55 protein-coding genes and 2 pseudogenes (2 of these 57 cut by a window edge) are annotated in these 55,771 nt (G+C 72.4%); 25 read left to right on the top strand and 32 right to left on the bottom strand.

Annotation, left to right across the window (positions count from 1 at the left end):
• Positions 1–1,345, top strand: partial view of an MFS transporter gene (locus OHT61_RS03300; protein WP_329034879.1) — the 3' portion only. 44 nt of this gene lie to the left of the window's left edge; only the last 1,345 of its 1,389 coding nucleotides appear in the window; its start codon lies off the left edge, out of view; the stop codon is at positions 1,343–1,345.
• A gap of 143 nt (positions 1,346–1,488) precedes the next feature.
• Here OHT61_RS03300 and OHT61_RS03305 read toward each other — a convergent pair whose 3' ends face one another.
• From OHT61_RS03305 to OHT61_RS03355, 11 genes are all read right to left on the bottom strand, one after another.
• Positions 1,489–1,842, bottom strand: a complete 354-nt coding sequence (locus OHT61_RS03305) for an STAS domain-containing protein (RefSeq protein WP_329034881.1) — start codon at positions 1,840–1,842, stop codon at positions 1,489–1,491.
• A 68-nt stretch (positions 1,843–1,910) separates the two neighbouring features.
• Entirely contained in the window at positions 1,911–3,581 is a 1,671-nt protein-coding gene (locus OHT61_RS03310; RefSeq protein WP_329034884.1) for a fused response regulator/phosphatase, read from the bottom strand.
• Positions 3,578–5,344, bottom strand: a complete 1,767-nt coding sequence (locus OHT61_RS03315) for a hybrid sensor histidine kinase/response regulator (protein ID WP_329034886.1) — start codon at positions 5,342–5,344, stop codon at positions 3,578–3,580. Before OHT61_RS03315 ends, OHT61_RS03310 begins: the two co-directional genes overlap by 4 nt.
• Positions 5,341–6,540, bottom strand: a complete 1,200-nt coding sequence (locus OHT61_RS03320; RefSeq protein ID WP_329034888.1) for an ATP-binding SpoIIE family protein phosphatase — start codon at positions 6,538–6,540, stop codon at positions 5,341–5,343. Before OHT61_RS03320 ends, OHT61_RS03315 begins: the two co-directional genes overlap by 4 nt.
• The gene (locus tag OHT61_RS03325; RefSeq protein ID WP_329034890.1) at positions 6,528–6,953 is read right to left on the bottom strand and encodes an anti-sigma regulatory factor; all 426 of its coding nucleotides are present in this window, start codon (positions 6,951–6,953) and stop codon (positions 6,528–6,530) included. Before OHT61_RS03325 ends, OHT61_RS03320 begins: the two co-directional genes overlap by 13 nt.
• Positions 6,950–7,327, bottom strand: coding sequence for an STAS domain-containing protein (locus OHT61_RS03330; protein WP_329034892.1), 378 nt, complete (start codon positions 7,325–7,327; stop codon positions 6,950–6,952). The genes OHT61_RS03325 and OHT61_RS03330 overlap by 4 nt, the downstream gene beginning before the upstream one ends.
• Positions 7,324–8,169 (bottom strand): STAS domain-containing protein, encoded by an 846-nt coding sequence (locus tag OHT61_RS03335; protein WP_329034893.1) that lies wholly within the window; start codon positions 8,167–8,169, stop codon positions 7,324–7,326. Before OHT61_RS03335 ends, OHT61_RS03330 begins: the two co-directional genes overlap by 4 nt.
• A 621-nt stretch (positions 8,170–8,790) precedes the next feature.
• The gene (locus OHT61_RS03340; protein WP_329034895.1) at positions 8,791–9,270 is read right to left on the bottom strand and encodes an NUDIX hydrolase; all 480 of its coding nucleotides are present in this window, start codon (positions 9,268–9,270) and stop codon (positions 8,791–8,793) included.
• 9 nt (positions 9,271–9,279) lie between these two features.
• Entirely contained in the window at positions 9,280–10,911 is a 1,632-nt protein-coding gene (gene lnt / locus OHT61_RS03345; RefSeq protein WP_329034896.1) for an apolipoprotein N-acyltransferase, read from the bottom strand.
• 50 nt (positions 10,912–10,961) lie between these two features.
• Positions 10,962–11,600 (bottom strand): hypothetical protein, encoded by a 639-nt coding sequence (locus OHT61_RS03350; RefSeq protein WP_399828208.1) that lies wholly within the window; start codon positions 11,598–11,600, stop codon positions 10,962–10,964.
• Between the two features lie 69 nt (positions 11,601–11,669).
• On the bottom strand, positions 11,670–12,461 hold the full coding sequence (locus OHT61_RS03355) for a glutamate racemase (protein WP_329034899.1): 792 nt from the start codon (positions 12,459–12,461) through the stop codon (positions 11,670–11,672).
• Positions 12,462–12,519: 58 nt separating this feature from the next.
• Between OHT61_RS03355 and OHT61_RS03360 the strand changes: the two genes are divergently transcribed.
• Positions 12,520–13,701 (top strand): glycosyltransferase, encoded by a 1,182-nt coding sequence (locus OHT61_RS03360; protein WP_329034900.1) that lies wholly within the window; start codon positions 12,520–12,522, stop codon positions 13,699–13,701.
• Positions 13,702–13,714: 13 nt separating this feature from the next.
• Here OHT61_RS03360 and OHT61_RS03365 read toward each other — a convergent pair whose 3' ends face one another.
• The gene (locus OHT61_RS03365; protein WP_329034901.1) at positions 13,715–14,977 is read right to left on the bottom strand and encodes a TerD family protein; all 1,263 of its coding nucleotides are present in this window, start codon (positions 14,975–14,977) and stop codon (positions 13,715–13,717) included.
• 152 nt (positions 14,978–15,129) lie between these two features.
• Positions 15,130–15,918, bottom strand: a complete 789-nt coding sequence (locus OHT61_RS03370) for a hypothetical protein (RefSeq protein WP_329034903.1) — start codon at positions 15,916–15,918, stop codon at positions 15,130–15,132.
• A gap of 692 nt (positions 15,919–16,610) precedes the next feature.
• Here OHT61_RS03370 and OHT61_RS03375 point away from each other — a divergent pair.
• From OHT61_RS03375 to OHT61_RS03390, 4 genes are all read left to right on the top strand, one after another.
• Positions 16,611–17,099, top strand: coding sequence for a DUF6643 family protein (locus OHT61_RS03375; RefSeq protein WP_329034905.1), 489 nt, complete (start codon positions 16,611–16,613; stop codon positions 17,097–17,099).
• Between the two features lie 36 nt (positions 17,100–17,135).
• On the top strand, positions 17,136–17,960 hold the full coding sequence (locus tag OHT61_RS03380) for an MOSC domain-containing protein (protein ID WP_329034906.1): 825 nt from the start codon (positions 17,136–17,138) through the stop codon (positions 17,958–17,960).
• Between the two features lie 146 nt (positions 17,961–18,106).
• Entirely contained in the window at positions 18,107–18,712 is a 606-nt protein-coding gene (locus OHT61_RS03385) for an Rv1733c family protein (RefSeq protein WP_329043075.1), read from the top strand.
• A 204-nt stretch (positions 18,713–18,916) separates the two neighbouring features.
• Positions 18,917–21,361, top strand: coding sequence for a right-handed parallel beta-helix repeat-containing protein (locus tag OHT61_RS03390; protein ID WP_329034907.1), 2,445 nt, complete (start codon positions 18,917–18,919; stop codon positions 21,359–21,361).
• On the opposite strand, the gene OHT61_RS03395 is transcribed toward OHT61_RS03390, so the two are convergent.
• Positions 21,331–23,664 (bottom strand): hypothetical protein, encoded by a 2,334-nt coding sequence (locus tag OHT61_RS03395; protein ID WP_329043076.1) that lies wholly within the window; start codon positions 23,662–23,664, stop codon positions 21,331–21,333. The two genes, OHT61_RS03390 and OHT61_RS03395, sit on opposite strands and share 31 nt — an antisense overlap.
• 311 nt (positions 23,665–23,975) lie before the next feature.
• Here OHT61_RS03395 and OHT61_RS03400 point away from each other — a divergent pair, with 311 nt between their 5' ends.
• From OHT61_RS03400 to OHT61_RS03410, 3 genes are all read left to right on the top strand, one after another.
• Entirely contained in the window at positions 23,976–24,797 is an 822-nt protein-coding gene (locus OHT61_RS03400; protein WP_329034908.1) for a DeoR/GlpR family DNA-binding transcription regulator, read from the top strand.
• Between the two features lie 69 nt (positions 24,798–24,866).
• A complete protein-coding gene (locus tag OHT61_RS03405; RefSeq protein ID WP_329034910.1) occupies positions 24,867–25,301 on the top strand; it encodes an SRPBCC family protein in 435 nt (144 codons plus the stop codon).
• A 93-nt stretch (positions 25,302–25,394) separates the two neighbouring features.
• The gene (locus tag OHT61_RS03410; protein ID WP_329034912.1) at positions 25,395–26,531 is read left to right on the top strand and encodes a PP2C family protein-serine/threonine phosphatase; all 1,137 of its coding nucleotides are present in this window, start codon (positions 25,395–25,397) and stop codon (positions 26,529–26,531) included.
• A gap of 60 nt (positions 26,532–26,591) precedes the next feature.
• Here the strand turns inward: OHT61_RS03410 and OHT61_RS03415 are convergent, their stop codons facing one another.
• Positions 26,592–27,725, bottom strand: coding sequence for a PLP-dependent cysteine synthase family protein (locus tag OHT61_RS03415; RefSeq protein WP_329034914.1), 1,134 nt, complete (start codon positions 27,723–27,725; stop codon positions 26,592–26,594).
• A gap of 218 nt (positions 27,726–27,943) precedes the next feature.
• On the opposite strand from OHT61_RS03415, the gene OHT61_RS03420 reads away from it, so the two are divergent.
• Together OHT61_RS03420 and OHT61_RS03425 are read left to right on the top strand one after the other, a co-directional pair.
• Positions 27,944–28,291: a hypothetical protein gene (locus OHT61_RS03420; RefSeq protein ID WP_329034916.1), complete on the top strand. Its 348-nt coding sequence runs from the start codon at positions 27,944–27,946 to the stop codon at positions 28,289–28,291.
• Positions 28,292–28,611: 320 nt separating this feature from the next.
• The gene (locus tag OHT61_RS03425; RefSeq protein ID WP_329034918.1) at positions 28,612–29,136 is read left to right on the top strand and encodes an ATP-binding protein; all 525 of its coding nucleotides are present in this window, start codon (positions 28,612–28,614) and stop codon (positions 29,134–29,136) included.
• A gap of 117 nt (positions 29,137–29,253) precedes the next feature.
• On the opposite strand, the gene OHT61_RS03430 is transcribed toward OHT61_RS03425, so the two are convergent.
• The gene (locus tag OHT61_RS03430; protein WP_329034920.1) at positions 29,254–29,547 is read right to left on the bottom strand and encodes an SHOCT domain-containing protein; all 294 of its coding nucleotides are present in this window, start codon (positions 29,545–29,547) and stop codon (positions 29,254–29,256) included.
• A 202-nt stretch (positions 29,548–29,749) separates the two neighbouring features.
• On the opposite strand from OHT61_RS03430, the gene OHT61_RS03435 reads away from it, so the two are divergent.
• From OHT61_RS03435 to OHT61_RS03445, 3 genes and pseudogenes are all read left to right on the top strand, one after another.
• On the top strand, positions 29,750–30,322 hold the full coding sequence (locus OHT61_RS03435; protein ID WP_329034922.1) for a TetR/AcrR family transcriptional regulator: 573 nt from the start codon (positions 29,750–29,752) through the stop codon (positions 30,320–30,322).
• A gap of 10 nt (positions 30,323–30,332) precedes the next feature.
• Positions 30,333–30,917, top strand: coding sequence for a DUF4865 family protein (locus OHT61_RS03440; RefSeq protein ID WP_329034923.1), 585 nt, complete (start codon positions 30,333–30,335; stop codon positions 30,915–30,917).
• A pseudogene (locus OHT61_RS03445) lies at positions 30,914–31,805 on the top strand (phosphotriesterase family protein). The gene OHT61_RS03440 and the pseudogene OHT61_RS03445 overlap by 4 nt, the downstream one beginning before the upstream one ends.
• Before the next feature lie 33 nt (positions 31,806–31,838).
• On the opposite strand, the gene OHT61_RS03450 reads toward OHT61_RS03445, so the two are convergent.
• Positions 31,839–33,053 carry an ROK family protein gene (locus OHT61_RS03450; RefSeq protein WP_329034925.1) on the bottom strand — a complete coding sequence of 405 codons (1,215 nt, stop codon included), beginning with the start codon at positions 33,051–33,053 and terminating at the stop codon, positions 31,839–31,841.
• Between the two features lie 121 nt (positions 33,054–33,174).
• On the opposite strand from OHT61_RS03450, the gene OHT61_RS03455 reads away from it, so the two are divergent.
• From OHT61_RS03455 to OHT61_RS03470, 4 genes are all read left to right on the top strand, one after another.
• Complete coding sequence (locus tag OHT61_RS03455; protein ID WP_329034926.1) at positions 33,175–34,416, top strand: MFS transporter; 1,242 nt, start codon at positions 33,175–33,177, stop codon at positions 34,414–34,416.
• Positions 34,417–34,484: 68 nt separating this feature from the next.
• The gene (locus OHT61_RS03460) at positions 34,485–34,853 is read left to right on the top strand and encodes an SCO4225 family membrane protein (protein ID WP_329034928.1); all 369 of its coding nucleotides are present in this window, start codon (positions 34,485–34,487) and stop codon (positions 34,851–34,853) included.
• Positions 34,854–34,874: 21 nt separating this feature from the next.
• Positions 34,875–35,615 (top strand): maleylpyruvate isomerase family mycothiol-dependent enzyme, encoded by a 741-nt coding sequence (locus OHT61_RS03465; protein WP_329034931.1) that lies wholly within the window; start codon positions 34,875–34,877, stop codon positions 35,613–35,615.
• Between the two features lie 103 nt (positions 35,616–35,718).
• Positions 35,719–36,075: a DUF6332 family protein gene (locus OHT61_RS03470; RefSeq protein ID WP_329034933.1), complete on the top strand. Its 357-nt coding sequence runs from the start codon at positions 35,719–35,721 to the stop codon at positions 36,073–36,075.
• Here OHT61_RS03470 and OHT61_RS03475 read toward each other — a convergent pair.
• The 3 genes from OHT61_RS03475 to OHT61_RS03485 form a co-directional block, all read right to left on the bottom strand.
• Positions 36,036–36,701, bottom strand: a complete 666-nt coding sequence (locus OHT61_RS03475; RefSeq protein WP_329034935.1) for a response regulator transcription factor — start codon at positions 36,699–36,701, stop codon at positions 36,036–36,038. The genes OHT61_RS03470 and OHT61_RS03475 overlap by 40 nt on opposite strands.
• Positions 36,698–37,993, bottom strand: a complete 1,296-nt coding sequence (locus OHT61_RS03480) for a sensor histidine kinase (RefSeq protein WP_329034937.1) — start codon at positions 37,991–37,993, stop codon at positions 36,698–36,700. The genes OHT61_RS03475 and OHT61_RS03480 overlap by 4 nt, the downstream gene beginning before the upstream one ends.
• A 352-nt stretch (positions 37,994–38,345) precedes the next feature.
• Positions 38,346–39,068, bottom strand: coding sequence for a TetR/AcrR family transcriptional regulator (locus tag OHT61_RS03485; protein WP_329034940.1), 723 nt, complete (start codon positions 39,066–39,068; stop codon positions 38,346–38,348).
• Positions 39,069–39,241: 173 nt separating this feature from the next.
• On the opposite strand from OHT61_RS03485, the gene OHT61_RS03490 reads away from it, so the two are divergent.
• The gene (locus OHT61_RS03490) at positions 39,242–39,697 is read left to right on the top strand and encodes a nitroreductase/quinone reductase family protein (protein ID WP_329034942.1); all 456 of its coding nucleotides are present in this window, start codon (positions 39,242–39,244) and stop codon (positions 39,695–39,697) included.
• Here OHT61_RS03490 and OHT61_RS03495 read toward each other — a convergent pair.
• On the bottom strand, positions 39,681–40,946 hold the full coding sequence (locus OHT61_RS03495) for a geranylgeranyl reductase family protein (RefSeq protein WP_329034944.1): 1,266 nt from the start codon (positions 40,944–40,946) through the stop codon (positions 39,681–39,683). The two genes, OHT61_RS03490 and OHT61_RS03495, sit on opposite strands and share 17 nt — an antisense overlap.
• A 193-nt stretch (positions 40,947–41,139) precedes the next feature.
• On the opposite strand from OHT61_RS03495, the gene OHT61_RS03500 reads away from it, so the two are divergent.
• Positions 41,140–42,504 (top strand): dipeptidase, encoded by a 1,365-nt coding sequence (locus OHT61_RS03500; RefSeq protein WP_329034947.1) that lies wholly within the window; start codon positions 41,140–41,142, stop codon positions 42,502–42,504.
• Between the two features lie 515 nt (positions 42,505–43,019).
• Positions 43,020–43,463, top strand: coding sequence for a hypothetical protein (locus OHT61_RS03505; protein ID WP_329034948.1), 444 nt, complete (start codon positions 43,020–43,022; stop codon positions 43,461–43,463).
• A gap of 4 nt (positions 43,464–43,467) precedes the next feature.
• Here the strand turns inward: OHT61_RS03505 and OHT61_RS03510 are convergent.
• A pseudogene (locus tag OHT61_RS03510) lies at positions 43,468–43,622 on the bottom strand (ISL3 family transposase); the annotation flags it as partial.
• Between the two features lie 276 nt (positions 43,623–43,898).
• On the opposite strand from OHT61_RS03510, the gene OHT61_RS03515 reads away from it, so the two are divergent.
• Positions 43,899–44,294 carry a hypothetical protein gene (locus OHT61_RS03515; protein ID WP_329034949.1) on the top strand — a complete coding sequence of 132 codons (396 nt, stop codon included), beginning with the start codon at positions 43,899–43,901 and terminating at the stop codon, positions 44,292–44,294.
• A 211-nt stretch (positions 44,295–44,505) separates the two neighbouring features.
• On the opposite strand, the gene OHT61_RS03520 is transcribed toward OHT61_RS03515, so the two are convergent.
• Entirely contained in the window at positions 44,506–45,585 is a 1,080-nt protein-coding gene (locus OHT61_RS03520) for an NUDIX hydrolase (RefSeq protein ID WP_329034951.1), read from the bottom strand.
• Positions 45,586–45,783: 198 nt separating this feature from the next.
• Between OHT61_RS03520 and OHT61_RS03525 the strand changes: the two genes are divergently transcribed.
• Complete coding sequence (locus OHT61_RS03525; protein ID WP_329034952.1) at positions 45,784–45,969, top strand: hypothetical protein; 186 nt, start codon at positions 45,784–45,786, stop codon at positions 45,967–45,969.
• A 42-nt stretch (positions 45,970–46,011) separates the two neighbouring features.
• On the opposite strand, the gene OHT61_RS03530 is transcribed toward OHT61_RS03525, so the two are convergent.
• Positions 46,012–46,980, bottom strand: coding sequence for an ROK family protein (locus tag OHT61_RS03530; RefSeq protein ID WP_329034953.1), 969 nt, complete (start codon positions 46,978–46,980; stop codon positions 46,012–46,014).
• A gap of 184 nt (positions 46,981–47,164) precedes the next feature.
• Between OHT61_RS03530 and OHT61_RS03535 the strand changes: the two genes are divergently transcribed.
• Positions 47,165–48,193 (top strand): LacI family DNA-binding transcriptional regulator, encoded by a 1,029-nt coding sequence (locus tag OHT61_RS03535; protein WP_329034955.1) that lies wholly within the window; start codon positions 47,165–47,167, stop codon positions 48,191–48,193.
• 6 nt (positions 48,194–48,199) lie between these two features.
• Here OHT61_RS03535 and OHT61_RS03540 read toward each other — a convergent pair whose 3' ends face one another.
• The 5 genes from OHT61_RS03540 to OHT61_RS03560 form a co-directional block, all read right to left on the bottom strand.
• Positions 48,200–49,498, bottom strand: coding sequence for a DUF6986 family protein (locus tag OHT61_RS03540; protein ID WP_329034957.1), 1,299 nt, complete (start codon positions 49,496–49,498; stop codon positions 48,200–48,202).
• Positions 49,499–49,666: 168 nt separating this feature from the next.
• Positions 49,667–50,629: an electron transfer flavoprotein subunit alpha/FixB family protein gene (locus OHT61_RS03545; protein ID WP_329034959.1), complete on the bottom strand. Its 963-nt coding sequence runs from the start codon at positions 50,627–50,629 to the stop codon at positions 49,667–49,669.
• Positions 50,630–50,686: 57 nt separating this feature from the next.
• On the bottom strand, positions 50,687–51,472 hold the full coding sequence (locus tag OHT61_RS03550) for an electron transfer flavoprotein subunit beta/FixA family protein (RefSeq protein ID WP_329034960.1): 786 nt from the start codon (positions 51,470–51,472) through the stop codon (positions 50,687–50,689).
• A gap of 201 nt (positions 51,473–51,673) precedes the next feature.
• Positions 51,674–52,180: a flavin reductase family protein gene (locus OHT61_RS03555; RefSeq protein WP_329034961.1), complete on the bottom strand. Its 507-nt coding sequence runs from the start codon at positions 52,178–52,180 to the stop codon at positions 51,674–51,676.
• Between the two features lie 198 nt (positions 52,181–52,378).
• The gene (locus OHT61_RS03560; RefSeq protein WP_329034963.1) at positions 52,379–52,705 is read right to left on the bottom strand and encodes a TlpA family protein disulfide reductase; all 327 of its coding nucleotides are present in this window, start codon (positions 52,703–52,705) and stop codon (positions 52,379–52,381) included.
• Positions 52,706–52,924: 219 nt separating this feature from the next.
• On the opposite strand from OHT61_RS03560, the gene OHT61_RS03565 reads away from it, so the two are divergent.
• Entirely contained in the window at positions 52,925–53,647 is a 723-nt protein-coding gene (locus OHT61_RS03565; protein ID WP_329034964.1) for a lysophospholipid acyltransferase family protein, read from the top strand.
• A gap of 195 nt (positions 53,648–53,842) precedes the next feature.
• Here the strand turns inward: OHT61_RS03565 and OHT61_RS03570 are convergent, their stop codons facing one another.
• The 3 genes in view from OHT61_RS03570 to OHT61_RS03580 are tightly spaced (at most 26 nt apart) and all read right to left on the bottom strand, a layout consistent with a single transcriptional unit that may run on beyond the window.
• Positions 53,843–54,922 carry a threonine aldolase family protein gene (locus OHT61_RS03570; RefSeq protein WP_329034965.1) on the bottom strand — a complete coding sequence of 360 codons (1,080 nt, stop codon included), beginning with the start codon at positions 54,920–54,922 and terminating at the stop codon, positions 53,843–53,845.
• Positions 54,901–55,665, bottom strand: a complete 765-nt coding sequence (locus OHT61_RS03575) for an SDR family NAD(P)-dependent oxidoreductase (protein ID WP_329034968.1) — start codon at positions 55,663–55,665, stop codon at positions 54,901–54,903. Before OHT61_RS03575 ends, OHT61_RS03570 begins: the two co-directional genes overlap by 22 nt.
• Before the next feature lie 26 nt (positions 55,666–55,691).
• Positions 55,692–55,771 carry the 3' portion of a DUF6421 family protein gene (locus OHT61_RS03580; protein ID WP_329034970.1) on the bottom strand. It continues 1,318 nt past the right edge of the window, so only the last 80 of its 1,398 coding nucleotides appear in the window; the start codon falls outside the window, past its right edge — the gene reads right to left on this strand; it ends in the stop codon at positions 55,692–55,694.

Genomic DNA, 55,771 nt, shown 5'->3' on the forward strand with positions numbered 1-55,771 from the left:
CCGCATCGTCGCCGCGAGCCTCGTCGGGACGACCGTCGAGTGGTACGACTTCTTCCTCTACGGATCGGCCGCCGCGCTGGTCTTCAACAAGCTGTTCTTCCCCGACTCCGACCCGCTCGTCGGCACCCTCCTCTCCTTCCTCACCTATGCCGTGGGCTTCGCCGCCCGTCCGATCGGGGCCCTGGTCTTCGGGCACTACGGGGACCGGCTGGGGCGCAAGAAGCTCCTGGTCCTGAGCCTGCTGATGATGGGCGGCGCCACCTTCGCCATCGGCCTCCTGCCGACCCACGCCACGATCGGTTCCGCCGCGCCCGTCCTGCTGACCGTCCTGCGCCTCGTGCAGGGCTTCGCTCTCGGCGGCGAGTGGGGTGGCGCGGTGCTGCTCGTCTCGGAGCACGGCGATGCGAAACGGCGGGGCTTCTGGGCCTCGTGGCCCCAGACGGGAGCGCCCGCGGGGCAGTTGCTCGCCACCGGTGTGCTCTCCGCCCTCACGGCCCTCATGTCGGAGTCGGCGTTCGAGTCCTGGGGCTGGCGCATCCCGTTCCTGCTCTCCGGGGTGCTCGTGATCCTCGGCCTGTGGATCCGCCTCTCCGTCGACGAGTCGCCCGTCTTCAAGGCGGCCCTGCTCCAGGCCGAGCGGCGCAAGGCCGCCGCCGAGCCCGCGGAGAAGATGCCGCTCGTCGCCGTGCTGCGGCACCACTGGCGCGACGTGATCATCGCGATGGGCGCGCGGATGGCCGAGAACATCAGCTACTACGTGATCACCGCGTTCATCCTCGTGTACGCGACGACCGCCGTGGACCTGAGCAAGCAGACGGCACTCAACGCCGTACTCGTCGCCTCCGCCGTGCACTTCGCCGTGATCCCGCTGTGGGGCGCGTTGTCGGACCGGATCGGGCGCCGGCCGGTCTACCTGATCGGGGCCGTCGGTGTGGCGGTGTGGATGTTCCCGTTCTTCGCGCTGATCGACAGCCGGAGCTTCGGGAGCCTGCTGCTCGCCGTCACGGTCGGTCTGATCTTCCACGGCGCGATGTACGCACCCCAGGCGGCCTTCTTCGCGGAGATGTTCGCGACGCGGATGCGCTACTCGGGGGCGTCGATCGGCGCCCAGTTCTCCTCGGTGGCCGCGGGAGCTCCCGCCCCGCTCATCGCCACGGCGCTGCTCGCCGACTTCGGCACGTCGACCCCGATCTCCCTGTACGTCATCGCCGCCGCTCTGATCACGGTGCTGGCGATCGTCTGCGCCAAGGAGACCAGGAGCAGGGATCTCGCGGAGATCGAGCCGGGGGCGGCGCAGCAGGCCCCGGAGGCCCGCGACGTGCCCGCCGACGCCCGTACCGTCTGAACCACGGTCCCGAAGAAGCCGCGGGGCCCGTCTCCGTCAGCCGTCCCGGTCCACGGGACGGCTGACGGAGACGGGCCCCGCATCCCGTCCGTGCGTTCGGCCGTCGTGTCGGCTCCGCCCGGGCGCCCCGCCGTCACACGTCGTCACGCGTCGGCGGCGGGTGCCCCGTAGGTACCCTCCCCCGTGCTCAGGACCCGGTCGACGCCGGTGAGTTCGAGGATGTGACCGAGCTCCCTGCCCACCCCGACGAGGAGCAGGGACGTTCCTGCGGTCAGGCTCACGCGGTGGGCGACGACGAGTTCCGTGATGCCCACGGAGTCGCAGAACACGAGCCGTGACATGTCGAGGACCAGTGGCACCCCCGCACGCTTGGGTATCTCCTCGAAGGCCCTTCGGAAGCGGTCGGCCGTGAGGTGGTCGAGTGCTCCCGTGAGCCGCAGGACGACGGCTCCGTGATGTCCGTGATCCACCGTGAGCACCAGCGCGCGATCAGGCATCGCCGACGCTCCGCGGGACCGGGTGGTCGCCATGGGTGCGGTGGGCGCCGGCCGGGATGCGCCGGAGGTCAGAGGAGCCGGGCCGCCAGCAGCGCGATGTCATCGGTCTTTCCCTTTCCGAAGGTGTCGAGCAGGACGTCGCACAGCTCCTCCAGTGCCGGTGGCGCACCGCGGAGGGTCTCGCCCAGTGCCGCCATGCTGTCGTCGAGGTCCTCGCCGGGTACCTCGATGAGTCCGTCCGTCAGCAGCAGGAGTGTGGAGCCCTCCGGCACGTCGTGGCACGTGGCGGGCGGATGCGGCAACTGGAGGCCGAGCAGCGGTCCGTGCTCCGTCAGGTAGCGGGTGGAGCCGTCGGGGTGCCTCAGCAACGGCGGTATGTGTCCCGCGTTCGCGACGTGGATCCGCCGGCCGCCCGGCTCGACCAGGACGAGGCACACGGTGACGGTGATCGACGGGCGCAGCCGCACCAGCAGGGCGTCCAGGCGGTCGAGCAGGGTCCTGGGGCCGTGTCCCTCGATGGCGTAGGCGCGCAGTGCGTGGCGCACCTCGCCCATGATCATGGCGGCCTGCAGGGAGTGGCCCGCGACGTCGCCGATGGCGAGCAGCAGGCCGTCGGACGTCTGGATGGCCTCGTAGAAGTCGCCGCCGATCTCGGTGTGGTCGGCGGCGGGCTCGTAGCGTACGGCCATGTCCACGCCGGGCACTTCGGGCAGGCGGTCGGGCAGGAACGTGCGCTGGAGGGTGAGCACGAGGGCGTGCTCCTCGCTCTGGCTGCGCAGTGCCTCCAGGGCCAGCGCGCACGCCTGGGCCAGCTGCGACAGGAGTTCGCCGTCGTCGGCTCCCCCGAGGGTCGCGGCGTCCACGGCGAGGGCGACCGGGGGACGTCCCTGCTTCGTCCGGGCGAGGATCAGCCCGACCCGGCCGGGAAAGACGTCGGCGCGGCCGGAGGGATCACGTGAGACCAGTGCCTTCCACCGCTCGCCCGACAGCAGCACGGTGTCCGTACCCGTGCCGTCTCCGAGCGCCGTTTCGCACAGGAGGTCCAGGACGCGCAGGTCCGCCTGCCAGACGGGTACGGCGGACTCCTCCGGGCTCGCCGGGTCCGGGCCCCGGCCGCCGGGACCGGTCCGCGGGGCCGCGGCGAGATGGAGGGTGCGGCCGTCTGGACTCAGGGACACGGCGACGGCGGGTGAGCCCATCAGGGCGGCAGCCCCGGTGGCGGCGGCGGTGGTGAAGGCCTCGCCGTCGCGCGCCCCGTACACGGCGAGGGTGCTGCTGTTCAGCGCGGCCACCCGCGTGGCCAGCCGCTCGGCACGCCGGCGGGCGCGGGCGTAGCGCAGCGCGGCCGTGACCGTGGCCAGCAGTTCGTCCGGAGCGATCGGCTCGGTCAGGTAGGCGTCCGCGCCGCGGTGCAGCCCCAGGGCGCGGTCACTGACCTCGACCGCCGTCGCGGACACGTGGATGACGGGCAGCGAGGCGGTGCGTGGGTCGGCCTTGATCTGCTCGCACACCTCGAACCCGCTCATGTCGGGCAGCCGCACGTCCACGACGGCGAGTTCCGGAAGGTCGGCGTCGGAGGCCGCGGCGAGCAGGGCCAGCCCCTCGGCGCCGTCGGCGGCCTCCACCACCGTGTGACCGGCGCGGCGCAGCCAACTGCCCACGATGTAGCGCTTCGTGTCGTTGTCGTCGAGCACCATGACGGTCGCGACGGCGCTGTCCGGGTGTGCGTGGTGACTCACTGCCTGCCGTCCTCTCCGGCTGTGTACGGGGTCTTCGGCGGCTCGCCCCCGAAGGCGGAGGCGAGTTGCGCCAGGGAGAGCGTGGACTTGTCGAGAACGGCTCGCGCGTGTGCCAGCCTCGCGCCGTCCAGGGACTCCGCGGGTGCCGAGGTGACGACCACGACGGGTATGCCGCACAGCGCGGGGTCGGCGGCGAGTTCGGCCAGGACCGCGTAGCCGTCCATGTCCGGCATGTGCAGGTCCAGGAGCACCGCGTCCGGCCGTTCGGCCCGGACGGTGGCGCTCGCGAGGCCGCCCTCCCCGACCTCGATCAGCCGTCCGGCCAGTTGCGTCAGGACCGGACGCACCGTGCTCCTGAACGCCTCGTCGTCGTCGACGGTGACCAGTACGGCGAGCGGGGGGCCACCCGCGGGGGCGGTGTCGCCGGCCGCGCGGCCGGCGGGCAGCCGCACCGTGACCCGGGTCCCGGAACCCGGCCGGCTCGTGAGCACGAGGGTCCCGCCGAGGAGTTCGGTGAGCCGTCGCGCGTAGGGGAGCCCGAGGCCGGTTCCGGAGCGCCCGCGCTGGTGGGGGCCTCGTACCTGGTAGAACTCCTCGAAGATCTGCTGCTGCTCGTCCTCGGGGATGCCCACACCCGTGTCCGTGACCGTGAAGACCACGTGGTCGCCGTCGGCCGCCACTTCGAGGCTCACGGCCCCCCGCTCCGTGAACTTGAGCGCGTTGGACAAGAGGTTGCGCAGGATCCGCGTGAGCATCACCTCGTCGGTCAGCAGGGGGAGTTCCGAGGTGGCGACGGACAGTTCGACCTCTCCCCGCGTGCCGTATCCCTTCAGCGTTCCGCGCAGTTGCCCGAGTACGGCCCGGAGGTCGACGGGCGCGAGGTGGGGTTCGAGACGTCCCGACTCGGCCTTGGCGACGTCGAGGAGTTCGTCGACGAGGGCGAGCAGCGTGGCGCCGGACGCGGAGATCAGAGAGACCTGCCTGCGCTGTTCGTCGTCCAGCCCGCCCGAGACGGGGTCGAGCAGGAGTCTGGCCAGGCCCACCACCGAGTTGACGGGGGTGCGCAGTTCGTGGCTCACGTTCGCCCAGAAGCGCGTCTTGGCCTCACTTGCCTGCCGCAACTGGTGCGATTTCTCCTCCAGTTCGGCGTAGAGCGCGACCACGCCCCGGTTGGTCTCCTCCAGCTCCTCGGACAGCTCGGAGTAGAGGGCGACCACCCCCCGGTTGGTCTCCTCCAGTTCCTCGTTGAGCCGGCGGAGCTCCTCGCGCTGGGCCCGCGACTCCTCCAGGGCCGCGATCAGATCGCTGGTCTGGGCCCGGGCGTCCTCCAGGACGCTGCTGCCCGTGTGCTGCACGAGCAGGTCCCGGACCCGCTGCACGCCGTCGGCGGTGTGCGTGCCGGCGGTGAGCTGCTGCTCGACCGACAGCGTCCGGGAGCGGGCCTCGTGGTGCACCGTGACCAGCCGGGAGGCCGCGCGCAGCGATTCGTCACCGGGGCCGGGGCCGTCCCCCCAGAGGAGCGCCGCGCGCAGCACGGGCGGCGCTCCGGGCACCGCGCTCAGGGTGACCCTCAGCCCGGACGAGCCGAGCAGGTCGCGGCCGAGTTCGCTCAGGGCGGTCGCCAGTCGTGTCTGGTCCTGCCGTTCGGCCCCCAGCGCCTGCGCCGCCGCCTTGCCGGTGCGGCGCAGGGCGAAGACGTCCTGCTCGGTGGTCAGGGCGATCGTCACCAGATGCGCGGTGCCGTCCGCCGGGGTCGAAGTCACCAGTGCCCCTTCACTACGGCGACGCCCGCGTCGTCGCGGCGTACGCCGGCCTCCCGCAGCAGCTGGGCGGCTGCCACCAGGGGCGAGTGCTCCAGGAAGCCGGGCAGGGAGGACGGCGTCCAGCGTTCGGTGAGCCCGTCCGAGTGCATGACCACGCCACCGTGGCGCGGGAGTTCCTGGCGTACGGCGCGGAGGTTCGGAAGCTGGTGCCCGACGATCCCCGGTGCGGAGAGCAGGGAGCGCCTGCCGTTGGTCTCCGAGTCGACGACGAACGTGCTCACGTTGCCCACGCCGCAGAAGAGCAGGCTCCTGGTGAGCGGTTCGACGCGCACGACGGCGACCGCGCCGCCGCGGCTGCCGCGCAGGGCCTTGTGGATCTCGGTGATCACGCCCGCGGGGTCCTCGGACCGGCTCTCGCGGAAGGCGGTCACGGCCGCCTCGGAGGCCCGGTGGGCCAGTGGGCCGTGTCCGAGGCCGTCGCAGAACATCAGCAGCAGTGCGGGCCCTTCGGCCTCCCCCTTCGACGCCGGTGCCACCTTCGTCTGCCGGGGCCGGTCCGGGGCCGGCCGGAATCCGGTGAGCGCGGCCCACCCGAGCGGGTCGGCGGCGGGCTCGCGTGCCGCGACCCGGTGCGTGGCCGCGGCCGTCGGCTCCGCCGTGCTCCCCCCGGCCACGCGCGCGGCCCAGGCGTCCCCGCACACCACCTCACCGGTGATGGGCCGGGTGATGCCCGCGACGACCGGCTCCCCCGGTGGAGCGGAACGCCGGGCGGCGTCCCTGGTCCAGAACCGGGCGGTCAGCACGGTCCCCCGCCCCGGCAGTGAATGGACGTCGAAGCTGTCGGCCAGGCGGGTGATCGCCCCCAGGCCGATCCCCAGCGTTCCCGCGGACGACGTGCCGTCCACGAGACACCGGGCGATGTCCGGCATGCCGGGGCCGTCGTCCGTCGTGACGATCTCGAGGCCGGCGTCCTGTTCGGTGCGCACGATCCGGAGCAGCAGCGCGCCGTCGACGGCGTGCTTGCGCAGGTTGGTGGCCGCCTCGCTCACCGCGAGGGACACCTCGGCGCAGCGCTGCTCGTCGAAACCGAGGCGCCTGGCGAGCGCCGCCGCGGCTCCCCTCGTCGACGCGGGAAGCGACTCGTCGTCACGGAACCACGCGACGTCCTCGGATTCCAGCAGGGTCAGCGGGCCCATTTGGTCACCGCAACCTGCGTGCCCCGGCCGACCTCCGTGTCGAGCGTGAAGTCGTCGACCAGCCGCCGGGCTCCGCTGAGTCCCAGGCCGAGACCGCCGCCCGACGTCCAGCCGTCGGTCAGGGCCAGGTCCAGGTCGGGGATGCCGGGGCCGGAGTCCTCGAAGACGGCGGTGACACCCACCCGGCTGTCCTGGCGGACGAGGCCGGTGCGCATGACGCCGCCGCCCCCGTAGACCAGGGTGTTGCGGGCGAGTTCGCTCGCCGCGGTGACCAGCTTCGTCTGGTCGACCAGCGAGAGCCTGCACCGCTGGGCGAGGGTGCGCACCAGCTGGCGGGCCCGCACCACGTCGTCGTTCGACGTGATGGTGACGGTCTCGTGATCGGCGTCCGGGACGGGCCGGGACCCGCTCACGGCTTCGCCGGAGGACGGCTGTCGGGCCGGGCCAGCATGTCGAGCCCCTTCTCCAGTGTGAGAGCCGTGCGTACGCCGCCGAGTGAGAGTCCCAGCTCGACCAGCGTGATGGCGACGGCCGGCCGCATGCCGACGACGACGGTCTCGGCGTCCAGCATGTGGGAGATGGCGGCCGTGGTGGCGAGCATGCGGCCGACGAACGAGTCGACGATCTCCACCGCGGTGATGTCGATGACCACGCCCGTCGCACCGGTCGCCACGATCCGCGCCGCGAGGTCGTCCTGCAGATCGAGGACGGTCTGGTCCTCGAGGTCGACCTGGATGGAGACCAGCAGGACGTCGCCGATCTTCAGCACGGGGACTCGCTCGGTCACGCCCGTCCTCCGGCCCCGCCGAGCTCCACGCTGTTGCGGCGCAGTGCGTGCTTGAGGGCGTCCGCGAGCGTCGCCTTGGTGACGATGTCGCCGAACTGGATGCCCAGTGCCACGATCGTCTGGGCGATCTGGGGGCGGATGCCCGAGATCGTGCACTCGGCGCCCATCAGCCGCGCCGCGACCACGGTCTTGAGCAGGTGCTGGGCGACCTCGGTGTCGACGGCGGGGACGCCCGTGATGTCGATGATCGCCTGGTCGGAGCCGGTGTCGACGAGGGTCTGGAGGAGCTTCTCCATGACGACCTGGGTGCGCGCCGAGTCCAGGGTGCCGACCAGGGGGACGGCGACGACGCCCTCCCACAGCTTCACCACCGGGGTGGACAGTTCCATCAGCTGCTCGGACTGGGCGCTGATGATCTCCTCACGCGCCTTCGCGTACACCTCGATGGTGTACAGCCCGAGCGCGTCCATGAGACGGCTCAGCCGGAGGTAGGCGTGGATGTCCTCGGCCGACGTCTCGGTCGTCGGTTCGAGGATCTCCTTGCAGGCGAGCACGCTGATCGCGGTCTCGGTCGGGGAGAAGCCCTGCCGTGCGCGGTTCCGGGACAGTTCACCGAGGAGGGCGCGGACCTCGGCGTACTTCTCGCCCTGCCAGTCGAATCCGCCCTCCCTGAGGCCGTCCACTAGCGCCGAGTACAGCTCGCGCAGCTCACGGTCCAGTTCGGCGAAGGAGACGCGGCCGCGCAGCGTCTGCGAAACGGTCTGCACCCATGCGGCGCCGAGCGACTCCCGCTGCTCCGTGAGCAGCCCCACCAGGCGGGTCGATATCTCTTGCTCTGCCACCGAAGTGACCCCTTCTCTCATGCCCGTCATCACAGTTCCTGCGCAGCGTATTCCATCGCCACGGAAGGCCGGCCGGCATACCGCCCGCCGCGATGGTCGCTGTTCTCACACCCGGCCGGGCCGGGATCTCCGGCCGCCGGGGGAACGGCCGCCCGCGTGCGGGGAGTACCGGCCGACCAGCGGGTCCCCGGCCGGATCGCGCATCCGCCCACCGGACGGCCCGCGTCGCGACGGCGGCCCGTCACAGCTTCTCCAGAGCGAACCCCGCGCAGAGGAGGACCAGGCCGAGGAGGAGTACGAGCGCGAGGGGAAGCATGAGCACCGGGTGCCCCTTCACAAGGACTTCACACCCGCGCACGCGGGTCTCTCCCGGAGACGGTGATCACATCGCGGGCGACGGCCGCCTCGGGCGGATCCGTGCCGGTGGGGCGGAAGTGATATTCCCTGGGCCCGTCAGGTTTGGGGCGCCGCTTCCCGGTCAGACGGACCCTCGGTCGCACGAGGGCGCGTGAGCTCCTGACGGCAGCACGGAAGGCGGTCGCCCCCGGACCTGGGGAGGTCGACGGGGACGCCGCCGCCCGTGTCTCCGTCACGCTCTCGGCCGTGCGGCCGGCGAACGGGTCAGGCCCCGGTGGTCGGCTCGAACCAGGTGGGGCCGTCCGTGAGGGACTGCTTGATACGGAACAGGGAGAAGTCGTTCAGGGGCGGCAGCGCGTCCACGTCGAACCAGGCCACTTCCAGCGACTCGTCGTCGTTCACGCGCGCCTCCCCTCCGACGGCACGGCAGCGGAAGGTGACGTCGAGGTACTGGCAGCGGTCGCCGTTCGCGTACTGCACGGGCTTGAGGGCCTGGGTGAGCACGACCCGTTCCGCCACACAGCGCACGGCCGTCTCCTCGTACACCTCGCGCTCCGCCGTCGCCGCAGGCTCCTCGCCGGGCTCGCAGATGCCGCCGACGACCGACCAGTTGCCCGTGTCGGACCGCCGGCCGAGCAGCACCCTGCCCTCGTCGTCGAAGACGATCGCGGTGACTCCGGGCAGCAGGAGCAGCTGGTGGCCTGCGGTCGCACGGATGTCACGGATGAAGTCTGGAGTAGCCATGGAGCGAGCCTACGTGGCCGCTCCCGCGTTCTCCCGGCCGGCCGCGGCGCCCTTGCGCTCCGTCCGCGTGCGCACGGAGCGGACCGCGGCCCAGCCGAGACCGGCCACCGCCAGGAGCGCGAGGACGGCCTCCGGGAGTGCCCCCATCCGCGTGGCCGGTGTGAGCGAGGAACGCAGCGGCACCTCGTCGACCAGGGCGTCCGGGGTGAACATCTTCGTCTTCTTCACGATGGTGCCGTCCGGCCGGATCACCGCGCTCACCCCGCTGGTGACCGGCACGACGACGGACCGGCCGTGCTCGACGGCCCGCACCTGGCTCATCGCGAGCTGCTGGTAGGTCATCTCGCTGCGTCCGAAGGTCGCGTTGTTGCTCGGTACGGCGATGAGCCGGCCGCCGTGCACGACGGTGTCCCGCACGGCGTCGTCGAACGCGGCCTCGTAACAGGTCACGAGCCCCACCTGGGTGCCTGCCAGGTCGAACACCCCGACCTTCGTGCCGGGCCCGAAGTCCCGCTGCACCCGGTCGACGTCCTTGCTGAAGAGACGGACGAAGGAGCGCATCGGCATGTACTCACCGAACGGCTGGATGTGGCGCTTGTCGTAGGTGGCCACGGGCCCGCTCTTCGGGTCCCACTGGATCAGCGTGTTGCGGAGCGGACCGGTGTCGGGCGTGACGACCGCACCGACGACCGTCGGCGCGCCGATGGCCCGTACGGCCTCGTCGATGACCTGGCGGGCGTCGGGGTTGCGGTACGGGTCGAGGTCGGAGGAGTTCTCCGGCCACAGGACGAGGTCGGGCTGCGGCACCTTGCCCGCCTTCACGTCGCGGGCGAGCTGCTCCGTCCGGGCGGCGTGGTTGTCGAGGACCGCACGGCGCTGGGCGTTGAAGTCGAGGCCCAGACGCGGCACGTTGCCCTGGATCGCGGCGACCGTGGCCGTGCCGTCCTCGGGCGAGTCGTCGACGAGCGGGAGGGCGGCGAGCGCGGCGGCGACGGGAGCGGCGACGACGACCGCCGCGGCCACCACCGCGGCGCGGGGCACGGTGCCGGTGACGCGGTACCGGCGTACCTGGCGGGCGGCGTCGAGCAGTCCGAAGCCGCACAGCACGACCGCGAAGGACAGCAGCGGGGTGCCGCCGAGCGCCGCGAGCGGCAGGAACGCACCGTCGGCCTGGCCGAAGGCGATCTTGCCCCAGGGGAAGCCCCCGAACGGGACCCGCGCCCGGAGCGCCTCGTCCAGCGTCCAGACGGCGGCCGCCCACACCGGGGCGTACGGCAGCCGGGAGACCGCGTTGATCCCCACGCAGCCGACGGCGATGAACAGGGCCTCGGCGAACGCGAGCGCCAGCCACGGGACGGGGCCGACCTCCTCACCCGTCCAGTGCAGCAGGGGCAGCATGAAGCCCAGTCCCGCGAGGAGGCCGAGTCCGAACGCGGCGCGCGCTCCGCGCGCGGTCAGGACCCATCCCAGCAGGGCGAAGCCGGGCAGCACCAGCCACCAGAGGGGCCGGGGCGGGAAGCTCGCGTAGAGCAGCGCACCGGACAGCACGGCTGCGACCGGCCTGACGAGCCCGGGCCACAGCTTCCTGCTGTGTGACACGGGGGCGGGCGGCGGTTCGGCGGTGGTGATGGTGGCGCTCACCCGGCGGAGTCTACGGTGACCGGCCGGGCGGCCGGCAGCCGCTCCGGCCGTCAGGCTCCGGGACGGTGGCCGGTGTCCCCCGGCCGGGCGCCCGGGGCCGGGGGCCGCAGCGGGCTCAGGAATCCGGAGCGGCCGGTGACCCTGCGGGTGGCCCCGAGGTGCAGCCGGTCGCGGATGAAACGCACGGCGGCCTCCGCGTCGTCCACGGTGACGGTGAAGGTCCTGCCGTCGCCCAGCCGGAGCACCAGCCCCTCCCCGCGGCGCACGACCACGGCGGTGCCCTTCTCCGGACGCCAGCGGTAGCCCCAGCCGCCCCACTGACGCGGGGTGACCCTGGGTGCGAAGTCGGCGCCCACCACATGGGTGAGCAGGATGCGGCGCCTGGGAAGCCCGGCGTGCCCGCAGCGCACCTCCAGCGCGTCGCCGTCGACCTTGACGGCCACGTGGACGAAGGCGAGGGTCCCGAAGAGGATCAGCAGCCCCGCGAGGACACATCCGATGACGGACATGAGCAGCGGCGCGATTCCCGCACTCCAGGCCGAGCCGACGGCGAGTTGCACGCCGAGCGCCAGGAATCCGGCGCCCAGGGCCGCGAGCAGCCACTGGAAGCGGTTGGTGGCCCGGCCCGTCCAGACCATGGTCGGGGCCTGGCTGGAACCGTGCCTCGCGTGGGCGGGGTGGTCCTTCATGCCGAGCAGCGTACCCAGGATCCGCGGCCCGGGGAGGGACCGCGTGAGCCGTCCGGAGCGACGAATCCGTCACACGGCCGGGCTGACGGCCTTCAGCAGCAGGCCCTCGGCGTAGGCCAGAGCGGGCTCGGGCAGCCCCGCGGTGTGTCCCGCGAGGAGGACGGTGAGGCCTCCGGCCGGTTCGGCCGACGGAGCGGGCGCCGCCCCGATCCGGCGCAGCGCCTGTGCGGCCACCGCCTCGGCGGAGCCGTGCAGCACGAGCGGGGGGCGTCCGGGCCGCTTGCGCTCCACGGCCGCGCGGATGCGGTCGGCCACCAGCTCGTAGTGGGTGCAGCCGAGCACGACGTCCGTCACACCGGCCGGCGTGAGTGCGGCGGCGGCCGCGACCGCCCGGTCGATGGACTCCTCGTCGGCGTGCTCCACCGCGTCGGCGAGACCCGGGCAGGGCACCTCGGTCACGTCCGCCGTCCGGGCGAAGTCGTCGATCAGCCCGCGCTGGTAGGGGCTGCCGGTGGTCGCGGGGGTGGCCCAGATGGCGAACGGCCCGCCGCCCGCGGCGGCGGGCTTGATCGCCGGCACGGTGCCGATGACCGGGAGTGCGGGTTCCAGTTCGGCACGGAGCGCGGGAAGGGCGTGGACGGAGGCGGTGTTGCAGGCGACGATCAGGGCGTCCGGACGGTGGCCGGCGGCCGCTCGCGCCACGGCGAGCGCGCGCTGCGTGACGTCCTCGGGCGTACGGGGCCCCCAGGGCATGGAGCCGGGGTCGGAGGACAGCACCAGATCGGCGTCCGGCCGCAGTCGGCGTACCGCGGCCGCTGCCGCGAGCAGGCCGATTCCCGAGTCCATGAGTGCGATCTTCACCCGGTCACCATAGTCGACAGCCCTTGCGGCGCCGCCGGAGTGGGGCACACTTCGACGGATGAGCGCCGTTGCCTGGATCGCCGTGGGTTCCCTGACCGTGTGGGTCTGGCTGCTGCTGGGCCAGGGCTTCTTCTGGCGGACCGACCAGCGGCTCCCGGCCCGCAGGGACCCGGCGCGCTGGCCTTCGGTGGCCGTGGTCGTGCCCGCGAGGGACGAGGCGGAGGTCCTGCCGGTGAGTCTCACCTCGCTGCTGGCCCAGGACTACCCGGGGGACGCGGAGGTCTTCCTGGTCGACGACAACAGCGAGGACGGCACGGGTGAACTGGCCCGCGCGCTGTCCGTGCGGTGCGGGGGGCTGCCGCTCACGGTGGTGACGCCGGGGGAACCCGAGCCGGGCTGGACCGGAAAGCTCTGGGCGTTGCGGCACGGGATGGCGCTGGCCAGGCAGCGCAAACCCGAGTTCCTGCTCCTGACGGACGCCGACATCGCCCACGAGCCGGACAGTCTCCGGGAACTCGTCGCCGCGGCCGGGGCCGAGGGGGCGGACGGGTTCGACCTGGTCTCGCAGATGGCCAGGCTGCGGGTGACGAGTGTGTGGGAGCGCCTGGTGGTGCCCGCCTTCGTCTACTTCTTCGCGCAGCTCTATCCGTTCCGCCGGGTGAACCGGAGGGGTGGGCGCACCGCCGCCGCCGCGGGCGGCTGCGTCCTGTTGCGGGCCGGCGCCGTCGAGCGGGCCGGTGTCCCGGACTCGATCCGCCAGGCGGTGATCGACGACGTGTCGCTGGCGCGCGCGGTGCGCCGGACCGGCGGCAGGATCTGGCTGGGGCTCGCGGAGCGGGTGGACAGTGTGCGGCCGTATCCGCGCCTGGCGGACCTGTGGCGGATGGTCTCGCGCAGCGCGTACACACAGCTGCGCCACAGTCCGGTCCTGCTGGCGGGCACCGTCCTGGGACTCGGCCTGGTCTACGTCGCGCCGCCGGTCACGCTGTGCGCGGGGCTGGCGGCGGGTGACGTCGTGGCAGCGGTGGCGGGCGGAGCGGCGTGGGCGGTGATGACCGGAACGTATCTGCCGATGCTCGGGTACTACCGGCAGTCCTTCTGGCTGGCGCCGCTGCTCCCCTTCACCGCCGTCCTCTATCTGCTGATGACCGTCGATTCCGCGGTGCGGCACCACCGGGGGGCCGGTGCGGCCTGGAAGGGGCGCACGTACGCCCGCCCCGAGGCCGCACCGGGACCCTGAGCCCGGCGGGGCCTCACTTGCGGCCGGGAGTCCAGTTCATGCCCCAGCCGTACGCGGCGTCTATGGTCCGCTGCGGGCTCACCCCGCGCTGGGGGACGAGATAGCGGGCCTCGCGCTGGACCGTGAGGTCTCCCCCGCCGCCGGTGATCAGCGCGAGCGCGCAGACGGTGGACGGCACGGTGCACTCGTCGAGGGAGAAGTCGATTGCGGCGCCGTTCTGCGGCTGGAGGGTGACCGTGGCGTGCAGGTCGGCGAAGCTCCTGGCGCCCTCGTAGATGGTGACGAAGATCAGGACGCGGCGGAGCCGGTCCTTGTGGTCGAGGCTGACCGTGAGGTTCTCACCCGTGGAGACCGCACCGGTGCGGTCGTCGCCGTCGAGGTGGATGTACGGCGGCTGCCTGAGGGACCCGAAGGCGTTTCCCAGCGCCTGCACGACTCCCTTGCTCCCGTCGGTGAGTTCGTAGAGCGCGCAGAGGTCGAGGTCGAGATCGGCGTGGTTGGCCACGGCCCGGCCCAGTTTCGCCCCCCAGCCCTTGAACTGCTTGCGCACCTCCCAGTTGAGGTTGACGCGGAGCACGCCGGACGTGCCGCCCTGCTTGGAGAGTGAGACCGTCGGTGCCTCCTTCGTCAGGGTCACCTTGGTCAGGCGTACGGGCTGCGTGGCGGGCGGTGCGGCGGGGGGCGCGGGTGGCTGGGCGGGGGCGGGGCGGCGTGCGGCCGGCGGCGCCGGGGGCTGCGGAGCCGTCACGGGCCGCTGCGGTTCGTCCACCGAGATACCGAAGTCCGTGGCGAGGCCCGCGAGCCCGGTGTCGTAGCCCTGACCCACGGCCCGGAACTTCCAGGCGCCCTGCCGCAGGTAGAGCTCGCCGAGGATGAAGGCGGTCTCCACCGTCGCGTCCGCGGTGTCGAAGCGGGCGATCTCGGAGCCGTCGGCCTGGTCCAGGATCCTGACGTGGAGCCCGGCCACCCGCCCGAAGGTGCCGCCGTCCGCCGACGCCGCCACGACGACGCGGTCGATGCCCGGTTCCATCCGGCCGAAGTCGACCGCGAGGCTGTCGGTGACGAGGTCCCCCGCCGTCCGCTTGCCCTCGTGGCGTACCGCGCCGGAGCCGTGCGCCGGCTGGTTGTAGAAGACGAAGTCGGCGTCGCCGCGTACCTTCCCGGACACCGTGAGGAGTGCCGAACCGTCCACGTCGGGCGTCCCCGGGGACGTACGCCAGCCCAGTTCGACCCGCACGGCCCGCGCCGGCACCACGACGTTGGTTCCCTTGTGCATGCTCAATGCCCGCCCCCATCACGAGTCCGGCTGCCCGGAAGCTTTCCGCCAACCTAATCCCCGTCCCCCCAGGGAGCCCACACCCACGGCGCGACGGCGGCCGGCAATCTTCCGCGGCCCGCTGGGAACCGGGTACCGAGACCCCCGGGGCCTCAGCCCTGTTCCACCGCGTAGGCGAACGCCGTGCGGTGCTCCTGGTGGCTGTCCCGGCCGTCCCGGGCTCTCAGCGCCAGGTCCGAACCGAGTCTCCGCGCCAGTTCCCGGGCCCCGGGCCGGGGCGCCGCGCCCTCGGCGTACTCCAGGAACCCCACCAGGGAGTCGAGTTCCCCGGTGTGGAGCACCACCTCGACGAGCTCCTGCTCCGGCTCGGTGAGGGCCGCGAGGACCCGCTCCTGACAGGCCTGGGCCCTCACGCGCGCGAACCGCTGGTCGACGTACGCCCCCTCGGCGGCCCCTTCGTCCCCGACCGTGCGGAGCCTCGCGAGAAGTGCCCGCGGGTCGGCGCGCGGGGAACGGTAGAACGGCCGCTCGGCGCTCCCCGCGGCCGAGGGGTCCATCTGCACCTCGGAGAGGAACGCCGCGACCCGCGCCGGGTCCGGCAGGAGGCCCGCGCCCATCCAGCGGGCCGCGTGCATGAGTCCCCGTCCGGAGCCGTCGGGGGTACGGAAGAGGCACCACCCCGAGACGCCGCACCACAGAAGGCCCGCGCCGCCGCTCCCGGCGGTCAGTCGTCGCTGGAACGCCTGCGTGAATTCCACGCTGCCCTCGACGTCCCCGTCGAAGTCGGCCTGGCTCGGGTCGTCGTAGGAGCCGAAGGCCGAGATGCCCGCGACCGGCACCCCCTCCTGGAGGAGTTCGGCGGAGACCGCCACCATGTAGTGGCCTATCGCGTCCTCGAGTTCCTCCCGAAGCCGCTGAACGCCGTCCTGGTCATACGTCACGATGGTTCTCCGAATCCGAGCGGGCGACGGGCTCGCCTTTCGTGAGGTTTCCCGGAAGTTGCCTGCTCACACAAGGTTCACCGAGCTGTGACGCGCGAGGGGACGGGAGGCGATTGCGGTGATCCACGTTCGCGGTATGCCAATGATCGCATCAGCCCGCAGTGCGCCTTTGATTGACTTCCCGTCAGCAGGACGGCGGGCGGAGCGGCGGACACGGGGATGGGAACAGCCGGTCCGCGGTCTCCCTCCGTCCGGTTCCCGCCGGAGGACTCCGGCACCCGCGCCGTCTGCGCGCGGGGAGCCGCGCACCACCCCGGCGGCGTCCCCGTGACCTCGGGAAGCACCGCCGCACGCCCGCCCTCACCGCCGGGACCGGGCTCCCCGGACCACCCGCCGGTCACCCCTGCCTCCCGCTCAGGAGCCGAGGCCGGAGGACTCGAACAGGCAAGGGCTCTCCCGCACGGCCGCGGAGGCGGCCGACGGGGCCGGCGGGATCTCGAACGGCATCCGCCTGTCGCCCTTTGTAGCCTGCCCGACACAATTTGTTAGCCCGTCCTTCGACGGAAAATCCCGGCTGTTTACAGGGGCTTTAGCGGCACCCTGACGGGTCGGACCGACAAAAGCAGCGTAAAACGGATAACCCCAAGATTGGGGCTCCCCAACCGGCACATCGTGGGCTTAACTTATGTGTCATGACCTCCCCCCGCTCCACCTACGGCAGCGGCTACTACGCCGCGCCGTCGTTCCCCGACACCCCGATCTACGACTCCCTGGTCGCAGAGCGGGGAACCCCCCAGATCGCACCGATCCGGGTCCCCGCCGCCTACGACACCGGGAACAGCTACCTGCCGGCCCTGCCGTCGGCGCTCCCGGCGCTGCCCGCGGCCCCGTCCCAGCACAACGGGTCGTACGGCTACCCGCAGCAGACGCCCCAGCCGCAGTACCAGAACGCCGGGATGCAGCAGGCGCCGATGATGCAGCCCGCGCAGCTGCAGCACGCGCCCGCGCCCTACATACCCCAGCAGCCGTCGGCGCCCCGCGGTTACCAGCAGCAGCAACAGCCGCAGCGTCCCGGCACGGGGTACGAGGCCATGCGCCCCGCGTCCCCGCGGCCGGCACCCGCGCAGTCTCCGTACGAGGACCCGTACAACCGTCCGTACCAGGGCGGCCGGGGGTACTGACCGGGCATTGCGGGTCGAGACTGGCAAAATGGAGGCATGCCTTCTCCCTCACTCGGTGCTGTGTACATTCATCCGGTCAAGTCGCTGGCCGCGTGCGCGCGTGACGAGTCCGTCGTCGAGCCATGGGGACTCGACGGCGACCGCCGGTGGATGCTGATCGACGTCGACGGCAGGGTCGTCACCCAGCGTCAGCAGCCCCGGCTGGCGCAGCTGTCCGCGAAAGCACTGCCCGGGGGCGGTGTGGCTCTGTCGGAACCCGGCGGCACGCCGCTGGACGTCGAGGTGCCCGGAGCGGGCCCCACGGTCGTCGCGGAGCTGTTCCGGAGCAAGGTCGAAGTGGTGGAGGGCGGCGCGGCCGCACATGACTGGTTCAGCGCGCGCCTCGGTACGGAGGTCCGGCTCGTCCACCTCGACGAGCCGTCGTACCGCAGGCCCGTGGACCCGGAGTTCGGCCGGCCGGGCGAGACCGTGTCGTTCGCCGACGGATTCCCCCTGCTGCTCACGTCCCGTGCCTCGCTGGACGCGCTGAACTCCCTGATCGGCGAGGGCGACCACGCGCACGAGGGCCCACTGCCGATGAACCGGTTCCGGCCGAACGTCGTGGTGGACGGCGCGGAGCCCTGGGACGAGGACGGCTGGCGGAGGATCTCCGTCGGGGAGGTCGTCTTCCGCGTGGCGAAGCCGTGCGGCCGGTGTGTCGTGACCACCACCGACCAGCGGACGGCGGAGCGCGGCAAGGAACCGCTGCGGACGCTCGCCCGTCATCGCCGGTCCGGGAAGGATCTGCTCTTCGGCCAGAACCTGGTTCCCGAGGGGACGGGCGTCATCAGGGTGGGCGACCCCGTGCGGGTGCTCGGCTGACGCACGTCCCGTGGGGTGCCCGGGGAACTCTCGGGCAGACGAGGTGTGTTGGCGCAGTGAGCTTGCTCTCTCTTCGGCGCCGGCGGACTTTTCCGGGGCCCCGCGGGGTTATCACGGACGGGAAGGGGGTGAAGGCTGTGCAGGCGATCTCGGGGATCAGGCGGTGGCGGGGCAATCCCGTGTGCCGGCCCACCGACCGTCATGAGGCATGGGTCGCGCTCGCCGCGCTGCTGATGATTTTCCTGGGGGCGCCGGTGCTCGGCTGGCTGGGCGGTTCGCTCACCGACGACGCGCTCCAGCAGTCGGTGCGGGCCCAGCAGGCTCAGCGTCATCTCACTCCCGCCGTCGTGGTCCGTAAGGCCTCCGGCACGTCCCGGTTCGCCCAGGACCCCGAATCGGCCGTCGTCACCGAGGACTCCAGCCGCACGTCCGTGGTGGCCGGCTGGCGTGCCCCGGACGGGACCGAGCGCACGGGCAAGGTGTCGACGACGTCCGCCGTCACGGAGCCGGGGACCAGGATCCGGATCTGGACGGACGAGCGGGGGCTCCCCGCGACGCGTCCCATGGACCCCGCCACGGCACGCACCCACGCCGTGCTGGCCGGGGTGGGAACCGCGCTGGTCGCCGCGGGTCTCACGGAAACGGCGCGGCGCCTCGTCGTATGGCGCATGATGCAACGGCGGTACACCAGACTGGACCGCGCCTGGGCCGAAGTCGGCCCCGACTGGGGCAGGACCGGCACGGGCAGCTGATCCCGGGGTGCACGCGGCCTCCGCACACGCTCGAACAGGACCCTTCGGCGGCCGACCAGTCAACTCGCACCCCTCGCGCGCGCTACGGTGGACCGGCCCGCCCGACTCCTCGGCAGGCGGGCCGGAGAGCCGGTCCGCCACGGGCGGCTCGGGCGGACGGCACGAGGCAGCGCACACGGCACGAGGTGGGGGCACAGCAGCACCATGGCACAGGGCACGGTCCAGGTGACGCACACCGGCACATCGCGATGGCGCCGCCGCACGGGCGAATACGCCTCCCTCAACGCCGCCCTGGAGGCCGCAGCGGACGGTGACGTCCTCACCGTCGCCCCCGGAACCTACCGGGAGAACCTCGTCGTCTCCCGCGCGGTGACCCTGCGCGGCCCCGAGGGGTCCGTGGGTTCCGTACGCATCGCTCCGGCGGACGGCGTCCCCCTGACCGTCCGCGCGTCCGCCGTCGTCCAGGATCTGCACGTGGAGGGCCAGGACTCGGCCGCCCCCGCGCTGCTCGTGGAGGAGGGCACGCCCGAACTGTCCGACCTGCGCATCGTGACCAGGTCGGCGGCCGGCCTGGAGGTGCGGGGGGCCGCCAGGCCCACGGTGCGGCGCTGCACCGTCGACAACCCCGCCGGCGTGGGCATCGCCGTACTCGACGGCGCCGGAGGGGTGTTCGAGGCGTGCGAGATCGTCTCGGCGGGGCAGTCGGGCATCTCGGTGCGCGACGGCGCGCATCCACGCCTGGAGCGCTGCCGTGTCCACCACTCCGGCGGCGCGGGACTGAGCGTGACCGGGGAGGGCAGCGCCCTGGAGGCGGTGGGCTGCGAGGTGTACGAGATCAAGGGCAGCGGGGTGCAGGTCACCTCGCGCGGCACCGCGCACCTCACGGACTGCACCGTGCACCGCACCTCGGCCGACGGCGTCACGCTGGACACCGACGCGGTACTCACGCTCGCCGACTGCGACATCCACGACATCCCGGAGAACGCGGTGGATCTGCGCTCCCGTTCGGTGCTGACCCTGACCCGGTCCACCGTGCGCAGGTTCGGCCGCAACGGCCTCTCGGTGTGGGACCCCGGCACCCGTGTCGACGCCAACCAGTGCGAGATCCACGACAGCACGGGCGACTATCCGGCGGTCTGGGTCAGTGACGGGGCGACGGTCATACTCGACTCGTGCCGCGTCCACGACGTGCCCGACGCCCTGTTCGTCCTCGACCGGGGCTCGCGCGCCGATGTCGTGGACAGCGACCTGTCGCAGATCCGCAACACCGCCGTCTCGGTCAGCGACGGGGCGACCGCGCAGCTCGACGACTGCCGCATCCGCGAGGCGTCCACCGGGGCGTGGTTCCGGGACCACGGCAGCGGGGGCACCCTGAACAACTGCACCATCGACGCGGCGCAGACCGGTGTCATCGTCACCAAGGGCGCCGACCCCACGATCGAGCGGTGCACGGTCACCTCGCCGGCCGAGGCGGGGTTCTACGTGTCCGCGGAGGGCCGGGGCACCTTCGACAGCTGCCGGGTCACGGGCAGCGAGGGCTACGGCTTCCACGTGATGGACGGCTGCCGCTCGACCCTGACGCGGTGCCGCACCGAACGGTGCGCGCGCGGCGGTTACGAGTTCCCCGACGCCTCGGCCCACGGGGACGGAGCCGGCGGCCCGGTCGCCCAGGACTGCACCAGCGACGAGAGCGGTGTGCGCCCCGCCGCCGCTCCCCCGGTGCCCGCCGTGCTGACGGCGTCGCGTACGACGCCCGGACTGCTCGGAGCGATGCCCGGGCAGCGGACCACCGAGCCGGAGGCCGCTCCCACCGCCCCCGCCCCGCCCGCCGAACCGGTGCGCGACTCCGCCGCCGTCCTCGGCGAACTCGACGCGCTGGTGGGCCTGGACAGCGTGAAGCGGGAGGTGCGGGCCCTCACGGACATGATCGAGGTGGGCCGGCGCCGCCGGCTGGCCGGCCTGAAGGCGGCCTCGGTGCGCCGGCACCTGGTCTTCACCGGCTCGCCCGGCACCGGCAAGACCACGGTGGCCCGGCTCTACGGCGAGATCCTGGCCTCGCTCGGCGTCCTGGAGCACGGTCACCTGGTGGAGGTGTCGCGCGTCGACCTGGTCGGGGAGCACATCGGTTCCACGGCCATCCGCACGCAGGAGGCGTTCGACCGGGCCCGCGGCGGGGTCCTCTTCGTGGACGAGGCGTACGCGCTGTCGCCCGAGGACTCGGGCCGCGACTTCGGGCGGGAGGCCATCGACACCCTGGTGAAGCTGATGGAGGACCACCGCGACGCGGTGGTGGTGATCGTGGCCGGGTACACCCACGAGATGGAGCGCTTCCTCACCGTCAACCCCGGTGTGGCGTCCCGCTTCTCACGGACCATCACCTTCAGCGACTACCTGCCGGAGGAGCTGCTGCGGATCGTCGGGCAGCAGTCCGACGAGCACGAGTACACCCTGGCGGACGGCACCGGGGAAGCGCTGCTCAAGTACTTCACGGCGCTTCCCAAGGGGCCGGCCTTCGGCAACGGGCGGACGGCCCGTCAGACCTTCGAGGCGATGGTCGAGCGGCACGCGGGCCGGGTCGCCCAGCTCGCCGAGCCCAGCACCGACGACCTGACCATGCTCTATCCCGAGGACCTGCCCGAGCTGCCCTGAGCCTCGGCGCCGGCGTCCCGGGTGCCCGTCTGCTGGGGCACCACGGGTCCCAGCCGTTCCAGGAGTGCGGCCCGCTCCACGGCGAACACCGGGTCGGCCTGGTAGTCCGAGTGCCCCAGGATCGGTTCGGGGAGGGGGTGTTCGGGCGTACGGCCGTAGACCAGGGGGTCCCGCAGCGGGCCCAGGTCCACCTCGTGGCCCGGCCCCTCGTCGACGCGTACCGGGCCGCCGATCGGGTCCGTGGCGCGCCAGAGGTTGCGCCAGCAGTGCACGGAGGCGTGCAGCCCCTCCAGGGGCACCCGTCCGAAGTAGGCGGGGAACCAGCGGCCGTACAGGCGCTCGATCGGTGAGCCGTAGGTCAGCAGGGCGACCCGGCGCCTGGCCGTGCCGGGAAGCTGCCACACGGCAGCGGCGGCCAGCACACTGCCCTGCGAGTGGCCCGAGATGACGAGACGCCCCCGGGTCCGCGCGGTCCACGCGCACATCCGGGACGCCAGATCCGGGACGGCGCGCTCGGCGTAGCAGGGCGGTGCGAAGGGGTGCGCGGCGCGTGGCCAGAAGGTACCGACGTCCCAGAGGATGCCGATGGTGCGCCGGGCCGACACGTCGCGGTACGCGCGACGTCCCCAGGTGACGAACAGTATGGCGCCGAAGCCGATCAGCCAGGATCCGGTGGCCTGGGCGGCTTCGGCCAGCGACTCCAGGAATGGACCGGCGTCGTCCATGGCCATGCCGGGGACCCGGCCGGTGAGCCAGGAACCGGCCACCGCTCCGACGCCCAGCAGCAGCGTGGCCCCGGAGAGCAGGCCCAGGATTCCGGGCGCCGAGTCCGTGAGGGCCGCCGTGGCCCTGATCCGCGCGATCCGCCGGGTCCTGCCCGGGTCGGGGCGCGGCTCGCCGTACTCGGCTTCGATCGCGGGTCCCATCCGGCGGGTGTGCCGCAGGGTGCGGACGGCCAGCCAGGTGAGGGGGACGAGCAGGAGCAGCAGGAGGACCGGGATGACCGACGCCTGCCAGCTGAGGAGCACGGGCGGGCCCGCTATCACCGAGCCCGCGCCCATCCCCGGGGTACCGGGGCCGTCGAGCCAGTCGGCGACGCGCTGGGAGACCCCGCCGCTCATCACCCCGCCGAGCGCGCAGGCCAGCATGGCGACGGCCGGGCCGCCCAGGCCGCGCAGCGTGGTGCGCGGCTCGGGCCTGCGCCGGTGGAGCCGCAGGGCGACCGCCGCGAGGACGACGACGAGCAGGCCCTGGCCGAGGGTGAGGGCGCGGAAGGCCCACTCGCCGGGAAGCGTGCCGGAGGACACCCAGTCGGGGCGCGACCAGCCCGCGTAGGCCACCCCGGCCGCCAGCAGGGCCAGCGCGGTGCCGGGCAGGAACGTGGTGAGGGCCCGGTCCAGGCGGGTGTCGAGGCGCCGCTCGCTGCGCCCCCGGTGGCAGACCACCGCGATCACGGTGAGCCCGCACAGGACGAGACCGGCCCGGAACAGCCCCCCGATCACCTCGGGCACGGGGCCGCCGGCGTCACGGTCGTGCCGGGCGGCGGCCTCGCCGACGGTCGCCGCGACCGTGAGGAACCCGGCCGCGGTGTGGGCGGCGCGGAGTCTGGCCACGAGGCGGCGGCCGTACCAGAAGCCGGGCCTGCCGAGAGCCGGGCGCGCCGGGGGTACGCCGGGGCGGGAATCCTGCCCGGTGTCCTCGGTGCCGTGCTCGTCCAGGTCCTCGTCGGCGGGTGCGTCGGTCCGGCCCGACTCGTCCGGCAGGAGCGGGCGCTGTGACTCGTAGGCACTCCAGGTGCGGTTGGACAGGTACCAGAGGAGGCCTACCAGGGCCGCGGGCACCGCCGCGGCGACGGCGAGCCTGCGGCCGGGCTGGGAGAACCATCCGTCCCGCCGGGTGGACAGGAACCCGAGCCAGGAGCGCTGCCCCGAGCAGCCGGGCGTCCCGGCGCACTGCCAGGCCACCAGGTCGAGGGCGACCTCGCAGGCCGCGGCGGTGAGCAGCACGGTGAGGCTGAGCGCGATCAGACGCACCACGAGCCCGTACAGCCGGACCGTCCGGGGGCTCCCCTGCGAGGAGGGACGCATCCAGTGGGCGAGGTTGACCACCATGAACGGCAGGAGCAGCAGCCACAGGGCCCTGGAGCCGTTGCCCGACGTGAGGTTGGACCAGCAGTAGGCCTCGGCGACGGGGCCCTCCCGGTGGCGCTCCGGGTGCTGCTCGGCGGCGACGTCCTCGGTGCGCCGGTGGATCGCCGCCGTGGCGTCACCGGTGATCCGGGTCGTGCGCGGGTCGCCGAGCATCTCCTGCGGGGTGGTCCCGCCGACGCCGTGGACGAGCAGTTCCAGTGCGGCGGCCCCGCTCGGGGCGGCGTGGGGGTCAGGGGCCAATTGCGGTGACTCGCTCTCTGGTTCCGGGCGCCTCACGGCGACGGGAAGGGGCGTGAGGGGCCGCGCCCTGATGCGCGGTCACCACCATCCCGGATGCATGGTTCCCGCCGCACCGCTCACCGAATCTCCCCGGTGCCCCGCCCCGCGGGTGTGCGTGGCAGGATGAGGGCGTCCCGCAGGCCGCTGCCGGACCGTTCGGACAGAGGGAAGGGCCGGTCCCGGCGTTGAGCGAGAACCAGAACCTGCTCGCGGAGCAGCGGCGTGCGCTCATCCTCGACGACGTGCGCAGGCGTGGCGGGGTCCGGGTCAACGAGCTGACCCGCAAGCTGAGCGTCTCCGACATGACCATCCGCCGGGACCTGGACGCGCTGGCGCGTCAGGGGGTCATCGAGAAGGTGCACGGCGGTGCCGTGCCGGTCGTCGAGGCGAGCACGCACGAGCCCGGTTTCGAGGCGAAGTCGACGCTGGAGCTCAGCGCCAAGGAGGACATCGCGCGTGCCGCGGCCGCCATGGCCGCGCCCGGCAGCGCGATCGCGCTCTCCGGTGGTACGACCACGTTCGCCCTGGCCGCGCATCTCGTGGACGTACCGGGTCTGACCGTCGTGACGAACTCGGTCCGGGTCGCCGACGTGTTCCACAGCGCGCAGCGGCCGACGGCGGCGGGCGGTGCGCGGGCCGGTGCGGCCACGGTGGTGCTGACCGGCGGGGTGCGTACGCCCTCGGACTCGCTGGTCGGGCCGGTCGCGGACCGCGCGATCGGCTCCCTGCACTTCGACGTCCTGTTCCTCGGTGTGCACGGGATCTCCGTCGAGGCGGGTCTTTCGACGCCGAACCTCGCGGAGGCCGAGACCAACCGGCGCTTCGTGCGGGCGGCCCGGCGGGTCGTGGTGGTGGCCGACCACACCAAGTGGGGCACGGTGGGGCTGAGTTCCTTCGCGGCTCTCGACGAGGTGGACGCGTTCGTCACGGACGCGGGCCTGCCGGACGACCTCCGCCAGGAGATCGAGGAGCACCTTCCGGGGCTCGTGGTGGCGGACGGGGAGTAGGTCCGCCACGACGGGCCCCGGATCCTCCGCTCCCCGCCTCCCGGGCGCCGGACGTCCTAGGATCGGGGCGTGGCCGTATTCCGCATCGAGCGCTCCTCGCCCCTGCCCGCCTCCGAGGCGTGGCGGCGGGTGACGGACTGGGAGCGGCACGGCGACACGGTTCCGTTCACCTCGGTCACCGTCCCGACGGGGCCGCACACACGGGCCGGCACGGTCTTCGTCGCCCGCACCGGCCTGGGGCCGCTGGGCTTCGACGATCCGATGGAGGTGGTCCGGTGGACCCCTCCGGCGGCCGGCCGCGCGGGCCTGTGCCGGCTGGAGAAGCGGGGTTCCCTGGTGCGTGGCCAGGCTTCGATCGACGTGTACCCGACGGGCTCGGGCTCCCATGTGATCTGGGTCGAGGAACTGCGGGTACGACTGCTGCCCCGCTGGGCGGATCCGGTGCTGGCCGGTGCGGGACGCCGGGTCTTCGGGCGGGCCCTGCGCATGCTGCTCGACGACTGACCGCTCCCCCGGCGCCCCGGCCTGCGGGTGTACCGGGCCCCGGGCCGTCCTCCACGAGGGGCGGTACGGGGGCCGGTGAGGTATCCCGGACTCATGGGCTTGTGGCAGTGGATCGACGGCCTGCGGGACGGCGACCGGCCGAGCAGGGCGCTCGTCGCGGTGCCGTTCGTCCTGATCGCCGTGGTGACCGTCGTCGACGTCAACGTTCCGCCGGAGGTGCACCTCGGGCCGTTCCTCGTGGCGGCCCCGGCGCTCACGGCGTCGTTCGCCGGACCGCGGCTGACGGCCGTCGTCGGCGCGGTCGCGGTGCTGGCCCAGGCGATCGTGGCCGTCAGCCGGTCCAGCATCACCGACCTGAACCACATGTACCAGATCGTCGCCCTGTTCCTGATCTCGGCGATCGTGACGTTCTTCGCCCACCTGCGGGTGCGCAACGCGGCGGAGATGGTGAGGCTGCGGACCGTGGCCGAGGCGGCTCAGCGCAGTGTGCTGAGGCCGCTGCCCGTGCGCAGCGGACCGTTGCGCCTCGCCTCCGTCTATCTGGCGGCCGAGGAAGGGGCCCAGCTCGGGGGCGACCTCTACGCGGCCGCGCGGACGGAGCGGGGGACGCGCCTGATCATCGGTGACGTGCGCGGCAAGGGGCTCGACGCGATCAGCGGGGCCGCGGGGGTGCTGGGCGCCTTCCGGGCGCTGGCCCGCCAGGAGGAGCACCTGCCCGACCTGGTCGCGCGCCTGGAGACCGCTGTCGCGGCCCACCGGATCGACTCGCTGAACGAGAGCGACGACCGGTCGGAGGAGCACGACATCGCCGAGTCCTTCGTGACGGCCGCCGTCCTCGACGTCTCCGACGCGGGCGACGGTCTGCGGCTCGTCAGCTGCGGGCACCCGCCGCCGCTGCTGCTGCGGCAGGGCGGGGTGCGGGCGCTGCACGCGTCCGAACCGGGTCCGCCGCTCGGAGTCGGGCCCTTGGCGGGGGCCCGCCCCACGGAGGACGTGTTCGCCTTCCGCCCCGGCGACATGCTGCTGCTGTACACCGACGGGGTCACCGAGGCGCGGGACGCCTCCGGGCGCTTCTACCCGCTCGCCGAGCGGGCGGCCTCGTGGACCGGCCTCGGCCCCGAGCACCTGCTGGAGCGGGTGTGCCGGGACCTGCTGCGGTACGCCGGCGGGCACCTCGGCGACGACGCGGCCCTCGTCGCCGTCCAGCGGCTCCCCGGCCGCCCCGGCTGACCGCACCCCCGCGGCAGGCCGGCACGGGGGCCCGCACGCCGGATCAGGCGGGCCGGCGGATCAGGCGGGCCAGCCGCCGGTGGCCAGGAAGTGGTCGATCGTCTCCGTGTACGGCCGGATGTCCATGTCCTGATCGCCGAGCCACGAATCGGAGTAGTACTTGTCGAGGTAGCGCTCGCCGGGGTCGCAGAAGAGTGTGACGACGCTGCCGGTGCTGCCCCGTGCGACCATCTCGGCCACCAGCCTGAACGCGCTCCAGAGCCCGGTTCCCGTGGAACCTCCGGCCTTGCGCCCGATGGTGCGCTCCAGCACCCGGACCGCGGCGACGCTCGCCGCGTCGGGCACCTTCATCATCCGGTCGATGGCGCCGGGCACGAAGCTCGGTTCCATCCGGGGCCGGCCGATGCCCTCGATGCGTGAACCCCGGTCGCTCGTGGCCAGTTGGTCGTGCCGGGTCCAGCCGTCGAAGAAGCAGGAGTTCTCCGGGTCGGGCACGCAGATGCGCGTGTCGTACTGCATGTAGCGGACGTAGCGCCCGATGGTCGCGGACGTGCCGCCGGTCCCGGCGGTGGCGACGATCCAGGCGGGCTCCGGATAGCGTTCCATCCGCAGTTGCTGGTAGATGGACTCGGCGATGTTGTTGTTGCCCCGCCAGTCGGTGGCGCGCTCGGCGTAGGTGAACTGGTCCATGTAGTGCCCGCCGGTCTCGGCGGCCAGCGCCGCCGACTCCTCGTACAGCCGGCGGGCGTCGTCGACGAAGTGGCACTGCCCGCCGTGGAATTCGATCAGGCGGCACTTCTCGGGACTGGTGGTCCGCGGCATCACCGCGACGAACGGCACGCCGATCAGTTTGGCGAAGTACGCCTCCGAGACGGCGGTCGAGCCGCTGGACGCCTCGATGACCGGCTTGCCCTTGCGGATCCAGCCGTTGCAGAGCCCGTAGAGGAACAGCGACCTCGCCAGCCGGTGCTTGAGGCTGCCGGTGGGGTGCGTCGACTCGTCCTTGAGGTAGAGGTCGATGTTCCAGTGCTCCGGCAGCGGGAAGCGCAGGAGGTGGGTGTCCGCCGAACGGTTGGCGTCGGCCTGGACCTTGCGCACGGCTTCCTTGAGCCACGTCCGGTAGTCGGGGTCACTGCGGTCGGTGTCCACGGTCGCCATGACGCCACCGTCCGTTCTCGGCTCACTGGTGTCCATCAGCGGGGTCTCCTTCGAGTACCTGAGGTGCTCCGGAGCCCTCACGATATGCCCCCCACCTGCGCAAACGTTTACTTTGACAGCCCATAGCCCTCCCTTGGCCCACGTGAACCGGAGTAGCGCCGTCCGACCCCGGGAACAGCTCCCGTCGCGGTCTGGTGCGCAGGCCCCCGGCCGGGCAGACTTACAGAAGCCGGTACAAGGGGGGCGAAGTCGTCATGGCCGAAACGGAATTCAGCGCGGCGGAGTTCGACACAGCCGAGTTCGTCGCGAACGACGTCAGAATCCAGCGGTGGGCGCGCTCGCTCACCCGGGCGGGGCAAGTGATCGTCAAGGACGGGCGGCTGGCGCTGCTCACGAGCAACGGCCGGGAGATCGACAGCGCTCCGCTCTCGGCGGTGAGCGCCGGCAAGGCCTGGTTCCAGTCGGCCGACTCCGCGATCGCGCGGCTCAACGGAGTCCGCTACCGGCTGACGATGGGGCAGCGCAACCGCAGGCCCGGCGGGGCGCTTCCGGTCCGCAGATTCCTGGAGGCGCTGCGAAGTGCGGCGGGGCGGCGGTCCTGACCCCGGCCGCCGCCCGCGCGTGAATGCGCCGCCCCCGCCGTCCGCGACCGTGCGGCGGGCGGGGGCGGCGCCGCACCGGCGGCGCGAGTTGCCGGACCGTCGCGGACGCTGCGGCATGCGACGGGCACCGCGAGTTGCGGACCCCAATCCCCTGAGTCACGCTGGTCACACGTCACTGATGGTGTACCGGCGGTGACTGCGCAGGCCGCATCGCCGGAAGCCCGCTCAGGGCGGACCACGCATGACCAGACACAGCAGTCAGCCATCTGCTGGATCCGCTTCTTCGTCTTCTTCCGGACCTATTTCGGGGAGTCGCAGCCGTGATCAGCGAGCCAAGCAGGCACTGCGCGGTGGAGCTCCAGGCCCTGCCGTCGCGGATCGGTCAGGTCCGCAGAATCATCTCGGCGCAACTGCGCTACTGGCATCTCGATCCTCTGATCGACCATGCCGCGCTGGGCGTCACCGAACTGCTGACCAACGTCCACCGGCATGCACAGCCGGACAAATCGTGCACCGTCGAGGTCGAGCTGCTGCTCGACCGGCTGACGGTCTCCGTCCACGACCACGACCCCCGGCTGCCGACCGTGTGCGACGCCGACTCGTCCGCCACCTCCGGGCGCGGGCTGGCGATGATCGCCGCGGTCAGCGAGAGCTGGGGCATACGGCCGAGCGAGGACGCGGGGAAGGTCATCTGGTTCACCCTGCCCGCCCCCTCCTTCACCAGCGCTCTGCCCAGTCTCCCGGTGTACGGGTCGACGACCGACGGCCCGTTCACCACGGACCTCGCCGGCCTCCTCGAGCCGGCAGCGGTACGAAAACGGGCCCGGTCGACCGTCGTCGGCTGACGGACCCGGCGACGCGCTGTGCGGGCACCCCGACGGAGCGCGCCGCCACGGCACGCGGGAGCGCGCCGGTCCCCGGACCGGCGCGCTCCTGCGCGTCGCACTCCCACTCCTCGGCGGTCACGCCGCGCCGCCCTTGTCGTACCGGCCGTAGGGCTCGTCGAGCACGGAGAGCCTGCGCCAGTACTCCTCCTCGTCGATCTCGCCCGCGGCGAAGCGCCGCCCCAGGAGGGCGACCGGCGCACGTTCGCCGAGCGGTCCGTGCTGCGCCGCGTGCGCTCGCCGCGGGCCGCGACGGCCCCGCCACACGGTGCGGCGCAGCACCGTGACGACACCGACGACCGCGGCGGCCCAGATGACGGGGAGGAGGAGGATCCAGGGCCCGGGTCCTCCGGAACGGGCAAGGGTGTTCATCTCGGTCAGCTCCTCGGTGACGACGCCGGTCGGGGGGGTTCCCCCGTCACGTACGAGCCTGCCTCCGGGCGGCCGTCGGGGGCGTCGTACGGTCGGCGGCACCGCGCGTACGCCCGCGGGAGCAGGCGGCCGGCACCCGCCTGCTCCCCTCTGATCCGTGAAAGTCCGCACGTCTGTACCTACTGGTATGTACAGTGCCCGCATGAGCACTCCGGACCGGTTGATCGAGGCCACCCAGGAACTCCTGTGGGAGCGCGGCTACGTGGGTACGAGCCCCAGGGCGATCCAGCAGCGGGCGGGAGCCGGCCAGGGCAGCATGTACCACCACTTCGCGGGCAAGCCCGACCTGGCGCTGGCGGCCGTGCTGCGCACGTCGGCCCGGATGCGGGAGACCGCCGGCCTCCTCCTCGACGGCCCCGGTTCGGCCTTCGAGCGGATCTCGGCCTATCTCCTGCGCGAACGGGAGGTGTTGCGCGGCTGCCCTGTCGGACGGCTGACGATGGATCCCGAGGTCATGGCGAGCGACGAGCTCCGCGCCCCGGTGGACGGCACCATCGCCTGGCTGCGGGGGCGGCTGGCACAGATCGTCCAGGAAGGTCTGGACGACGGGGAGTTCGCCGCGGGCCTCGCACCCGAGGACATCGCCGCCTCCATCGTGGCCACGGTCCAGGGCGGCTACGTCCTGGCCCGGGCCTCGGGCTCGGCCGGCGCGTTCGACGCCGCGGTCCGCGGGCTGCTCTCCCTGCTCACCCCGCCCAGCCCCGACCCGGTCTGAGGAGCGCTCCGTGCACGCCATGAGTTACGAGATCACCCTGCCCGCCGACTACGACATGGGGATCATCCGCGAACGGGTCGCGACGAGGGGGCACCTCCTGGACGACTTCCCCGGGCTGGGCCTCAAGGCGTACCTGATCCGGGAGCGCGGCCGTGACTCGCCGGTCAACCAGTACGCTCCGCTGTATCTGTGGTCGGCCCCGGAGGGCATGAACGCGTTCCTGTGGGGCCCCGGATTCCAGGGCGTCGTCGATGACTTCGGCCGTCCCTCGGTGCAGCACTGGACAGGGCTCTCCTACCAGGAGGGCTCCGCGCCGACGGCGCTCCCCCGCACCGCCGTCCGCCACCGTGAGACGGTCCCCGGCACGGTCGCGCCGGCGCGGGCCGTCCAGGCCGCGATCGAGGAGGGCGCGCGAACGGCCGCACGGCCGGGGGCCGTAGCCACCGCGGTCGCCGTCGACCCGCGCCACTGGGAACTGCTGCACTTCTCCCTCTGGGACCACGAGCCGCCCGGACAGCTCCCCGGCGACCGCTGCGAGGTGCTGCACCTGTCGGCGCCCGACCGCGACCGGCTCGCCCGCGGCAGGCAGTGGTGAGCCGGGTCCGTACGGTCCTCGGTGACGTCCCCGCAGGGGATCTGGGGCTCTGCGACGCGCATGACCACCTGTTCCTCCGCACCCCGGCGCTCCCCGGCCGGGAGCTGGACGACCTGGACCAGGCGCGCGAGCGGCTGCGGAGTTTCCACGGCCTCGGCGGGCGCACCGTCGTCCAGTGGACCCCGTACGGGATGGGGAGGCGGGCCGGGGACCTGGTGACCCTGTCCCGGGAGACCGGCACCCGGATCGTCGCGGCGACCGGGCTGCATCAGGCCGCCCACTACTCGCCGGACCTGCTCGCCCGGATCATGCCGCACCTGGAGGAGCTGTTCGTCTCCGAAACTCACCGACGGGATCGGCGGTACGGACGTCCGGGCCGGGCTGATCAAGGTGGCCGGAGCCTTCCACGGCGTCGACGAGCACGCCGCGCGGACCATGGAAGCGGCCGCCCGGGCCCATCACCGCACCGGGGCGCCGATCGCCGTCCATCTGGAGCTCGGGACGGGGGCGGCCGAGGTACTGGACCTGCTGTGCGGCGCGTCGGGGGTGGACCCGCGGCGGGTGATCCTCGGGCACCTGGGGCGGTTCCCCGACATCGTGGCGCAGCTCGATGCCGCCCGGTCGGGTGCGTTCCTGGCGTTCGACGGCCCTTCCCGAGCCCACCACGCCACGGACTGGCGGCTTCCCCACCAGCTGGCCGCCCTCGTCGAGGCAGGTTTCGGGGGGCAGTTGCTGCTCGGCGGCGACACGACGGTGCCGGAGACACCGGGCATGGGCCACCTTCTGCGGCGGCTGCGCCCACGTCTTGCCGCGACGCTCGGGGAGGAGGTCCTGGAGGCGGTGATCGTCGCGAATCCGGCGCGGGCGTTCGCCCTGTCGGAGGCCTGACCCCCGCCCGGCCGCCGGTCCTCCCGCGGGGGGTCAGGCCAGCGCGGCGAGCGGGTCGTCGAGCACGGGCTGCCAGGCCAGTTCGGCGGCGCCCACCAGGCTGTTGTGGTCGAGGGTGCACGCGAGGATCGGCACACTGCCGCTGCGGCCCCAGAGACTGCGGTCGGCGACGACGGCCCGCAGCCTCTCCGGGTCGGCCTCCAGGAGGTCACGGTGCAGCCCGCCCAGGATGATCCGGTCCGGGTTGAGGATGTTGACCAGGCCGGCGAGGCCGAGGCCGAGGCGGTCGATCAACTCCTCGGAGGCCGCCCGTACGTCCGGGTCGTCGTACTCGGCGCGCAGGAGGTCGCCGGACTGCTTGAGCAGGGACTCCTCGGGTCCCGGTTCCCGGCGGGCGGCGGTGAGGAAGGCCAGCGGGTCGGTCTCGACGTCGAGGCAGCCGCGTCCGCCGCAGTGGCAGGGGCGGCCCTCGGGGTTCACCGTGAGGTGCCCGACCTCCAGGGCGAGTCCCGAACTGCCGGTGTGCAGGCGGCCGTCCAGGACGAGTGCGCCGCCGACACCACGGTGGCCGGTGGCGACGCAGAGCAGGTGCTGCGCGCCGAGTCCCGCGCCGTGCCGGTGTTCGGCGAGGGCGGCGAGGTTGACGTCGTTCCCGGTGAAGGCGGGCTCGGTGATGCCCGCCTCGCGTACGCACGCGGCGAAGATCTCCCGGACGGGCGCACCCGCGGGCCAGGCGAGGTGCAGCGGGTTCAGCGCCGTGCCCTCGGGTTCGGCCACCGCGGAGGGCACGGCGAGGCCCGCGCCGACGCAGCGCAGTCCGCTGTCACGCAGCAGCCGGGCGCCCGCCTCGACGACCTCGCCGAGCACCTGGGCGGGGTCGGCCATGACGGCGACGCAGCCGGGGGCGGTGGCCACGATCCTGCCTCCGAGCCCCACGAGCGCGGCCCGGAAACCGTCCGAGTGCACCTGGGCGGCGAGCGCCACCGGGCCGCTGTCCAGGACGGAGAGCCGGTGGGAGGGGCGGCCCTGCGAGCCCGCCGCGGAACCAGGGCTGGAGTCGACCTTGATGAGCCCGAGCGCTTCCAGCTCGGCGGCCACCGCACCGGCGGTGGCACGGGTCACGCCGAGTTCGGAGGTCAGCACGGCACGCGTGGGGGCGCGCCCGGTGTGGACGAGCTCCAGGGCGGGCCCGAGCGCGCTGCGGCCCCGCTCCAACTTCGTCCGCGTGGTGGTCGACTTGCCGTTCATGGGGGCGAGTCTCCCATGATCCTGAGGCGCCGCCGACGCTGCGGCATCCCGCGGCGTTCACCGGCCGGACACCGCGACGACCGTCTTGCACACGCTGCGGGCAGGGCCCTATGCTCACTTTGTGCCGCAACGAAACAAAATGCGGACGGCCCTGCCGGGGGGATCCGGCGGAAGCACCGCCCCGCCTTCCTTCACTCGCCTCCGTACCGCGCTGACCGTGTTCTTCGCCCTCGACGGCTTCCTGTTCGCGGGATGGGTGGTCCGGATCCCCGCCATCAAGCACCGGACCGGAGCGACGGCGTCCACTCTGGGGCTGGCCCTGCTCGGCGTCTCGGCGGGCGCGGTGATCACCATGATGCTCACGGGTGCCCTCTGCCGTCGCTACGGCAGCCACGCCGTCACCGTGGTCTGCGGGGTGCTGCTGTCGCTGAGCATCGCCCTCCCCGCGCGCACGGGTTCAGCCCTCACGCTGGGCCTCGTCCTGCTGGTCTTCGGCGCGGCGTACGGCGGCATGAACGTGGCGATGAACAGCGCGGCGGTCGATCTGGTCGGCGCCATGCGCCGGCCGGTCATGCCGAGCTTCCACGCGGCCTTCAGCTTCGGGGGCATGGCGGGCGCCGGGCTGGGCGGCCTGGTCGCCTCCCGCCTGTCGCCGGGGAGTCACCTCCTGGCCCTGACCGGCGTCGGACTCCTCGTCACCGCGGTCACCGGGCCCGCGCTCCTGCGCAGCGGGACGCCGGCCGCGGCACCCGCACAGGAGCCGGGCGTCGCTGCCGGGGAGCGGCAGCCGCACAGGATGAGCCCGCACACCCGCCGGGTCGTGGCCCTGTTCGGTGTCATCGCCCTCTGCACGGCGTACGGCGAGGGCGCGCTGGCGGAGTGGGGCGCGCTGCACCTCAGCCAGGACCTGCGGGCCGACCCCGGCCTCGCCGCGGCCGGCTACTCGCTGTTCGCGCTCACGATGGCCATCGGACGGCTCAGCGGCACCGCACTCCTCGAACGGTTCGGGCAGACCCGCACGCTCGTGGCAGGAGGGGCCACGGCCGCTGTCGGGATGCTGTTCGGCGCGCTGGCCCCGACCGTCTGGCTCACCCTGCTCGGCTTCGCCGTGGCGGGCCTGGGACTGGCCAACATCTTCCCCGTGGCGGTCGGACGGGCCGGGGCGCTCGCAGGCCCGGACGGAGTCGCCGCCGCATCGACGCTCGGCTACGGCGGAATGCTGCTGGGACCGCCGGTGATCGGGTTCCTGGCCGACTGGCGCTCACTCCCGGCCGCCCTCACGACCGTGACGCTCCTCGCCGCCACCGCGGCGGTTCTGGGCTTCGCCGCCCGCAACGCGGGAACACCTGAGCGGTTTGAGTAGCCGTACTCAGGCACCTGTTCCCGACCCGGCGGACGATGGAGGAACCACCTAACGACGGGGAGCGGAACATGAGTCACCGGCTGATCGACAAGCAGCGGCTCGGCGCACTGGCGCGACTGACCTTCGGCAACACGGCCTCACGGATCTACCTCGGCCTCGTCCTCGCGGTCACGGTGTTCGTCGCCGTGGACACGCTGTTCGTGACGCATGACGACGCCTCGTTCGCCGGCGTCTGGCTGTTCCTCCTCGCCGCGCCGGCCGTCTTCGCCTTCTTCCTCGGCAGTTCGCTGGCAGGAGCGGACACGGCGGGCCCCGCCTGGTTCGTCTACCTCGCCCTGGTCGTCTCCGTACTCGTCCAGGCATGTGCGCTGGGCTGGTTCTCACGCCTGGTGCGCCGGGCCGGCCGAGAGCACCCGGCGCACCCGCAGGGCGTCTGACGCTCTGGCACAATCACCGCCGTGGACATACCGGATCACCTGGCATCCCTTTCCGCGGACGGCCGTTCACTCGCCTCCGCCGCCCGGCAGGCGGGGCCGGACGCGCCTGTCCCGTCCTGCCCGGGGTGGCGGGTGCGCGACCTCCTCAGGCACACCGGAGCGGTGCACCGCTGGGCCACCGCGTTCGTCGCCGAGGGGCACCGGGCGTTCAGGCCCGTCGACGAGGAGTCCGATCTGGACGGCGACGCCCTGCTCGACTGGTTCACCGAGGGCCACGGCCGGCTCGTCCACGCACTGCACTCCGCGCCCGCCGGACTGGAGTGCTGGACCTTCCTCCCCGCGCCGTCCCCCCTCGCGTTCTGGGCACGGCGGCAGGCGCACGAGACCGCCGTCCACCGGGTGGACGCCGAATCGGCGGGCGGCGGCACCCCGGCGCTCGTACCTCCGGGGCTCGCCGCCGACGGCATCGACGAACTGCTGGCCGGTTTCCACGCGCGCGCCAGGAGCCGTGTCCGGTCCGCCGCCCCGCGCACACTGCGGGTGAAGGCCGTGGACACGGAGGCGGCCTGGACCGTTCGCCTCTCCGACGAGCCGCCCCGCACGGTACGCGGCGGCGACACCTCGGGGCCGGCCGACTGCACCCTGAGCGGAACCGCCGAGGCGCTCTACCTGGCCCTGTGGAACCGGGCGCCTCTGTCGTCGGTCGAGATCTCGGGGGACGCCGGCGTCGCCGCGCTGTGGGCGGAGAACTCCGCGGTCTGACGGCGGCCCGCCGCCGTCCCCGCGGTGAACGCCTGCCGGGACGACGGTCACACCGCCGGGCCGGAAACTTGTCGCCGGCCGTAGCTCCTGTGACACTCCGGGTATGCAGCATCGCACGCAGGCGGACCGGGACGCCGCGACCGTCGAGACCGGCTACGCGTTGGTGAGCGGAGCCTTCGTGGCCGTCGCCACCTTCGTCGGGGTGTCACTCCCCGCCCTGCTCCTCGAACTGCCGGACACCGGCGAGCGCCTGCTGATGTGGACCGGGGCGGTGCTGGGCGCCCTGGCGTTCGTCGTACGCGTGGTGTATGTACTCCTGCGGTTCCGGCGGAGGTCCGGGATCCATGGCGGACAGCTGGTCCGGCCCGGCGCCCGGGGCGGACGGCCCAACGTGACCGGCACCCGGGTCGGACAGCCGGCTCAGTCGAGCCAGCCGGGACGCACGAGCCCGGACTCGTAGGCGAGCACGACCAGTTGAGCCCGGTCCCGCACGCCCAGCTTGACCATGGCCCGGCTGACGTGGGTCTTCGCGGTGAGTGGGCTGACGACGAGCCGTCGGGCGATCTCCGCATTGGAGAGCCCGATGCCGACCAGAGCCATGACCTCTCGTTCACGATCGGTCAGTTCGTCCAGCACCGTGGCCGACGCGGGCTGCTTGGAACGGGCGGCGAACTCGGCGATCAACCGACGGGTGACACCGGGAGACAGGAGCGCCTCCCCTCCCACCACGGCACGCACCGCTCTCAGCAGCTCCTCCGGCTCGGTGTCCTTGACCAGGAAACCCGAGGCCCCCGAACGGATGGCCTCGAAGACGTACTCGTCGAGCTCGAAGGTGGTCAGCATGACCACCCTCACGCCGTGCAGGGCCCTGTCCTCGGTGATCGTCCGGGTGGCGGTCAGGCCGTCCGTCCTCGGCATCCGGATGTCCATGAGCACGACGTCCGGGCGCAGTTCGCGCACCAGCCGCACGGCCTCCGCACCGTCGGCGGCCTCACCGGCCACCTCGATGTCGGGCTGTGCGTCCAGCAACGCCCGGAACCCGGCCCGGACCAGTAGCTGGTCGTCGGCGAGCAGCACTCGGATCACGTCGTTCCCTCCCTGTCCGCATCGTTCCGAGGGGCGGGAGCCGCCCGGCCGGGGGGCAGTGGGATCTCCGCCGCGACCCGGAAGCCTCCGTCGGCGCGCGGCCCGGCGTCGACACTCCCGCCGAGAGCAGCCGCCCGCTCGTGCATCCCGGCCAGCCCGTTGCCGCTGCCCCCGGCGTCGCCCGCGGTCGCGGGCCCCCGGTCGTCCACCAGGAGCCTGAGGCGTGCGCCCCCGTACACGACCTGGACGTCCGCGGTGCGCGACCCGGAGTGCCGCACCACGTTGGTCAGGGCCTCCTGCACGATGCGGAATGCGGCGAGGTCGACTCCCGGCGGAAGGGGTTCCCGCGCGCCCGACGTCCCGACGTCCACGGCGAGACCGGCCGCGGCCGCCTGTTCGATCAGCTCGGGCAGACGGTTTAGCCCGGGCGCGGGTGCCCGCGGGGCGTCACCGGGGGTACGCAGACTCTCCAGCACCTGGCGCACTTCGCCGAGCGCCTCCTTGCTGGCCGATCTGATCGTGGTGAGCGCGGTGCGGGCCTGTTCGAGGTCGGAGTCGAGCAGGGCCAGTCCGACTCCGGCCTGGACGTTGATGACGGAGATGCTGTGGGCGAGTACGTCGTGGAGTTCGCGCGCCATGCGCAGCCGTTCCTCGTCGGCGCGCCTCTTCTCCTCGGCTTCGCGCGCCGACCGGGCGGCCGCCCACTGCTCACGGCGCACCCTCAGCAGTTCCGCCGCGGCGAGGATCGCGACGACCCACGCGGACACGAACGCCTCCTGACCCCAGGGGGCCGGGCCGTCTCCGTCCGGCGGCAGCCACCGGTAGAGCCAGTGGGCGGCGAGCAGATGGCCGGCCCACAACACACCGAGCGACCACCAGGCCGCCCGTCGGTGCCCCGACGCGATGGCGCTGAAGCAACCGACCGCGACGGCGACGAAGACCGGGCCGTACGGGTAGCCCAGGCAGAGGTAGGCGAGTGTCACGGCGCACGTACCGCTGACGGCCACCGCGGGGTGGCGATGGCGTACGAGCAGGACGGCCACCGCTGCGGCCAGCAGCAGGCGGCCGACGACACCGAGCGGCTCCCGGCCCTGACCGTGGGCGGCGACGGCCGTCCCCAGCAGGACGGCCGCGGCGAGCACGACGGTCGAGAGCCAGGGCAGGCGGCCTCGGGCCCCCCGGCCTCCGTCGCCCCCATCCCTGAGCCATGGGGGACCTTGGCCCTCCGTGCGGTGGGACGGCTCCGGCGCCCGGTGATGTACGGCACCCGGACGGGCTCGCTGATGGCGCATACCCGCAACGCTAGACGCGCGGGCACCCGACGCGCGTCGGCCTGACGTGGTGGACGCGCGTACTCCCGGCGGAGTAGCGGCCCGGGAATCGAGCGCGTTCGGGGCGGCACGGTAGGGACGGGCTCGGGGGGCCGGGGCGTGCGGACCAGGGGTGAGCCGATGAGGGGCGGGCCAGGGCGTGCGGACCGGGGTGAGCAGAGCGGGCGGACCGGAGGTGCGGCCTTGCGCGGTGTCGGCCGGGGTTACGCCGCGGGCGGCCGCCCCACCCGCAGCGCCGGGCCGCAGCAGGCCGCGCGAGCCGTGGACGCGCGGCCCTCCGCTCGCCTGCCGCCGCTAGCGTACTCCCGCCTCGTCAGGCTCCCCGGTTTCCCGAGCCCTGTCCGCCCAGGAGTCCGACCGCGTGTCCGAGCTCCTCGGCGGTCCGCCGGAAGAACGGCTCGCGGTCCTCCACGACCCGCTGGAACTGGCCGAACAGCTCGAAGGAGACCAGCCCGAAGATCTGGGCCCATGCCGCGACGAGTGCCGCCACCACTGCGGGAGGCAGGTCGGCGGCCAGGTCGGCGGCCATCCGCTCCGCCTCCGGGCGGAGGTCGGCGGCGAGCGGGGGCGTCGCCAGTCCGACGGTGCCGTGGGCCTCGCGCACGACCCCGACCAGGACGAGGCCGACGCGTGACGCGGGACCGACCGTGTTCTGGGGGGCGATGTAGCCGGGGACGGGAGAGCCGTAGATCAGCGCGTACTCGTGCGGATGCGCGAGCGCCCAGTCCCGCACGGCGCAGGCGACCGCAGTCCACCGGGCGGGGTGAGCGGCCGACGCACCACGAGCCGCCTCCCAAGTGGCCTCCGCCGCCTCACCCACCGCGTCGTAGGCATCGATGATCAGTGCGGTCAGCAGGTCGTCACGGCTGGGGAAGTAGCGGTAGAGGGCCGAGGAGACCATGCCGAGCTCGCGGGCGACGGCGCGCAGGGAGAGCTTCGCGGCGCCCTCCGCGGCGAGTTGTCTCCGCGCCTCGTCCTTGATCGCCGCGGTGACTTCGATACGGGCACGTTCTCTTGCTCCTCGGATGGCGCTCATGGTGCCAGCCTGCCATGAAAACAGAGCACCGAACAGCAAAGAGAGCAGCGCTCTTGCTTTAGTGCGCCACACTCCTGCACACTGATCTCAACCGAGAGCAGTGCTCTCGCAGGCAGAGCACTGCTCACCCAGAGAGCACTGTTCACTCAACCGCCCCCGGTAGGAGCCCACTGATGTCGCAGCAGCCGTACTACCTCCAGGCCGGCACCTTCGCCCAGCGGATGAACAACGTCGTCGGCTGGCTCGCCCGCCATGGCTTCAGCCTCCTCGGATCCGCCGAGATGTCCGTACGGGGCCGCAAGAGCGGGCGGATGCAGCGTGTCCCCGTCAACCCCCACACCTACGAGGGCCACCAGTACCTGGTCTCCGCCCGCGGCCACTCGCAGTGGGTACGCAACATGCGCGTGTCCGGCGGCGGCGAACTGAAGGTGGGGCGCACGGTCCGCGCCTTCACCTCCGCGGAGATCGCGGACGACGAGCAGAAGGCACGCATCGTCCGCGCCTACCTCAAGCGCTGGGGCTGGGAGGTCGACCAGTACTTCCAGGGCATCACCGCGGAGTCGACGGACGCCGAAATCCTGGCCGCCTGCCCGGACCACCCGGTCTTCCGGATCACGGTCGGGAGCTGACCCCGTCCGCTCCCCGTCGGTCCACCGCGTGCAGAGCGCGCTGCGCCAGCGGATGCGAACGGACCAGCTCCGCGAGCGAGGTCGTCCCGCGGGTGATCCCGGCGAAGGCGTTCCACGCGGGACGGAAGCCCGTGAGCACCGCGTGCAGGAGACCCGGGCGCCGCTCGAACAGCCGGAGCATCCGACGTCCGACGCTCATCTCCACACCGAGGCCGGCCTTGATGGCGAACGCGTAGTTGAGCGCCTGCCGTCGGGCGTCGACCGCGTCGTGCGCCTCCGCGATGCGCACGGCCCACTCACCGGCGAGCCGCCCGGACCGCAGGGCGAAGGAGATGCCCTCCCTGGTCCAGGGTTCCAGCAGGCCTGCCGCGTCCCCGCAGACCACGACCCGGCCGCGCGAGAGCGGCGAGTCGTCGCTCCGGCACCGGGTCAGATGGCCGGAGGATACCGTCGGCTCGAAACCGGCCAGCCCGAGCCGGCCGACGAAGTCCTCCAGATAGCGCTTCGTCCCGGCGCCGTCCCCGCGCGCCGAGATCACGCCGACGGTCAGCGTGTCGCCCTTGGGGAAGACCCAGCCGTAACTCCCGGGCATCGGGCCCCAGTCGATGAGCACCCGGCCGGCCCAGTCCTCGGCGACCGTCTCGGGCACCGGGATCTCCGCCTCGAGACCGAGGTCGACCTGGTCGAGCTTCACTCCGACATGGGCTCCTATGCGGCCGGCACTGCCGTCCGCGCCGACGACGGCGCGTGCGAGCACGGTCTCACCGCCGGCCAGCACCACCGCGACGGTGCGCCGGTCCGGCACGGCGGGCCCGTGCTGTTCCACCCGCGTCACCGTCGCGCCGGTGCGCAGTTCGGCGCCCGCCTTCTGGGCCTCCTCCACCAGACCGGCGTCGAACTCCGGCCGGTTGATGAGCCCGAAGAGCATGCGACGCGACCTGCGGGTGCGGGACAGCTTCCCGTTGAGCGAGAAGGTCACCGCGTGGATCCGGTCCTTCAGGGGCAGTTCGAACCCCGGAGGCAGGGAATCCCGGGAGAACCCGATGATTCCGCCGCCGCAGGTCTTGTACCTGGGGATCTCCGCCTTCTCCAGCAACAGCACCCGCCGCCCTGCGACGGCTGCCGCGTACGCCGCGGAAGCTCCGGCCGGGCCCGCGCCGACCACGACGACGTCCCATACCGAAGACTCCTGCGGTACCGACGACGACTCTTCCGGCTCACGTCCGGCGTCTGCGTTCTCGCTGCTCACGATGTGCTTCTGCTCCCGATCCGACCAGTGACCCAACTGCTCACGGCATCCTACGGCGCGGCGCGGCCGAGCTCCGCTGTGGGAGGATCAGCCATGAATTCGTCGTACACGCAACGTCGCACCCACGGCGTCGCGCACCGTCGCGCCGACACCGCGCCATAGTCCTAACGTCGCACCCACCAGGAGCGTGCCCATGACCGCCCGTCCGATTTCCGAGACCGTTGCCTCGCTGATGCCCCGTGCCAAGGCGGAGCTGACCGAGCTGGTGGCTTTCCGGTCGGTGGCGGACCCGGCGCAGTTCCCCAGGAGCGAGTGCGAGGCAGCGGCCGGATGGGTCGCCGACACGCTCCGGGGTGACGGCTTCCAGGACGTCGCGCTGCTCGACACCCCCGACGGAACCCAGTCGGTGTACGGCTACCTGCCCGGCCCCGCCGGCGCGCCCACCGTGCTGCTCTACGCCCACTACGACGTGCAGCCGCCGCTCGACGAGGCGGCGTGGCTCTCCCCGCCGTTCGAGCTGACCGAGCGCGACGGGCGCTGGTTCGGCCGGGGCGCCGCCGACTGCAAGGGCGGGCTCATCATGCACCTGCTCGCACTGCGGGCCCTGAAGGCGAACGGCGGCGTCCCGGTCTCCGTCAAGGTGATCGCCGAAGGCTCGGAGGAGCAGGGCACGGGCGGACTCGAACGGTACGCCGAGGCGCACCCGGAGCTGCTGGCCGCCGACACGATCGTCATCGGCGACACCGGCAACTTCCGGGTGGGTCTGCCCACGGTCACCGCCACCCTGCGCGGTATGACCATGCTCAGGGTGCAGCTGGACACCCTCGCGGGCAATCTGCACTCCGGTCAGTTCGGCGGCGCGGCCCCGGATGCGCTGGCCGCGATGATCCAGCTGCTGGCGTCCCTGCGGGCCGAGGACGGCACGACGACGGTGGACGGTCTCTCGGCCGACGCCCGGTGGGAAGGACTGCAGTACCCGGAGGACGAGTTCCGCCAGGACGCCAAGGTCATCGACGGCGTGGAACTGATCGGCACGGGCACGGTCGCGGACCGGATCTGGGCGAGGCCCGCGGTCACCGTCGTCGGCATCGACTGCCCGCCGGTCGTCGGAGCCACCCCTTCCCTCCAGGCATCCGCGCGGGCCCAGGTCAGCCTGCGGGTGCCGCCGGGCCAGGACGCGGTGGAGGCCACGAAGCTGCTGACCGCCCACCTCGAGTCGCACGCTCCCTGGGGGGCCCGGGTCACCGTCGAACAGGTGGGCCACGGGCAGCCGTTCCGTGCCGACACCGAGAGCCCCGCGTACACGTCGATGGCGGAAGCCATGCGGCTCGCCTACCCGGGTGAGGAGATGCAGGTCTCCGGCATGGGCGGGTCCATCCCGCTGTGCAACACCCTGGCGGCGCTGTATCCGCAGGCGGAGATCCTCCTGATCGGGTTGAGCGAGCCCGAGGCACAGATCCACGCGGTGAACGAGAGCGTGTCCCCCGAGGAGCTCGAACGGCTCTCCGTCGCCGAGGCGCTGTTCCTGCGGAAGTACGCGGACTCCAAGGCGGTCTGACGACGTACCGGCGTGCCGCCGGACCCCTGGTCCGGCGGCGCGTCCGCGTACCCGCGGGACCGGCGTGCGTCATGTATCCCGCGCGCTGCGCCGCACAGGTGCGTGGACAGGGCGCCGGCGGCATCGGCCCACCGCACGGAAGGCGGCTCTCGTCGGCCTGACTGCCCTGACTTCGTTCATGAGAGCGGGTACTGGTCCAACTTCTGTGACGCGGCCACACTACGTGATGCATCTTCTTCGAAATCTCGAGGCAGCGGAGCGACGGAAGCTCGTAGGATCGGCGCAGGAATGGGGCTCACCTCAGACGCCGCTGGGAGCCGCCCGGTCGGCTCCCAAAGTGACCACACCACAGAACCTGAGAACGGGTTCAGGCACAGGTTCCGTGCAGCAGTGACGGAACGTTGCGAGCCGGGACGTAGCTGCCTCGCTGGTCAGGATTGGATTTGATCCGGCTCTACGAGGTTGGGGTGCTGATGCACGAACCGAGGAGAGCTGACGTGCACGACGGAGCGTGGATGGAGAAAGCCCTCGATGACCTGCGCGTCGAACTGGAAGTCGAGCGATCGACGAAGACCGAGTTGACCACGCGGGCTGCATGGCTGGCCTTCAAGCGATTCGCACGGCAGCCCATTGCCACCGCGCCCACCCCCGACCCAGACGGCTTGCTCTTTCAGTACGGCACGTACGCATTCAGCGGGCGTCCGATGTTCACGGTGGACCTCACGCGACAGTTCGACATCAGTGACTACGGCGGTGAGCACTACCACTACGTACAAATTCACTGCGAACTCCGCTACGAATGCGAACCCGCCCTAGACGCCTTGGGAAGCTTCGACTCCTGGTTCTTCCACGACGCCAAGGCGGACCTCGATGAATGGCTCGCCGTCATGGAGGGGCACCTCGAACTGTTGCTTGCTCGTGTGCCCTCCGAGATCGATGTGTACGAGGAGCCGGTCTAGGGCGTCACGCCAACAGGACTCGCTTACTCAGAAGGCCGAAGCCGGCACGGCCGGACATCCGACGTTCCGCATGTTGATCCCGTTGACGTGGCCTTCGACGACACCAGAGTTCCAGGGCAGGGTGAGGCCGGTGATGACGGCGTCACGGTCGCGGTCAATGCAGCCTGGACTGTCGGCCCAGCCGCACGGACCACGGCGTATTTTCGGGCGACTTCGCATGCCGCTTGTTCACGCTCAACCGTCACTCATCGTGGCCACTGCGCGAAAGCTGTGCAATAACCTGAGAACGGACAGCAGGTGTTCACCACTTCGGGAAGCACCATCGCCCGGCACCGTTCGACTGCGACAACATTCACGCTTCAACCTGTACGGGCCATGGCCACCCTTACTCCTCATCGAACAAGCTTGAGAGAGTTGGGGTGCGATCCTGCACGTATGAACCATCTCGGCGACGCGAACCTGCGCACCTGGACGTTGCGTTTCATGGCCCTCCTCGCAGCCGACACCCATCATCAGCTTGCCTGGCTGGGCGGGCGCGAGCTGGAGACGAAGGACGTCGTCGAGGAGGCGGAGCTCCTCTGCCGCGTCTCCGAAGGACTCGCGGAGAGCGGAGCCTTCGAGCCCAAGGATCTACGCGCCCTTCGGGCCGTCGGCCGTCGCCTTGTCGGAATAGATGCCACTTCCCGCATCGGCCCCTGGGCCAACGCCCTCGCCACAGATCCGGCGTGGAACGACATACGTTCGCTCGCCCGCCATTTCCTGCTCACGACGCTGGGCGACCGGCGTCAGCCACTGCCACGCCCCGCGCGCCCCCACACGGGCGACCACTGAGCCGTCCAGGCCGCCGCACGCCTACACCTCGTCAGGTCTCTCGGGTCGAATCTCAAGCAGCGTTCGGCTTCTCGGTCGGCTCCGGTGCCTCCGAAGTCGTGGGATGGCCACTGTCCGCTCTCCCGGACAAAGCCACCGCCCGAAGCGGCACGCTCGGCCCCGGTGGTCCGCCGGGCTCCTGCCGGGCTGCCCGGGCATCGAACCGGCAGCGCTACGGGCGGCCGCCCGGTGAGCGGCCGGCCGGCGTCACCTGTCCGCCGACGGGGACGCCCGCCTCCAGGTTCAGCACGGCCGAGCGTTCCCGGGCGCGCAGGGCCCAGCGCAGCCGCTCGAAGCGGGTGGGAGGCAGCAGATCCGCCGCCTCCTCCTCCGTGACGAACCGCCAGTCGCGCAGCTCGGACCCCGGCAGGAGCAGCCGTGCGGCCTCCTCCGCACTCAGCCGGCCGCCGTCGAAGAGGAAGCGCAGTCCTCCGTACGCCGGCGGTCTGGGGGCCTCCCAGTCGACGACCAGGAGCGTCGGCGGTCTCCTGAGGCTCAGGCCGAGTTCCTCGGCGACCTCGCGCACCCCGGCCTGCGCGGGGGCCTCGCCGGACTCCACCACTCCGCCGGGGAACTCCCAGCCCGGCTTGTAGGTGGGGTCGACGAGCAGGACGCGGTCCTGTGCGTCGAAGAGCAGGACTCCGGCCGCCACGGTCTCCGCCCGCGGCGCGGGGGTCTGCACGATGCCGCACTCCCTGGCCGCACCGCTGTTCACGGCCTCGGCGATGCGTTCCGCCGTGGCCCGCGGGGTCAGGGAGCTGGTGTCGATGGTGTGCGCGTCGGCTTCGATCCAGTCGAGCGCGGCCCGGTAGGGCTCGATGTGGTCGTACGCCCGTTCCCTGATCCGCCCGGTGTGGCCGGGGTCGTCGGAGAACTCCTCGCGCGCGGCGATCCGTTGACGCAGGATCGTTTCCTCTGCTGTCAGCAGCACATGCCGGACGGGTATGCGCCGCGAGGCGAGCCCGCCGAACATCTCGTCCCGGTAGTCCTGCCTCAGCAGCGTCATCGGCACCACCAGCACCCCGGACAGCTCGGCGAGCAGCGCGGCGGCCGTGTCGACCACCAGGCGCCGCCAGATCGGCAGGTCCTGGAAGTCGGTCACCTCCGCGAGTTTCTTCTGGGGCAGCATCCGGCGCAGACCACCGCCGATCAGCTCGGGGTCGTACAGGGTGCTGTTCGGGATCAGATCGATCAGTTCGCAAGCGACGCTGGTCTTGCCCGCGCTGAACGCACCGTTGATCCAGACGATCACGGGTCCCCCTCTTCCGTAGCCCCCTGTGGCTTGCCCGCAACACCCCGCTGCGGAAACCCCGCACAGGCGGTGCGGTTGCGCCGGGGCTGCAGCCGGGAGCGCTCCACCGCCCCGCCCGTACGCGCGGGGCGGCCCGTAACGGAGGACGGCGGACGTCGTTGGAGCGGATAGCCAGAGGGACGACGACGGGGGTGCGCGGTGCGCCGCACGGTACTTGAGCAGTTTCCCGCGGGAGGGCCGAGGGGCAGCCGGCCCGCCGAGGAGTTCGCCGCGGCCCGCCGGGGCGAGGGCGTGGCCGCGGAGGTCGTGATGGACCTGGAGCGGGACGCGTTCCTCGTGGTCGTGCCCCAGCAGACCGCCGACCGAGGACGCAGGCCTCGCTGATCCGGCGCGGGGGGCTCCTGGACGGCCCCGGGCGGCCTCCGCCTACTTCGCGGCCGCTGTCCGTACGCCGTTGACCCCGGCGGGCCGCAGGGCCGAGGCCGCGGCCGCCGCGCCCACCAGACCGGCGTCCGTGCCCATCACCGCGGAGGTGACCGTGAGGCCCTGGACGAAGGAGAGCGTGGCGTAGTCGCGCAGGGCCTCACGCAGCGGCGCGAACAGCACCTCGCCGGCGCCCGCCACTCCCCCGCCTATCACCGCGATGTCGATGTCGGTCAGGGTGGCGGTGGCGGCGATACCGGCGGCCAGCGCCTGGGCGGCCCTTCCGAAGGAGGCGACCGCGACCGGGTCCCCGGCCCGCGCGGCGGCGGCCACCGCGGCAGCCGTCTCGTCGCCGTCGGGCCCGGGGCGCCAGCCGTTCTCCAGGGCACGCCGGGCGATGTTGGGCCCACTGGCGATGCGTTCGACGCAGCCGCGCGCGCCGCACGGGCAGAGGTCACCGTCCAGGTCGACGCTGATGTGACCGATGTGGCCGGCGTTCCCCGAGGGGCCGGGGTGCAGCTTTCCGCCGAGGACGAGCCCGCCGCCGACCCCGGTGGACACGACCAGGCACAGCGCGTTGTCGAAGCCGCGGGCGGCACCGAGCCAGTGCTCGGCCGCGGTCATCGCGACCCCGTCGCCGACCAGCGAGACGGGCATCCCGCCGGTCGCGGCGGAGACCCGGTCCACGAGCGGGAAGCCGCGCCAGCCCGGGACGTTGACGGGGCTGACCGTGCCGGCGGAGGCGTCGACGGGGCCCGCGCTGCCGATCCCGACCGCGCTCACCCGGGACCAGAGGGGGGAGGCGGTCAGCTCCGCCAGGACGTCACTCACGGCGCCCATGACCGACTCGGCACCCTCGCGCGCGGGCGTCGGCCGCTGCGCCCGTACGAGGAGGGATCCGCTGCCGTCCACCAACGCGCCGGCGATCTTGGTGCCGCCGATGTCGAGCGCGGCGACGAGGTCGGTATGCATCGGTGTGGACTCTCCGGAGGGGTGAGGGGCAGGACCTGCGACTTCGGTCGACAGTCCTCCCCAGTCTCCATTCTGTTGACAACGTTGTCCAGGGCCTATGCTCGACGCCACAGCTTCGGGACGCTCCCCGGCACCCCCGGGAAGGCGCCCGAAGCACCCGTTCCCGACGACAGGACAGCACACCGTGGCCGAGACCACCCGTCATTCCGAGTCACGCTACGGCAACAGGCCGACCATGAAGGACGTGGCGGCCAGGGCCGGAGTGGGCCTCAAGACGGTCTCCCGCGTGGTGAACAGCGAGCCGGGGGTCACGCCCGACACGGAACGCCGCGTACAGGAGGCGATCGACGCCCTCGGCTTCCGCAGGAACGACAGCGCGCGCGTGCTGCGCAAGGGGCGCACCGCCTCCATCGGACTCGTCCTCGAAGATCTCGCCGACCCGTTCTACGGGCCGCTGAGCCGCGCCGTCGAGGAGGTGGCCCGCGCCCACGGGGCCCTGCTGATCAACGGCTCCAGCGCCGAGGACCCCGACCGTGAGCAGGAGCTCGTCCTCGCGCTGTGCGCCCGCCGGGTCGACGGACTGATCGTGATTCCGGCGGGTGACGACCACCGTTATCTGGAGCCCGAGATGAAGGCCGGCATCGCCACCGTCTTCGTCGACCGCCCGGCGGGCCGGGTCGACGCGGACATGGTGCTCTCGGACAGCTTCGGGGGCGCCCGGGAGGGCGTCGCACACCTGGTCGCGCACGGGCACCGGAGGATCGGCTTCATCGGCGACCAGCCGCGCATCCACACCGCGACGGAGCGACTCCGCGGCTACCACGCCGCTCTGACGGAAGCGGGGATAGAGGTCCAGGACTCCTGGGTGTCCCTCGGCCCGACCGACCCGGACCGGGTGAGGACGGCCGTCGAGACCATGCTGTCCGGCCCCGAGCCGGTCACCGCGCTCTTCTCCGGCAACAACCGGGTGACCGTGACCGCGGTGCGGGTCCTCGCCGAGTGCGACCGCCGGATCGCACTGGTCGGCTTCGACGACATCGAACTCGCCGACCTGCTCGGCATCACGGTCATCTCGCAGGACGCCGCCGCGGTCGGCCGGACCGCGGCGGAGCACCTGTTCCGCCGTCTGGACGGTGCGGGCCACCCGCCGGCGAGGGTCGAGCTCCCGACCCGGCTCATCCCCCGCGGTTCGGGGGAACTGCCGCCGGCCTGAGGCCGCTCACGGCGCCGTCACGGTGAGCGCGCCACGTCGGGGGGACGCGAAGGCGTCGAGGTCCGCCCGGGTCAGCCCGGTCGAGGCCTCGACCTCCGCGGAGTCCAGGGCGCCGCAGTCGATGCCGCGCAGCAGGTAGCCGCTGAGCGCCTTGGCGGTGGCTGGCTCGTCCATGACGTCCCCGCCGGCCTTGGCCACGTAGGCGGCGAGCCGGGAGGCGGCCTGGCCCAGACCTTCGCGGTAGAAGGCGTAGACGGCCGCGTAACGCGTGGGCAGGTGACCGGGGTGCATGTCCCAGCCCTGGTAGTAGGCGCGGGCCAGAGCGCGGCGGGTGAGGCCGTGGTGCAGGCGCCAGGCGTCGTGGACCTGCTGGGTGGGCCCGACCGGGAGCACGTTGGTGGAGCCGTCGCAGACACGCACGCCGGTGCCCGCCGCGGCGACCTGCATGACGGCCTTGGCGTGGTCGGCGGCGGGGTGGTCGCTCGCCTGGTAGGCCGGGCTGACGCCCACGCAGGCGCTGTAGTCGAAGGTGCCGTAGTGCAGGCCGGTCGCCCGGCCGCGGGCGGCGTCGATCATACGGGCGACGGCGGCGGTGCCGTCGGCGGCGAGGATCGACTGGCTGGTCTCGATCTGGATCTCGAACCCGAGGCGCCCGGGCGGCAGTCCGTGGGCCTGCTCGAAGGCCTCCAGGAGCCGCACGAAGGCGGTGACCTGCTCGGGGTAGGTCACCTTCGGCAGCGTCAGGACGAGCCCGTCGGGAAGGCCTCCGGCCCGCATGAGGCCGGTCAGGAAGATGTCCGTGGTGCGGATTCCGCGATCGCGCACGGCGGCTTCCATGCACTTCATGCGGATGCCCATGTACGGCGCGGCCGTTCCGTCGGCGTACGCCTCGGCGACCAGCCGGGCCGCACGGGCCGCGGCCTCGTCCTCCTCGGCGTCCGGGCGCGGCCCGTAACCGTCCTCGAAATCGATGCGGAGGTCCTCGACGGGCTCGCGCTCCAGTTTGGCGCGTACGCGGTCGTGGACGGGCGCCGCGAGCTCCTGCGGGATCCCGAGGACCGAGGCGAAGGCGTCGGGGCCGGCGGCGTGCTCGTCGAGCGCCGCGAGCGCCTGGTCGCCCCAGCTGCGGATGGTGGTGGCGGTGAAGGTGTCGGCGGGTACGTAGACCGTGTGGACCGGCTGGCGCGTTCCGGGGTCTCCCGGATAGCGGCGGGCGAGCTCGGCGTCCACCCCTGCCAGGGAGGCGCCGATCTCCTCACCGACCGCACCGGCGAGGCTCGTCGCCACCTTCTCCTGCTGACCCATGGCCGTACCCTCCAGCGTCACTGTTTCCGCTTCCCGGAATTCATCATCCGCATAGTGAAGTTATAAGCCTCCTGGTTCTGCGTCAATGGTGATCGGAAACGGCCTGGGGCCGCGCGGTGGAGAACACCACGCGGCCCCAGGCCGTCGTACGGGCGGGACGTCGCCGGGTCAGCCCTTGCGGGACTTGACCTCGTCGGTGAGCTGCGGGACGACGGCGAACAGGTCGCCGACGACGCCGTAGTCCACGAGGTCGAAGATGGGCGCTTCGGCGTCCTTGTTGACCGCGACGATGGTCTTCGAGGTCTGCATACCGGCGCGGTGCTGGATCGCGCCGGAGATGCCCGAGGCGATGTACAGCTGCGGGGAGACCGACTTTCCGGTCTGGCCCACCTGGTTGGTGTGCGGGTACCAGCCGGCGTCGACCGCGGCGCGCGAGGCGCCGACAGCCGCACCGAGGGAGTCGGCGAGCGCCTCGATGATCGCGAAGTTCTCGGCGCCGTTGACGCCGCGGCCGCCGGAGACGACGATCGCGGCCTCTGTCAGCTCCGGACGCCCGGTCGACTCGCGCGGCGTGCGCGAGAGGACCTTGGTGCCGGTGGCCGTCGCGGAGAAGGAGACCGTGAGGGCCTCGACGGCACCCGCGGCCGGGGCGGCCTCGACGGCGGCCGAGTTCGGCTTGACCGTGATGACCGGAACGCCCTTGGAGACACGGGACTTGGTGGTGTAGGAGGCGGCGAACGCGGACTGCGTCGCGACCGGGCCCCCGTCACCCGCCTCCAGGTCGACGGCGTCGGTGATGATGCCGGAGCCGATGCGCAGCGCGAGGCGCGCGGCGATCTCCTTGGCCTCCGCGGAGGAGGGGAGGAGCACGGCGGCCGGGGACACCGCGTCGTACGCGGCCTGGAGGGCGTCCACCTTCGGTACGACGAGGTAGTCGGTGAACTCCGGGGCGTCGGCGGTGAGCACCTTGACCGCGCCGTGCTCGGCGAGCGCGGCGGCGGTGTCGGCCGCGCCGTTGCCGAGCGCGACGGCGACCGGCTCGCCGATGCGGCGGGCGAGCGTCAGCAGCTCCAGGGTGGGCTTGCGGACGGCACCGTCCACGTGGTCGACATAGACGAGTACTTCAGCCATGGGACTTCAATCTCCTGCGTGCGAGGGAGTGCGGGGCGGTGGAGCGGACAGCCGGGGCTAGATGAACTTCTGGCCCGCGAGGAACTCGGCCAGCTGCTTGCCGCCCTCACCCTCGTCCTTGACGATCGTGCCCGCCGTGCGGGCAGGGCGCTCGGCCGCGGAGTCGACTGCGGTCCACGAGCCGCCCAGGCCGACCTCCTCCGCCTCGATCTCGAGGTCCTCGAGGTCCAGGGACTCGACCGGCTTCTTCTTGGCCGCCATGATGCCCTTGAACGACGGGTAGCGGGCCTCGCCCGACTGGTCGGTCACGGAGACCACGGCGGGGAGGGACGCCTCGAGCTGCTCGCTCGCGGAGTCGCCGTCGCGACGGCCCTTGACCGTGGTGCCGTCGACGGAGACCTCGGAGAGCAGCGTGACCTGCGGGACGCCGAGGCGCTCCGCGAGCAGGGCCGGGAGGACGCCCATGGTGCCGTCCGTCGACGCCATGCCGCAGATGACCAGGTCGTACCCGGTCTTCTCGACGGCCTTGGCCAGCACCAGCGAGGTGCCGATGACGTCGGTGCCGTGCAGGTCGTCGTCCTCGACGTGGACGGCCTTGTCGGCGCCCATCGACAGCGCCTTGCGGAGCGCGTCCTTGGCGTCCTCGGGGCCCACCGTGAGCACGGTGATCTCCGCGTCGTCGGCCTCGTCGGCGATCTGCAGCGCCTGCTCGACGGCGTATTCGTCGAGCTCCGACAGCAGACCGTCGACGTCGTCACGGTCCAGGGTCAGGTCATCGGCGAAGTGCCGGTCGCCGGTGGCGTCGGGCACGTACTTCACACAGACAACGATCCTCAAGCTCACGCCGGCTCTCCTACTGCATCGTCATTTCTGGGCTGCCTTGTTGCACGCAGCATAGGCGCCTCATCGGGCGGTTTCCGGTCGGGAGACCGGGCCCCCAGCCGAATATTACTCGCCAGTACACCCAGTACGTTACCCATAAGCAAGCGCTTGGAACTGTGACGTAGCCAACCAGGTCCGCCCTGTTCGCCGCCCTGCTCGGACTCAGTCTCGCAGAGCCGTGAAACGGCCTTGGTGGTAGACCAGCGGTCGGCCGCCCCCGGACGGGTCCCCCGACTCCACCTCGGCGATCACGATGCGGTGGTCGCCCGCCGGAATCCTGGCCACCACGCGGCACACCAGCCAGGCCACGACCCCGTCGAGCAGGGGCACGCCCTCCGGTCCGACACGCCAGCGGGTCGAGGGGCCGAACCGGTCCGCGCCGCTGCGGGCGAAGGTCGCCGCGAGTTCCCGCTGCTCCTCGCCGAGCAGGTGGACCCCTATGTGCTCCGCCTCCGCGACCACCGGCCAGCTGGAGGACGCCGTGCCCACCCCGAAGGAGACGAGCGGCGGTTCGGCGGCGACCGAGCTGAGCGACGTGGCGGTGAAGCCGACGGGGCCGTCACCGGCCGCCGTGATCACGGCCACTCCGGCGGCGTGCTGCCGGAACACGGATCGCAGGAGTTCGGGTGCAGCCGTCAGGGGAGTGCCGAGACCGGGCGAGGCCGTCATGGGGGAAGTCCTTCTGGGAGAGGGCGTACGGGGCCGTGGGGAGGTTCAGGCACCCGGACAGCGCGCACTCGCGTGGCGCACGAGGTCGACGTGGACCCGGCAGAAGAGAAGGAGTTCCGGCGGCATGTCGTCAGACTGACGATGCGTTGTGTACACCGTCAAGTGCGTCCCGTCATGTGGGAGATGCGTCACGGTCCGTCACATCGCCTGCCCCAGCGCGGCGACGACGTCCGCCGTGCGCGGCTGGCCGGCCGCCCGCCGGACGACGCGCCCGGCCGCGTCGAGCACCAGGACGGTGGGCGTCCGGCTGATGCCGAGGCTGCGGACCAGCTCGAGCCGGGCCTCCGCGTCGATCTCCACGTGGGCGACCCCCTCGACCATCCCGGCGACTTCGGCGAGGACGCGCCGTGTCGCACGGCAGGGCTGGCAGAACGCGCTCGAGAACTGCACGAGGGTCGCCCTGTCCCCGAGTTGCGCGCCCAGTCGGGCGGCATCCAGTGTGCCGCCGGCCTTCCGCCCGTCCATTCCGTCTCCCTTCCCGGAGCCCTGCGCAAGAAGTCAGCACTCGGCGTGGGCATTACATTCCCGTAGGTTTCACGTGACGAGAATCTCTCGCCAGGGGGCCTTTGGGGCTGGCCACGGCGTCGCGCATGGGGCACCATCGCCACAATGCCGAAAACCTACGGCTGCGTAACTTCCGCGGGGAGAACCCTCCCCAGGCATTGACGAAGGGTCTTCATCCAGATGGCAGAGCTCGTCTATCGACCGGTCATCGGCGCCGCTCGCACCCTGTTCAAGGCGCTTGACCTGAAGATCGACACCCAGGGTTCGGAGCACATCCCGAAGACCGGTGGCGCGGTTCTGGTCAGTAACCACATCAGCTATCTGGACTTCATCTTCACCGGACTCGGCGCCCTGCCGCAGAAGCGGCTCGTCCGCTTCATGGCGAAGGAGTCGGTGTTCCGCCACAAGGTCTCCGGTCCCCTGATGCGCGGCATGAAGCACATCCCCGTGGACCGCGCGCAGGGCGAGGACGCCTACGCGCACGCGCTCGCGTCCCTGCGCTCCGGCGAGATCGTCGGCGTGTTCCCCGAGGCGACCATCTCGGAGTCGTTCACGCTCAAGAGCTTCAAGTCGGGCGCGGCGCGGCTGGCCCAGGAGGCCGGTGTGCCGCTGATCCCGATGGCGCTGTGGGGTACCCAGCGCATCTGGACGAAGGGGCGCCCGCGCAACTTCAAGCGCAGCCACACCCCGATCACGATCCGCCTCGGCGAGGCCATGGAGGCTCCCTCCGACCAGTACGCGGGCGCGATCACCCGGCGTCTGCGCGAGCGCGTCCAGGAGCTCCTGGAGGCCGCGCAGCGGGCCTATCCCGTACGCCCCAAGGACGCGACCGACACCTGGTGGGTGCCGGCGCACCTGGGCGGCACGGCTCCGACCGCCGCCGAGGTACGCGAGCGCGGCTGACGCGCTGCGCCCGCCCAGCCCGGGCGAAACGTCACGTCACGGTACGGGTGTGCCCGGCACGCCCGTACCGTGCGACGCGGTTCCGGGAACGCCCCGGCGGTTCCCGTCCGCTCGTCGCACGACATGACGGCGCGGCCGGACGGAGAGTTCCTCCGTCCGGCCGCGCCGTCATGTCGTGCGAGGGCCGTGCGCCCGCTAGCGGGCCATCTCCTCCTTGAGCGCCTGCACGAAGGCGTCCACATCCTCCTCGCGGGTGTCGAAGGCGCACATCCAGCGGACGTCACCGGCCTTCTCGTCCCAGAAGTAGAACCGGAAGCGCTTCTGCAGCCGCTCGCTCACCTCGTGCGGCAGACGCGCGAAGACCGCGTTCGCCTGCACCGGATGAAGGATCTCCACCCCGTCGACCGAGCCGACGCCGTCGGCGAGCCGCTGGGCCATGGTGTTGGCGTGGCGCGCGTTGCGCAGCCACAGGTCACCTGCCAGCAGCGCCTCGAGCTGCACGGAGACGAAGCGCATCTTGGAGGCGAGCTGCATCGACAGCTTGCGCAGATGCTTCATGGCGCGCACGGAGTCCGGGTTCAGGACGACGACGGCCTCGCCGAAGAGCGCGCCGTTCTTGGTGCCGCCGAAGGACAGCACGTCGACGCCGACCGTGTTGGTGAACGTGCGCATCGGCACATCCAGCGACGCGGCGGCGTTCGCTATGCGGGCGCCGTCGAGGTGCACCTTCATGCCGCGCTCGTGGGCGTGCTCGCAGATGGCACGGATCTCGGCGGGCGTGTAGACCGTGCCGAGCTCCGTGTTCTGGGTGATGGACACGACCTGCGGCATCGCCCGGTGCTCGTCGTCCCAGCCGTATGCCTCGCGGTCGATGAGGTCGGGGGTCAGCTTTCCGTCCGGGGTGGGCACGGTGAGCAGCTTGAGCCCGCCCACGCGCTCCGGGGCGCCGCCCTCGTCGACATTGATGTGCGCGGAGTCGGCACAGATCACCGCACCCCACCGGTCGGTCAGCGCCTGGAGGGCGGTGACGTTGGCTCCGGTGCCGTTGAACACCGGGAACGCCTCGGCGGTGGGGCCGAAGTGGCTGTGCATGACACGCTGCAGGTGATCCGTGTAGTCGTCCTCGCCGTACGCGACCTGGTGGCCGCCGTTGGCGAGGGCGAGGGCCGCGAGTATCTCGGGGTGCGCGCCGGCGTAGTTGTCACTGGCGAAACCGCGGACCTGCGGATCGTGATGCCGTCGCGCGTCGGTCCTTACGGTTGCGGGGTCAGCCACAGACGCTGTCCGTTCAGTTCTCCGGCAGGCCTGTCCCAGACGCCGGCGATGGCCTCGGCCAGCTCCTGGACGTCGGTGAAGCCCGCGAACTTCGCATTGGGGCGCTCCGCGCGCATCGCGTCGTGCACCAGTGCCTTGACCACCAGGATCGCAGCAGCCGCCGTCGGGCCCTGGTCGCCCCCCGCCTTGCGAAAGGAGTCGGCGAGCGCGAGCGTCCACGCCTCGGCCGCCGCCTTGGATGCGGAGTACGCCGCGTTGCCCGCGGTGGGGCTGCTGGCTCCCGCCGCGCTGATCAGCACGTAGCGTCCCCGGTCGCTGCGTCCCAGCACGTCCTGGAAGGCCAGCGAGGTGGACTGCACCGTGCGGATCAGGAGCTTCTCCAGGAAGTCCCAGTCCGCCAGACTGGTCTCGGCGAAGCCCGCGCTGCCGCGCCAGCCCCCGACGAGGTGCACCAGGCCGTCGACGCGGCCGAATTCCTTCTCCGTCTTGACGGCCCAGTCGCGGGCGGCTGCCGGGTCGAGCAGATCGACGGTGTCACCGGTGACCGTCGCCCCGCCGTGCGCGTACCGCGCGGCGTCGACCGCTTCGGCCAGCCGCTCGGGGTTCGCGTCGGACGCGACCACCGTCGCACCGGCCTCGGCGAGCCTGAGCAGGGTCGCCCGCCCCGCCGGTCCCGCCGCTCCGGCGACCGCGACGACCGCCCCCTCGAGCGCGCCGCTGTCGGCCCTGTCCGTTGCGTTCATCGCCACCGCCTCCTCAGACCGCGCGCTCATGCGGCTGCCCGCCCGGCACCCGCCGCAGTGATCCCCTTGGTGGAGGCGATCACATGCTTCAGCTTCTTCGAGAGCG

It is taken from the genome of Streptomyces sp. NBC_00178, from assembly GCF_036206005.1.
Lineage (GTDB): Bacteria > Actinomycetota > Actinomycetes > Streptomycetales > Streptomycetaceae > Streptomyces.

What these genes read in the sequence shown, in the direction of transcription:
- OHT61_RS03305 (WP_329034881.1), bottom strand. Translation starts at nt 1,842, where the DNA reads ATGCCTGATCGCGCGCTGGTGCTCACGGTGGATCACGGACATCACGGA.
- OHT61_RS03320 (WP_329034888.1), bottom strand. Translation starts at nt 6,540, where the DNA reads ATGGGCCCGCTGACCCTGCTGGAATCCGAGGACGTCGCGTGGTTCCGT.
- OHT61_RS03340 (WP_329034895.1), bottom strand. Translation starts at nt 9,270, where the DNA reads ATGGCTACTCCAGACTTCATCCGTGACATCCGTGCGACCGCAGGCCAC.
- OHT61_RS03350 (WP_399828208.1), bottom strand. Translation starts at nt 11,600, where the DNA reads ATGAAGGACCACCCCGCCCACGCGAGGCACGGTTCCAGCCAGGCCCCG.
- OHT61_RS03360 (WP_329034900.1), top strand. Translation starts at nt 12,520, where the DNA reads ATGAGCGCCGTTGCCTGGATCGCCGTGGGTTCCCTGACCGTGTGGGTC.
- OHT61_RS03365 (WP_329034901.1), bottom strand. Translation starts at nt 14,977, where the DNA reads ATGCACAAGGGAACCAACGTCGTGGTGCCGGCGCGGGCCGTGCGGGTC.
- OHT61_RS03375 (WP_329034905.1), top strand. Translation starts at nt 16,611, where the DNA reads ATGACCTCCCCCCGCTCCACCTACGGCAGCGGCTACTACGCCGCGCCG.
- OHT61_RS03380 (WP_329034906.1), top strand. Translation starts at nt 17,136, where the DNA reads ATGCCTTCTCCCTCACTCGGTGCTGTGTACATTCATCCGGTCAAGTCG.
- OHT61_RS03390 (WP_329034907.1), top strand. Translation starts at nt 18,917, where the DNA reads ATGGCACAGGGCACGGTCCAGGTGACGCACACCGGCACATCGCGATGG.
- OHT61_RS03395 (WP_329043076.1), bottom strand. Translation starts at nt 23,664, where the DNA reads ATGCTCGGCGACCCGCGCACGACCCGGATCACCGGTGACGCCACGGCG.
- OHT61_RS03410 (WP_329034912.1), top strand. Translation starts at nt 25,395, where the DNA reads ATGGGCTTGTGGCAGTGGATCGACGGCCTGCGGGACGGCGACCGGCCG.
- OHT61_RS03415 (WP_329034914.1), bottom strand. Translation starts at nt 27,725, where the DNA reads ATGGACACCAGTGAGCCGAGAACGGACGGTGGCGTCATGGCGACCGTG.
- OHT61_RS03420 (WP_329034916.1), top strand. Translation starts at nt 27,944, where the DNA reads ATGGCCGAAACGGAATTCAGCGCGGCGGAGTTCGACACAGCCGAGTTC.
- OHT61_RS03430 (WP_329034920.1), bottom strand. Translation starts at nt 29,547, where the DNA reads ATGAACACCCTTGCCCGTTCCGGAGGACCCGGGCCCTGGATCCTCCTC.
- OHT61_RS03435 (WP_329034922.1), top strand. Translation starts at nt 29,750, where the DNA reads ATGAGCACTCCGGACCGGTTGATCGAGGCCACCCAGGAACTCCTGTGG.
- OHT61_RS03450 (WP_329034925.1), bottom strand. Translation starts at nt 33,053, where the DNA reads ATGAACGGCAAGTCGACCACCACGCGGACGAAGTTGGAGCGGGGCCGC.
- OHT61_RS03460 (WP_329034928.1), top strand. Translation starts at nt 34,485, where the DNA reads ATGAGTCACCGGCTGATCGACAAGCAGCGGCTCGGCGCACTGGCGCGA.
- OHT61_RS03470 (WP_329034933.1), top strand. Translation starts at nt 35,719, where the DNA reads ATGCAGCATCGCACGCAGGCGGACCGGGACGCCGCGACCGTCGAGACC.
- OHT61_RS03480 (WP_329034937.1), bottom strand. Translation starts at nt 37,993, where the DNA reads ATGCGCCATCAGCGAGCCCGTCCGGGTGCCGTACATCACCGGGCGCCG.
- OHT61_RS03485 (WP_329034940.1), bottom strand. Translation starts at nt 39,068, where the DNA reads ATGAGCGCCATCCGAGGAGCAAGAGAACGTGCCCGTATCGAAGTCACC.
- OHT61_RS03490 (WP_329034942.1), top strand. Translation starts at nt 39,242, where the DNA reads ATGTCGCAGCAGCCGTACTACCTCCAGGCCGGCACCTTCGCCCAGCGG.
- OHT61_RS03500 (WP_329034947.1), top strand. Translation starts at nt 41,140, where the DNA reads ATGACCGCCCGTCCGATTTCCGAGACCGTTGCCTCGCTGATGCCCCGT.
- OHT61_RS03505 (WP_329034948.1), top strand. Translation starts at nt 43,020, where the DNA reads ATGGAGAAAGCCCTCGATGACCTGCGCGTCGAACTGGAAGTCGAGCGA.
- OHT61_RS03515 (WP_329034949.1), top strand. Translation starts at nt 43,899, where the DNA reads ATGAACCATCTCGGCGACGCGAACCTGCGCACCTGGACGTTGCGTTTC.
- OHT61_RS03530 (WP_329034953.1), bottom strand. Translation starts at nt 46,980, where the DNA reads ATGCATACCGACCTCGTCGCCGCGCTCGACATCGGCGGCACCAAGATC.
- OHT61_RS03540 (WP_329034957.1), bottom strand. Translation starts at nt 49,498, where the DNA reads ATGGGTCAGCAGGAGAAGGTGGCGACGAGCCTCGCCGGTGCGGTCGGT.
- OHT61_RS03545 (WP_329034959.1), bottom strand. Translation starts at nt 50,629, where the DNA reads ATGGCTGAAGTACTCGTCTATGTCGACCACGTGGACGGTGCCGTCCGC.
- OHT61_RS03555 (WP_329034961.1), bottom strand. Translation starts at nt 52,180, where the DNA reads ATGACGGCCTCGCCCGGTCTCGGCACTCCCCTGACGGCTGCACCCGAA.
- OHT61_RS03560 (WP_329034963.1), bottom strand. Translation starts at nt 52,705, where the DNA reads ATGGACGGGCGGAAGGCCGGCGGCACACTGGATGCCGCCCGACTGGGC.
- OHT61_RS03565 (WP_329034964.1), top strand. Translation starts at nt 52,925, where the DNA reads ATGGCAGAGCTCGTCTATCGACCGGTCATCGGCGCCGCTCGCACCCTG.
- OHT61_RS03575 (WP_329034968.1), bottom strand. Translation starts at nt 55,665, where the DNA reads ATGAACGCAACGGACAGGGCCGACAGCGGCGCGCTCGAGGGGGCGGTC.